Genomic DNA, 57,671 nt, shown 5'->3' with positions numbered 1-57,671 from the left:
CAATTGATAGAGAACAATATGTTAAGAGTAATTTAAATAATGGTTCTAAAGCAGCAAAATCATTAGTACCTACTGAATTTGTAAAAGATACTAAAGGTGAAGATTATACTAAAGGCGTTAAGACTGAAAATAAATTTAACAAAAAAGAAGCTAAGAAACATTTAGAAGCTGCTAAAAAAGATCTTGGCAAAGATGAATTTACTTTTGAACTGTTAACGTACGATCAAGATAATGCTAAAAAAGATGCAGAATATTTCAAAGAACAAATTGAACAAAATCTACCTGGCGTTAAAATTAAAGTTAAACAACAGCCATATAAACAAAAGTTAAAGCTTGAATCAAGTATGGATTATCAAATTGCGTTCGGTAGATGGGGCCCAGATTATCCAGATGCGATGACATTCCTAGAATTATTTACAAGTGATAATGTAATGAATGAAACGGGTTGGAAAAACAAAGAATATGATAATAAAATTGAAGACGCAGGAAATAAATTACTAGATAAAGAACAAAAACGTGTTGAAACAATGCAAGATGCTGAAACATTGCTGTTGGATGAAGCTGCAATTGTTCCAGTCTATCAACAAGGTAATGCGAGGTTAACACAAAGTTATGTAAAAGGTATTGAAAGACATAAGTTTGGTGGAGACACAGATTTAAAACATGCATATATTCAAAAGTAACAGATCGATAGTTTATATAAATAGAAAACTAGGGGGATGAGGTTACATGTCGAAAATGTTCAAATTTTTAGCAATGATGTTAACTGCAGTACTAGTATTAAGTGCTTGTTCATCAGGTGGAGGTAAAAAAGACTCTAAAAGTGATGAAGCATTAGATTTACAAATCAATGGTGACGTTCCAACAATGGATTCAGCAATGGCAACAGATGGTTTATCATTTGATATGTTTTTCCAAACTATGGAAGGACTATATACATTAGATAAAAACGATAAAGCAATACCAGCTGTAGCAAAAGGGGAACCTAAAATCACAAATGATGGTAAGAAATGGACTGTAAAATTAAGAGAAGATGCTAAATGGTCAAACGGAGATCCAGTAACTGCCAATGATTTTGTCTTCGCTTGGAGAAAAGTAGTGGATCCAGACACTGCATCTGAATATGCATATATTTTATATGATATAAAGAATGCTGAAGACATAAATAATGGTGACAAAAAGCCAGAAGAACTTGGCGTGAAAGCTGTAGATGATCATACTTTAGAATTTGAACTTACAAAATCATTACCATATTATAAAGAACTATTGTCATTCGGTACATTTATGCCACAAAATAAAAAGTTTGTTGAAAAACAAGGTGATAAATATGGTACAACTGTAAAATCAACTCTTTATAATGGTCCATTTAAAATGAGTGAATGGAAAACAGACGATAAAGTTACTTTAGAAAAAAATGATAAATATTGGGACAAAGATAAAGTTAAATTAGATAAAGTAAATTATAAAGTAGTTAAAGAAGCATCAACAGCTGTAAATTTATATGAAACTAATAAATTAGATATAGTAGATTTACCAGCTGAACAAGTGAAAAAATACAAAGATGATAAAGCATTTAATACTGAGTTAGATACTGTGACTTATTACTTTAAATTAAATGAAGATACAGTACCTGAATTTAAAAATCAAGACTTTAGATTAGCATTTGCAAAAGCAATTGATAAAGAAGCTTATGTAAAAAATAATTTAAATAACGGTTCAATTCCGAGTGATAATTTTGTGCCAAAAGACTTTGTTAAAGATAGCAAAGGTAAAGAATATCAAGATGGTGTGAAAAATACAAATCAATATAATGTTAAAGAAGCAAAAAAACATTTTGAAAAAGCTAAAAAAGCATTAGGTAAAGATAAATTCACTATAGAATTAATGACTTATGATAAAGATACAGCTAAAAGAGATGCTGAATACTTTAAAGAACAACTTGAGAAAAATTTAGAAGGCGTAACAATAAAAATTAAACAGCAACCATTTAAACAAAAACTTGATGTAGTATCAAAAGGACAATATGAAATGTCATTAGAAAACTGGATTCCAGATTATCCAGACCCAATGACATTCTTAGAGTTATATGTAACGGATGGCTCGCACAATAATACAGGATGGTCTAATAAAGAATACGACAAAATTATTAAAGCAGCTGATTCATCATTAGCAAGCAATCCTGACAAACGACTTTCTGAACTACAAAGAGCAGAAGGTATGTTATTAAATGAAGCGGGTATCGTTCCACTTTATCAAGTAGGCGTAGCTCAACTTCAAAAACCAAATGTTAAAAATGTAGTAAACCACCAATTCGGAGGCGTTTCTACTTTAAAAGAAGCATACATTGAGAAATAAGAAATTAGAGAATCCACAGCGACATTGTTTATGTCACTGTGGATTTTTGTTTATTTATCAAGACATGGTCAACATGATAAATAGAAAGGCTGAATATTGCAAGACAGGGTCGACAAGCTACGTAGAGCGGTTGAATGTTGCAAGACATGGTCAACATTATAAATAGAAAGGCTGAATATTGCTAGTGGAGACCAACATGATAAATAGAGCGTTCGAATGTTGCAAGACAGGCTAAACATGATAAATAGAGCGGTTGAACATTGCAAGACAGGCTAAACATGATAAATAGAGAGGCTGAATGTTGCTAGTGGAGACCAACATGATAAATAGAGCGGCTGAATGTTGCAAGACAGGCCAAACATGATAAATAGAACGGTTGAATGTTGCAAGACAGGCCAAACATGATAAATAGAACGGTTGAATGTTGCAAGACAGGCCAAACATGATAAATAGAGCGTCCGAACATTGCAAGACAGGCCAAACATGATAAATAGAGCACATCCAATTACTACAATTTAATAATCTGATATATTACGACAAAATAAAGAAGATACTGAAACAATTAATTGCCCCAGTATCTTCTTTATTTTAATATTTACTTTCTTTTACGACCTAGACCCATAGCATTTTCCATCTTCTTCAATGTTTTATTAGCTACAAAGCTTGCTTTATCTCTACCTTTATCAAGGATTTCATCTAATACTTCTTTATTTTCATAGAAGTAATTAAATTTCTCTTGGAATTCTAATAGGAATTTTTTAACTTCTTCAGCTAAGTCTCCTTTAAAGTCTCCGTATCCTTTATCTTCATATTGAAGTTCAAGTTCTTCGATTGATTTGCTTGTAATACTTGAGTAGATGACTAATAAATTACTAATACCCGGTTTGTTTTCTTTATCATATTTAACGATGCCATCTGAGTCTGTTACCGCACTTTTAATTTTTTTGGCTGCAACGTTTGGTTCATCTAGTAAAGAAATAAAGTTTTTTTGATTGTCATCACTTTTACTCATTTTTTTAGTAGGGTCTTGTAAACTCATTATTCTAGCGCCAAATTTAGGCATATGAATAGCTGGTTTTGTTAACACGTCATTGTATTTAGAATTAAAACGGTCAACAACATTACGAGTTAGTTCTATATGTTGTTTTTGATCATCTCCAACAGGGACGATGTTTGTGTTATAGAGCACGATATCTGCTGCCATTAATGGTGGATAAGTTAATAAACCAGCAGGGATACCTTGTGTTTGCTTTTGTGCTTTATCTTTATATTGTGTCATTCTTTCTAATTCACCAATTGAAGTAATCGTAGTTAAAATCCAACCTGCTTGAATATGGGCTGGTACTTCTGATTGGATGAATAAAGTTACCTTTTCATGATCTAAACCTGATGCTAAATATATAGCAGCTAATTTCCGCGTATTTTCTCTTAATTTAAGTCTGTCTTGAGGTACTGTTATAGCGTGTTGATCTACAATACAAAAAAAGCAGTCATAATCATGTTGAATCTCATTAAATTGTTTTAAAGCGCCAATATAATTACCTAAAGTTGGAATTCCACTTGGTTGGATGCCTGAAAATAAAGTTTCCATTAAATGTTGCCTCTTTTCTACAAAATTTCTTTATATCATTATAACAGTATTTTATTCATTTGTAAGTTGTGTTATTCTTAGTAGTAGATAAATATATTGTTTAAAGTAAATTCATCTATATTTTATGTGCTTTTTAATGAATTATTAGAAATTTCTCATTTAATTTTAATCTTTGAGTTATATAATATATTTATAGCAATTAGAAAAAGATTAAACCAAGTGAGCAACATATGTTTAACCTAGGGCTATATGGGGTATACATAACTAAGTGCATTTTATCTTATAAGTTCACTGACGTTTAACATAAATAATATTCAATTAGGAGAGTGAGATGTATGGTAACATTATTTACTTCACCAAGTTGCACATCTTGCCGTAAAGCGAAAGCATGGTTACAAGAACATGACATTCCGTATACGGAGCGTAATATTTTTTCAGAACACTTAACATTAGATGAAATTAAATCAATTTTAAAAATGACAGAAGATGGAACAGACGAAATCATTTCTACTCGTTCTAAAACTTATCAAAAATTAAATGTAGATATCGATGCATTACCTCTACAAGAATTATATACAATTATTCAAGATAATCCAGGTTTACTACGTCGTCCAATCATTTTAGATGACAAACGTTTACAAGTTGGATATAACGAAGATGAAATTCGTCGTTTCTTACCTAGAAAAGTACGTACGTTCCAACTATTGGAAGCACAACGTATGGTTGACTAATTTAGTCTAATATTAAATTTGTAGCTCCTGTATACAGGGGCTATTTTTGTATAAAAAATTAAATGCGAATAGTTTAAACAAATTACTGTTAAAATGTATTTGTTTATAATACAATGAATGTACTATTCCTAGAGTAAGGGAGTGTGACATTATGAGAATAGAACGAATTGATGAAACAACTGTAAAATTATTTATAACTTATCAAGATATCGAAGCAAGAGGATTCAAACGAGAAGATTTATGGACAAACCGTAAACGAGGCGAAGAATTTTTCTGGTCTATGATGGATGAAATTAACGATGAAGAAGAATTCGTTGTTGAGGGGCCTTTATGGATTCAAGTGCATGCGTTTGAAAAGGGTGTTGAAGTAACAGTTTCTAAATCTAAAGGTGATGAACTGTTAAATATGACTGACGAGGAATCTAATGAGCAATTAGAATATCAAGTCAATGATTTCTTATCTCAAGCACTCGATTCTGACCAGAATATCGGAGAACTCTTAAATGATGGCAAAGAAGATGAAGAAAAACAATTTATTCCTAAAGACATCGGATTACTTGTTAGGTTTGAAGAGCTAGAAGATATTATCGAATATGCACATTATAATGAACATAAAGATATTGTATTTACAGACTTATTATATATGTTAGATAACAAATATTATTATTATGTACAATTTGATCAAATAGATAGTGAAGAAATTATTAATGATTTCTATGGGCAACTACTTGAATATGCAAATCCAACTCAAGTATCTAAATTATATCTAGATGATTATGCAAAAATTGTCATGAGTTATAATGTTATGGGTCAAGTAACAAGATATTTTGAACCGAAAAATTAAATAAGTAATTTTAGCACCTCTTTACGTTTTATATAGTAAAGAGGTGTTTTTATGTTAATAGGACTAAATCAAAATAGCGAACTCATATATGCGCAACATGCTAAATCACAAGAAATATATAAATGTCCTGAATGTTTATCAGAACTTATTTTGAAAAAGGGCAAACATATGGTAACCCATTTCGCACATAAAGCAAATAGTTATTGTATGAGGAATAGCTATAAGAAAGAGTCTTTAATGCATTTAGCCTCTAAACATCACATTTATTCACACTTGAATAATAAAGTGACAATAGATATGGAATATTATTTACCAGAAATTGATCAAATACCTGATATTATAATTAATAGAAATTTAATAGTTGAATTTCAATATTCTTCAATTAGTCTTGATTTATTGATGGATAGAACAGAAGGATTTAAAGCACTAAATATGAAGGTGATTTGGATAGGGAAAGATATAGATTATCGTAATGGAATAATGCATCTAAGTTATTTTGAAGCTGCATTAATCAATCACTGTGAAAGAACATTGATTACTTATAATCCTAATAATCAAATGTTAATTAGATATGAAAGGATTCAATCGCTTGATAAGCATACATTTATTGGTTTTAAAAAAGAAATTAAATGGGAAGACTTATTGAATAGCTATCATGTACAAGACGTTCCTAATTTATATTTATCAGATAGGGCATATGATAATTATTTATCTAAATGTAGAAAAAGTAGAAATGTGTTAGAACCTACACTTTCACTATTATATAACGCAAGGTTAATACATAAGAAGAGGCTACAAATAATAGGGGTAATTGTACCTGAACAAATATATTTCTTAACACATTGTATAACTTGGCAATCATATTTGTTTTATGAAATGGAGAAAAGAACTTTTACTTTTGAGAAATTCTATAATTTTATTGAATTTAGAACTTTTCATGATTATAGTTTTTCAAAAAAAGAAATACTATTAAAGGCGTTAAATTCATATATATCGATTATTCACCAATAGGCTATATCACGTGCAAATTTGATTATTTAATGAGAAAATTATAAATATGAAATTCAAAGGAGGCTATTAATATGGCTAAGTTAATTACAAGGGAAGAACAGCAAGAACAATATACATGGGACCTTACAACTATTTTTGATTCAGATGAAGCATACGAAGAAGCTTTTAAAGAATTAGAAACATATTTAGGTAAAGAAGAACAATTCAAAGGACATTTGAAAGATAGTTCTGATACACTTTATCAAGCTTTATTATTGGATAGTGAAATAGATGAGAAACTAGGTAAAGTTTACGTGTATGCACATTTAAAGCACGATCAAGATACGGCTAATGATAAATATGCTGGCTACGAAGCAAAAGCAGCTACATTAGCGAACAAGTTTGCTAGCGCATGGAGTTTTATATTACCAGAATTAATGTCTATAGATGAAGCAACATTGAATGAATTTGTCGCTTCTAATGATAATTTAAAGAGATATCAATTTGATATTGAGAAATTAAACAAAAAAAGACCACATATTTTAAGTGATAAAGAAGAAAAAATACTTGCAGAAGCAGGCGAGGCATTACAAACACCAAGTAACGTATTCGGCATGTTTAATAATGCAGATTTAGAATTTAAACCTGCTGTTGATAAAGATGGAAATGAACATGAATTAACACAAGGTACATATACTAAGTTGTTAGAGTCTGAAGACCGCATTTTAAGAAAGTCAGCTTATGATAACGTATATGATGCGTATGGCAGCCATAACAACACTTTAACTGCTACATTAAGTGGTAAAGTTAAGACTGCAATATTCAGTTCTAAAGTACGTCAATATCAATCAGCTAGGGAACAAGCATTATCCAACAACTTTATCCCTGAAGAAGTATATGATAACTTAATTGAAACTGTACATAAGTATTTACCATTGTTACATCGCTACACTGAACTTAGAAAAGAGTTGTTAGGTTTAGATGAAATGCATATGTACGATATGTACACTCCACTAGTTAAGAACTCATCATTTGAAATGCCTTATGAAGAAGCTAAAGACTGGATGGTTAAAGCTTTACAACCGATGGGTAAAGAATATATCGAAGTTGTAGAAGAAGGACTAAATAATAGATGGGTAGATGTGTATGAGAATAAAGGTAAACGTTCAGGAGGTTATTCTTCAGGCGCACATTTAACAAATCCTTTCATATTATTAAACTGGTCAGATTCAATTTCTGATTTATTTACACTTATTCATGAATTTGGACATTCAGCTCACAGTTACTTTAGTAGAAAGCATCAACAATCAAATGAAAGTGATTATTCAATTTTTGTTGCTGAAGTTGCATCTACAACAAATGAAGCACTATTAAGTGAATATATGGATAAGAATTTAGAAGATCCAGAAAAACGTAAATATTTATTGAACCAAGAGTTAGAAAGATTCAGAGCTACATTATTTAGACAAACAATGTTTGCTGAATTTGAATATTTAATACACAAAATTGTAGAAGATGGTGAACCTTTAACGTCTGAACGATTAAATACTGAGTATGCTGAACTAAATAAAAAGTATTTTGGTGATTCAGTTGTAACAGATGATAATATATCTAAAGAATGGTCACGTATACCTCATTTCTATTATAATTTCTATGTTTATCAATATGCGACAGGCTATAGTGCTGCACAAGCATTAAGTAAACAAATATTAGATGAAGGTGAGCCTGCAGTTAAAAGATATATTAATGAATTCTTAAAAGCAGGTAGTTCTGATTATCCTATTGAAGTATTGAAAAAAGCAGGAGTTGATATGACTTCTAAACAGCCTATAGAAGAGGCGATGGAAGTCTTTGAACAAAAATTAAATGCTTTTGAGAAACTCGTAAAAGAGAATTAATTTTATGTACACGTTTCCAATATGACAACTGTGTGACAAATAAAAAAAACCGATGTTTTTTGTTGAATTTAGTGTCCATAGCATGTTATATTTTATACATGAAATTAATCACATAACAAACATACCCCTTTGTTTGAAGTGAAAAATTTCTCCCATCCCCTTTGTTTAAGCACCGTGTAATCAGACACGGTGTTTTTTTATTTATTTGTTCATAGTTAACATCCCAAAAGTTATCTATTAAATGCTAAATAGAAGTCAATTGGACTTTTATTTAGACAAGTAGTGTATGAAAGTTAAATTTATACACATAAAAATCCCAATCCGTTAAATTTTCGGATTGGGATTTTTTTTATTTTATTTAGTCTTCTTGAATTTCCAAAAGTCACCATGTGCAGAATCTTGTTGTTCGATATAATTTTGTAATTGTAGTTTTTTTAATTCTCTTTTAACAATTTTTTCTGGCCATTCATATATTGTCGCTATTTCTTGTTCAGAAATAATGCTTTGCGATTGTATATAATCTATTAGCTTAGGAGGTAGTTGTTTTTCAACTTCGGTTCCAATAAGTTCTTGAATAATATACGTATATATATGATATGGGTAAATACCTTCTACTTTGAGTCCTTCTGAATGCACATCTTCATTAAAGAAAACAAGTGATGGTGTCATATTAATATCCATCTCTCTAGCGATGTGTAAATCAGTTTGTAAACTTTCAGTAAGTGAGTGCTCTTTTAAATCTTTAATAAATACCGGTAAGTCAATTCCTGATTTATATGCACACTTTCTAATTAATTCCGATGTTATGATTTTTTCATGAGGTATGATTTCATTCTGAACTAAATTTAAAAATCTACTCGCTCTATTATGTCCTTGTAATTCTGCTGCTTTAAAAGCTAAAGCTACATTATCAAATTCACATGTACTTTGAGCCTGACATTTAGTTAAAACTTGGAGAGAGGGGTTCAAAATCTGACGAATTTTAACATATTTTTGATATTCAATTTTTAACTTTGCTAATGTAGATGATAGATTAAAACAGTCTTCGCAAAATGGATCGAAAAATGAATAAATTTCGATTTTGCTTACTGGTGATAAATCTATGTTATTTTGTTCATTAGCATGGATTAATCTTAATTCTTCGGCCATATTATCCACCTTCAACTATATTAAGCGTTAACCATGTGATTTGCAGTTAGCTTGAGTCTTTCATATAAATATTCTTGTACATCTTCATTTAACTGAGAGCTGGTAATTGCTTCTCGCATATTTTCTAACCAAGCATCTCTTTCTTTATCCGTAATTCTGAAAGGCAAGTGACGTTGACGTAACATTGGATGACCATGTTCTTCAGTATATAATGAAGGACCACCCAGAAATTGTGTTAAAAATTGCTTCTGTTTACGACTCGTTTCTGCAAAGTCACCAGGGAAAAGATGATTAATCCGATTATCTTTTTCAACTAGATAATAAAAGTGATCAATCATGTCGTACAAATCTTGGGGGTTGATTACTTCATATGGGGTCATAATTTCACCTTTTCTTGCTTATTTCAATATCGATAATATTAATATAACATGTTCATAAATTTTTAAAAGTATTTCGACTTGTAACGAAAATGAATTCATGTTGTTCTGCTTTGCGCATCAAAGAACCGTTTCACTTTATTATCAGGGACTTCTCTGGATATATTCAAGGTTCCTAATATATCGTTGAAAGCGATTTCGCCTTGAGTAAAGTCTGTTACTTCAAATTCAAGTTCATAATCCTCAATTCCTAAATAAATACTATGATCTAAGACTAATAAACCAGATTTCAATTTCTTTTCAAGTCTATAAGTTGTTAAATCACCAAGAAGACGAAGTTCAGATAACGGTATATTATGCTCAGTTAATATTTTAGTAATATTTTCTGGAAGAATTTGTATGTCTATTGGACGGTTTTGTTCGGGTAAGCTATCTATCACTTCATTATATTCTAATAGACCGACTTCTTGCGGAACTTTTAATGTTAATTCATAATCATTGTTTTTTTCACGAATCCTTAAAGCCATTTTATTTGAAATAATTTCATGATTTGGTGTGTCTATATAGTAATTAGTTTGTTTAAAGGGTTCACTTTGTTTAAAATAATATTGTTTGATTAGTTTATATTCATCAATAGTTAGTAAATTTTTGAATTCAATCTCTAATTCTTGTCCCATTTTTAAATGCACTTCCTTTTATACTATTATTATAGAAGATTTACGGATAAACAAGTAATTACATAAAATTAACTTGATGATATGAACGTTTAAATTAAAATGTGTTAAAATAGATTGGAATAAGGAGGAACAGCAATGCGTATTTATGTGAATGAAATTAAGATAAATGATAATCAAATCAAATGTTATACTGATCAATCAACTGAGGGGTTAGAACCAGCAGAACATATGATTGTAGACAGTGATAATCATGCATTTGTATATATGCTAGATAACGGTGAAAATTATAATTACTTATTATTTGTAGAAGAAACATGGTCAATGATATACGAACATTTTGATAAAGAAATTATCGTCAACGACCATTTAGTATTAACTTCATTTAAAGAGGAAATGGAATTTTTATTAGACAATATTGCAGATAATCACAATTATGGAAAAGAGTTTGTGGCTTCTGTAGAGAAAGCATTTGAATTAAACAAAGCGGAGTGATAGCTATGAATCAATGGGAAGAATTTTTGGCTCCATATAAACAAGCAATTGATGAATTAAAGATTAAATTGAAGGGGTTACGTAAACAATATGAATCTTCAGATAGACCTTCGCCAATTGAATTTGTTACTGGTCGAGTTAAGCCGATTTCAAGTATTATTGATAAAGCAAACCAACGTAACATTCCTTTCGATAGATTAAGAGAAGAAATGTATGATATTGCTGGTTTAAGAATGATGTGTCAGTTTGTAGATGATATTGATGTGGTCGTAGAATTATTAAGACAACGACAAGACTTTGAAGTTGTAGAAGAGCGTAATTACGTTGAATATACAAAAGAAAGTGGTTATCGTTCTTACCACGTTATTATCAGTTACCCAATCGAGACATTACATGGTCAAACAAATATTTTAGCAGAAATACAAATTCGTACTTTAGCAATGAATTTTTGGGCAACAATTGAACATACTTTGAGGTATAAGTATGATGGCGATTATCCTCCTGAAATTAGAAATAGACTAGAAAGAGCTGCAGAAGCGGCATTTTTACTGGATGAAGAAATGTCAGAAATACGTGAAGAAATACAAGAAGCTCAAGAGTATTATTCAAGACAAAAAAGTAATAAACATAAACATGATTAAGGGGTGAATGCTTTGAAGTATAATATATTATCTAAAGGAGATTCAAAATCTAATGCTTTAATGTATAAGATGAAAAATCATATGAATGACTTTAATATGATTGAAGATAAAGAATCCCCAGATATCGTAATTTCAGTTGGTGGTGACGGTACTTTATTACAAGCATTCCATCAATATAGTCATATGTTAGGTGATGTAAGTTTTGTAGGTGTACATACTGGACATTTAGGATTTTATGCTGATTGGTTACCTCATGAAGTTGAAAAATTAATAATAGAAATTAATAACTCAACATATCAAGTAATTGAATATCCATTATTAGAAGTAATTATTCGTTATAAAAAAGGTGGATATGAAACAAGATATTTAGCATTGAATGAAGCGACGATAAAAACAGATAATGGTGCTACATTAGTAGTAGACTTAGTATTAAGAGGTGAGCAATTTGAAAGGTTTAGAGGAGATGGGTTATGCGTCTCAACTCCTTCAGGCTCAACAGCTTACAACAAAGCATTGGGTGGAGCATTAATACACCCTTCACTTGAAGCTATGCAAATAGCGGAGATAGCTTCTATAAATAATAGAGTTTTTAGAACTGTAGGGTCCCCATTAGTATTACCTAAACATCATGTGTGTCATATACATCCTGTTAATCATGATACGTTGCAAGTTACAATTGATCATGTAAATGTAAAACATAAAAATATTGAATCTATTCAATATAGAGTTGCTAATGAAAAAGTTAGATTTGCTAGATTCAGACCATTTCCATTTTGGAAAAGGGTACATGATTCATTTATATCAAACGAGGAATAAGAAATGAAAGCAATACAATATAAAGTGACATTGTCTATGACATTAAAAGAATTTTTATATGATAAAGGCATTTCTAGAAAGAGTTTAAGCGCCATTAAGCAGAATGGCGCTTTATTAGTTAATTCAGAAAATATGACCGTAAGAAGTTTAATTCAGGAAGGTGATAAAGTAACAGTTTGTTTGCCGAATGAATTACCTAGTCATAACCTTAAACCTTTTAAAATGGATTTGAAGGTTTTATTTGAAGATGAATGGTTTATAATAGTTTCAAAACCGGCATTGATAAATATTGCTCCTTCAAGAGAACATCCTCATCATAGCTTAGTTGAAGCGGTATTGTATCATATGAATAAAAATGAAGAGCAAACAATTCCGCATATTGTGACACGTTTAGATAGAGGAACAAGTGGTATTGTAATATTTGCTAAGCATCAGTTGTTACATCATATGATTTCAAAGACTACATTAAATAAATATTATTTAGCAATTGTACATGGAATTGTAAAACAAAAATATGGACAAATTGAAGCGCCGATAGGTAGAGCTAAACATTCAATTATTGAACGTGAAGTATCTGAAGAAGGCAAATTTGCGCATACGGAATACGAATATTTAAAAGATGATAAACGAAATAGCCTGCTTAAATTGAAACTGTTAACTGGAAGGACCCATCAAATTAGAGTTCATCTTGCGCATATAGGTCATCCAATAGTTGGAGATAGTTTATATGGATATGAAAATAAAGAAATTTGTCATCAACTATTGCAATGTTACAACGTTGAATTTAAGCACCCAATAACTATGGAAAAAATAAATATAATTGATGAAATACATTATCACTTAGAAGGTATAGGTATGCTATAATAAATTGTATTTTTATGAGGAGGTGGCAAAGTTGGTTAACGAGAATAATGATCAATACATCGAAGACGAAGCGTTTGATAAAGAACAATTAGATACATTATTAGCAAATGGTGAAATTGACCAATTTCGAGAAGTTTTTTTAACAATGCATACATACGATCAAGGTGAATACTTTGAAATATGTGATAATGATATAAAACAAAAAATATATCAATATCTTTCTCCTGAAGAAGTTGCAGACTTTTTCGAAACGACTGAATTAGATGATGAGGAATATGAAGAAATTTTTCAAAATATGAATGCCAACTATGCTAGTCAAATGTTAAGTGAAATGTCTTATGATAATGCGGTAGATATGTTAAGCGTATTATCTAAAAATAAAATAGCCACTTTACTTGCACTCATGAATCGGGAAGATGCTCGAGAAATAAAAGCATTATTACATTATGACGAAGATACTGCCGGTGGTATCATGACCACTGAGTTTATTTCAGTATATTCGACTATGTCTGTCAAAGAAGCGATGTTCTATGTTAAAGAACAAGCTCCACAAGCAGAAACAATATATGTCATTTTTGTAGTGGATGAAAATAAAAAATTAGCTGGCGTTATCTCACTTCGAGATTTAATCGTTGCTGAAAATGATTCATATATAGAAGAAATTATGAGTGAACGTGTCATTAGCTCTAACGTAGCTGATGACCAAGAAGATGTAGCACAAACAATGCGTGACTATGACTTAATTGCTTTGCCTGTTATTGATTATCAAGATCATCTGTTAGGTATTATTACAATCGATGATATTTTAGATGTTATGGATGAAGAAGCAAGTGAAGACTACTCTAAATTAGCCGGTGTTTCTGATATCGATTCTACAAACGATTCAGTCTTCCAAACAGCTATGAAACGTTTACCATGGCTATTAATTCTAACAGTATTAGGTATGATAACAGCTTCAATATTAGGGCAATTTGAAGAAACGTTATCACAAGTGGCGTTACTTGCCGCATTTATACCTATAATAAGTGGTATGAGCGGGAATTCAGGTACACAATCACTTGCTGTATCAGTACGTAATATTTCTACAGGTGAAATTAATGAGCAAAGTAAATTCAAGCTTGCTTTACGTGAATCAGGGTCAGGGTTACTAACTGGTTTCCTTTGTGCAATAAGTTTATTTCTTATAATTGTATTGTTATATCGTGAACCTGTATTAGCATTAATCGTATCTGTCAGTTTAACAATTGCAATGACTGTAGGTACACTAATGGGTGCAATCATCCCAATGTTTATGAATAAAATGAATATCGATCCAGCCGTTGCTAGTGGACCGTTTATTACAACGATAAATGACATAGTAAGTATGTTAATATATTTCGGTTTAGCAACAGCGTTTATGTCTTATCTAATATAAGGAGAATAATATGGAGCATTCTAGTTTTACATCTCTTGTTATCGTTGTTATAGCTGCATTTTTGACACCTATACTTGTTAATAGACTTAAAATTTCTTTCTTACCTGTAGTTGTTGCTGAAATTATAATGGGGATCATTATTGGAGATTCATTATTTGGTTTAGTAAAAGAAGATGCATGGTTATCTATACTGTCAACATTAGGTTTTATATTTTTAATGTTTTTGAGTGGATTAGAAATAGATTTTAATGCTTTTAAAACGAAAAAACACTCTGACGAAGATACGAAAAATATACCGAGTAATATATATTTAACAACAGTTGTCTTCTCAGCAATTATGGTGTTATCTATTTTAGCAGCTTATATATTTAAATGGACTGGTTTAATAGATGATGTATTATTAATGGTCATAATTATTTCGACAATCAGTTTAGGTGTTGTAGTACCAACGTTAAAAGAAATGAATATCATGCATACTAATATTGGACAATTCATCTTATTAGTAGCAGTAGTAGCTGATTTAGCTACTATGTTGTTATTAACTGTTTATGGCACAATTTATGCAAAAGGAGATTCACCATTATGGTTGATAGGAATATTGATAGTATTCAGTATTGTCTTCTATATAATGGGGGGATTATTTAAAAAATCACCTTTTTTAAAAAATTTAACATCAGGAACGACACAAATCGGTATACGTGCAGTATTTGCTTTAATAATTTTACTAGTAGCATTAGCTGAAGGTGTAGGAGCTGAAAACATACTTGGTGCTTTCTTAGCAGGGGTAATCGTTTCATTATTAGGTCCTGACCAAGATATGGTTGAAAAGTTAGATTCCTTTGGATATGGTTTCTTTATACCTATATTCTTTATTATGGTCGGTGTGAATCTCAATATACCTTCACTTGTTAAAGAACCGAGTTTACTAATTATTATACCGTTACTGTTTATTGCATTTTTAATTACTAAGATTATCCCAGTGGCTTTTATTGGTAAATGGTATGATAAAAAAACAACGATTTCATCAGCATTTTTATTAACATCAACATTATCACTAGTTATCGCAGCAGCAAAAATAGCTGAACAACTTGGTACAATTAGTTCTGAAATTTCAGGTATTCTAATTTTAAGTGCAGTTATAACTTGTGTATTTGTTCCAATTGTATTTAAGAAAATGTTCCCAATGCCTGAAGAAACGAAGACGATTGTTAAAGTGAGCTTTATTGGTAAAAACCAACTGTCTATTCCAGTGGCTCAAAGTATACACTCTCATATTTATCAAACAACTATGTTCTTTAGAAAAGATCTTTCTGATAATAGAAAATTAGATCAAAGTATTAAAACATATGAACTTGATGATTATATTGAAGAAGAATTAGTTGAATTAGGTTTATTCGATTCAGATATTATAGTATGTTCAGCAAATGACGATGATATAAATAAAGAAGTTGCTTTAATGGCACATAATCATGGAGTTAAAAGAATCATTTGTAAACAAGAGAATGGTTCTGAAGATGTAGAATTTGATGGTAAGAATATTGAATTCTTTAGTAGTTTCTTAAGTAATAAAATATTGCTTAAAGGTTTAATTGAATCACCAAACATGTTGAACTTATTAAGTAATGTTGAAACATCATTATATGAAATTGAAATGAAAAATCATAGCTATCACAACGTATTGTTAAGATCATTCCCATTCGCAGGAGATGTAATCTTTGTTCGTATTATTAGAGGAAAAGATTCAATCGTGCCTCACGGGGATACGGAGCTACAATATGGTGATAAATTAATTGTAACTGGTTCGAAAGAATACGTTTCACAATTAAAACAAGATATGGAATTTATATAATAATTTAGTAAAAATGAGGAGGTACAAATAATCCTCATTTTTACTTTTTTTAAAATTTAAAATGAAAGTATAATGCTTGTCAGGTGGTCTGACCAGTGGTATCATAACGAGTGAATGTTATGAATAATATACATATTAAAGGAGTATAACTAATGTTTAATTTAGAAGGTAAAACATATGTAATCATGGGTATTGCAAACAAAAGAAGTATTGGCTTTGGTGTAGCTAAAGTGTTAGACGAATTAGGTGCTAACTTAGTATTCACATATAGAAAAGAACGTAGTAAAAATCAATTAGAAAAACTATTTGAAGAATTAAAAAATCAAAAAGAGCAACATATTTATGAATGTGATGTTCAACAAGATGATCACGTTGTAAATGCTTTTGAACAAATTGGTAAAAAATTTGGTCATATCGATGGTGTATATCATTCAATCGCTTTTGCTAACATGGAAGACTTAAGAGGTAGATTTATAGATACATCTCGCGAAGGCTTCTTATTAGCTCAAGATATTAGTTCATTCTCTTTAACAATTGTAGCTAGAGAAGCTAAAAAACTTATGCCTGAAGGTGGAAGTATTGTAGCGACTACTTATTTAGGTGGAGAATTTGCAGTACCTAACTACAATGTAATGGGTGTAGCAAAAGCAAGTTTAGAAGCAAATGTAAAATATTTAGCACGTGATTTAGGTGAAGATAATATTAGAGTTAATGCAATTTCAGCTGGACCAATTCGTACATTAAGTGCAAAAGGAGTAGGCGGATTTAACTCAATACTTAAAGAAATAGAAGAACGCTCACCATTAAAACGAAATGTAGATATAATTGAAGTAGGTAAAACAGCAGCTTATCTATTAAGCGATTATTCAAGCGGCGTAACAGGCGAAAATATCCATGTAGACTCAGGTTATCACATCGTAAGATAATAGATTTGAGCATATAAAGAAATAGTATTAATAAACTCCATTCATAATTAGCTTATATAAACATAAGTTATAGTATGAATGGAGTTTTTGTCTAGGATAATGAGAAAGATTTGGAAATAAATTAGGATTCGTGATCAGTAATAGAGACGTTATGAGTATTTCTTGGAAAAATGAGTGAAGTTGTAGATTAAGTCAGTAGTTAATCTAAGAGATGGTAGAAGTTGTAGATTAATTGAGTAGTTAATCGAAGAGATAGGTAAAGTTGTAGATTAATTAGTGAGTTAATCTAAGAGATGAGTGAAGTTGTAGATTAATTAGTGAGTTAATCGAAGAGATGGTAGAAGTTGTAGATTAATTAGTGAGTTAATCTAAGAGATGGTAGAAGTTGTAGATTAATTGAGTAGTTAATCGAAGAGATAGGTGAAGTTGTAGATTAATTGAGTAGTTAATCTAAGAGATGAGTGAAGTTGTAGATTAATTAGAGAGTTAATCGAAGAGATAGGTGAAGTTGTAGATTAATTGAGTAGTTAATCGAAGAGATAGGTGAAGTTGTAGATTAATTAGAGAGTTAATCTAAGAGATGAGTGAAGTTGTAGATTAAGTCAGAAGTTAATCTAAGAGATTCAAAATTCATATTAAAAAAACTGAAACCAGTATTGGTTTCAGTTTTTTATTTTAAATCATTATCTAGAATTGGATCGTCTTCTACTGTTCTACTTGCGGTTGAACTTATTGATTGTCTATGTGTATATACATTTCTTACAATTGTCTTAAGGACTGCATATGTTGGTACCGCTATTAATATAGCTACGAATCCGCCTAAATTACCAGCTGCTAAAATAACAGTGATGATTGTTAATGGATGTATGTTTAGTGATTTACCCATTATATTAGGTGTAATGACGTTACCTTCTAGTTGTTGACAAATTAACGTTATAATACTAACCCACACAAGCATTACTGGATCTTGTATTAATGCAATTGTTGCTGCTGGTATAAAAGCTAACCATGGTCCTAAGAATGGTATCATGTTTGTTAATAAAGCTAATAGTGCTAATAACAAAGCATAATCTAAATCTACAAATGTATAACCTAAATACAATAACACACCTAGAATAACACTGACTGTAACTTGTCCTTGAATGTATGATTGTAAAGTTTGGTTAATATCTTTACTTAAGTTTACTACGAACCATTTTGTACGTCCTTTAAATGGTTTTGCAATAAATGGAATAAATCTTTCGTGATCTTTTAACATATATATTAAGAAGAATGGCACTAAGATTAATAAGAACATTGTTGATACAAATGAAGAAATATAACTGAATAAGTTAGTAATCATGTCTGTAACTATGCCACTTATACTTTCAATAGAATCATTGATTTTTTGAGATATATTATCTGGTAATCTGTCTCTTTGTTGTAATGCGTAATCGACGACGTTTTGTATTTCTCGTTGTATATAAGGTAGATTTTTAATCAAGTTATTAATTTGATCAGTTAATACTGGCACTATTATTGAAATAAATAATATGACTACAAGCATTAAGGCGATTAATATAATAGAGATGCTACCCCATCTAGGTACTTTTCTTTTTTCTAACATTTTCTGAAAAGGTAAACAAATATAGAACAAGAATCCACCTAATAGTAATGGAAGTAAAATTGATTTTACGACGATAATGACCGGATAAAATATTTCATTTATTTCCATAAATATTTTTATAATTAGAAATGTTAGGAGAATGGCAATTCCTGTACGAAACCAAGCTTTATTTAACAATAGTAGTCCTCCTTATCAAACTTTCTCATACTTTTATATTATAAGGGAAATTACAGATTAAACAATGATAAATCATATTGTTGAAAAATATAGATATATATAATTTTTTTAAGTTGTGCGGATTAGAATAATTATTAAGTAATTATGAATATAATATTAACGTGAGATTTTAACGTATTAATGAAGAAAAGCTTTTTGATAACTAAGTAAGCGCTTACAAAAAATGTGTGATTCACTTTAAAAAATGATTGATTGTGTATTTATACATGGTATAATCATAACAAGGTAATTTCGAAATTTTCTGAACAAGGGGTTATCTTAAGGCTTACAACAAAGGGGAGATTGATTATGGAGTCTATTGTTAGCTTTGCAAATGACATTGTTTGGAGTAAAGCGTTGGTATACGGTTTATTGCTGACTGGTATTTTATTTACATTTATGATGAGGTTCTTCCAAGTTAGACACTTTAAAGAAATGATAAGGTTAATGTTTCAAGGGGAAAAATCACCAACTGGTATATCCTCATTCCAAGCGATAGCAGTATCATTAGCGGGTCGTGTTGGTACAGGTAATATTGTCGGTGTAGCAACAGCGATTTTCATCGGGGGTCCTGGTGCTGTATTCTGGATGTGGGCTACTGCGTTTCTTGGAGCAAGTTCGGCATTTATAGAGTCAACACTTGGTCAAATTTATAAAAAAGAAATTAATGGTCAATATCGTGGTGGACCAGCATACTACATAGAGTCAGGTATTAAAGGTAAGACTGGTAGAATATATGGTATCGTTTTTGCACTTGTTACAATTCTATCAGTGGGCTTATTGTTGCCAGGTGTACAATCAAATGCCATCGCTTCATCTATGAAGAATGCTTTTGGTTTAAATCCGTGGATTATTGCTATCGTATTAGCAGTATTGTTAGCCTTAATTATTTTCGGTGGTATTAAAGCGATTGCGAATGTTGCAACAGCAGTTGTACCGTTTATGGCCATTGTATACATAGGTCTAGCATTTGTAATAATTATTATAAATATTGATGCAGTTCCAGGTTTAATAGCAATGATTTTCAAATCAGCATTTGGTGTTGAAGCTGCCTTTGGTGGTATATTTGGTGCAATGATTGAAATCGGAGTTAAACGTGGATTGTATTCAAATGAAGCAGGTCAAGGTACTGGACCACATGCTGCTGCAGCTGCAGAAGTATCACACCCAGCTAAACAGGGACTTGTACAAGCATTTTCAGTATATATTGATACTTTATTAGTATGTACTGCTACAGCATTAATGATCTTAATGTCTGGTACATTTAATACAACAGATGGTGGGACTAATAAAGATGGTTCGCCTCATTTAATGCATGATAACGGTATATATGTACAAAGTGCCGATGGTAGTAAGGATGTCACAGGTACAGCAATGTACGCTCAAGCTGGTATAGATAAAGCTTTTAAAGGAGATAGTTATACGTTTGATCCAGGATACTCTGGATTCGGTTCGTACTTCATTGCTATTGCATTATTCTTCTTTGCCTTTACAACTATTCTGGCATACTATTATATTGCAGAAACCAATGTGAGTTATATCATTCCTTCCGATAAGCAGAAAATATGGATTATTTTAGTCAGACTTATCTTAATAGCTGCTACGGTTTATGGTTGTGTAAAAACAGCTGATGTTGCCTGGGCAATGGGTGATTTAGGTGTAGGTATGATGGCATGGTTAAACATCGTAGCTATATGGATACTCCATAAACCAGCTTTACGAGCATTACGAGACTTTGAGAACCAGAAAAAACAAAAAGGTACTGGTAAATATGCAATTTATAAACCAGCACCAGACGAAGTGCCTAATGCTAAATTCTGGCATGAAGATTATCCAAAACGTTTAAAAGAATTTGAATTAGAAGATAAGTAATTAAACAATATCAAACGCTTTCAAATATACGCTCTCTACTGTACAATAGTCTTATATGTACAGTTGGGAGCGTTTTATATGGAGAAAAAAATAGGTCTAGTTGACCAAATAAAACTTGAAAGTAAATTTTTAAAAAGGGAAGTGACGATCTCAATTTACTTACCTAAAGACTACACTGATCTATATAAACATCATGTTGTGATTACATTTGATGGCAGAGACTTTTTCCAATTTGGACAAATACATCGAGAATATGAAAAGTTAAGAACTGCAGAAATGGTAGAAAGAGCGATTATCGTTGGTGTTCACTATGAAGATGTAGAACTTAGAAGAAAAGAATTTCATCCTGATGGAGAGCACCGAAAAGAAATGTCACAATTTGTTGTAAAAGAACTATGTCCTTATATTGATAAAACATTCTCAACTTTAAAAGTAGGAAATGCAAGAGTATTATTAGGTGATAGTCTTGCAGCAAGTGTAGCATTGGTTACTGGTTTAGAATATCCACATCATTTTAGTCAACTTGGGCTGTTTAGTCCATTAATAAATGATACGGTAACTGAAAAGTTTCAAAATTGTTTATCTAAAGATCTATTAACAATTAAACATTATATTGGTAAAGAAGAAGATTCATTTAAACTGATTAGTGGAGATCTAGCAGATTTCTTAACGCCTAATAGAGAATTTAGTGAACGTGTTAAACAAGCTAACTTAACATATGAATATGAAGAATTAGATGGTGGACATACTTGGAAAACATGGAAACCTGAATTGGGAAATATATTAAGTTACTTTTTAAGTCATCAAAATCAGAAAAATTTGATATAATAAAAAGGAAGACAAACAAAGGAGGAAGTATCATTATGAAATTAGGCATCGTACTTATTCCATCAAAACCATTCCAAGAAGCAGTGAACGCTTATCGCAAAAGATATGACAAGCACTACGCATTAATCACACCACATATTACAATTAAAGAAAAATTTGAAGTTGATGATAATATGCTTGATGAGGTTAAGTCTAAACTTGAAGAAACAGCTAAAGAATTCGAACCAGTGGAAATTCAAGTTTCAAAAGCATCAAGCTTTGCACCAACTAAAAATGTAATTTATTTTAAAGTTACTAAAACTGATGAATTAGTTTCTTTATACAGTAAATTCAATAACGGTGACTTCTATGGTGAAAGTACTCATCCATTCGTTCCACACTTCACAATTGCACAGGGGTTATCAAGTCAAGAATTTGAAGATATTTATGGACAAGTTAGAATGGCTGGAATCGATCATTCAGAAACAATCGACACAATTAAATTAATGAAACAAAATGAAGACGAAACATGGTCAGAAGCAGCTTCTTATACTTTAGGCTAATTTCATGTTTTCAAAATGCCAACAAAGCTCAAACTTTGTTGGCAATTTTTTATGCATGCTTTCCGCGGGCATATAAGTGTAGTGTTAAAAGCAATACTAGGCAAAACTGCTGATAAGTGTAGTGTTAAAAGTAGTTCTAGGCAAAACTGCTGATAAGAGTAGTGTTAAAAGCAGTACTAGGCAAAACTGCTGATAAGAGTAGTGTTAAAAGCAGTACTAGGCAAAACTGCTGATAAGAGTAGTGTTGAAAGCAGTTCTAGGTAAAATTGTTGATAAGAGTAGTGTTAAAAGCAGTACTAAGTAAAATTGCTGATAAGAGTAGTGTTAAAAGCAGTACTAAGTAAAATTGCTGATAAGAGTAGTGTTAAAAGCAGTACTAAGTAAAATTGCTGATAAGAGTAACCATAAAAGTAGATTTGATTACAAATTAGAGCTTAAGACATAAATATCCTAAAACTTTAAAAAGAGCAGAAATTCATTATTAAAATTGAATTTCTACTCTTATTTTTTTAAAATCATTCACACTACTTCCGACTAGTGTAAATATAGCTACTCATGCTTACACTTCTCTCAACTTGTGTAAATATAGATACCTTTGCTTACACTTCTATAGACTTGTGTAAATATAGCTGTTCTATAACTAAGAGGCTGAGACAATTAATTTGTCTCAGCCTCTTAGCATTGTATTAAAATAGATATTGTTAACGATTTTGTAAGTGCTGACGCCTGAGGGAAAAGTATGTGTGAGAGACTACAGGCTTGAGCCATACCCCTAGGCAAGCATGCACGAACAAAATCGTAAGATTTTATAAAAAAATAGGCTAGCATGCACATACAAAATCGTAAGATTGTTATAAAAATAATTATTAGTAATGATTTAAAAAATAAGCATATCACTGTAAATTTTAAAAATCAGTTAAGTGATATGCTTATTTATTTTGAGTTAGGAAATATGTTCCTGTTATATTGATTTTTTCTTTTTGTAATTCAAAGCAAAGTAAGTCCCATAGAATAATGCTAAGAATAAAAACATTAAACTAGATGCATAAATTGTATAATAGACATCTCTAAATACTTCTGATATTAAGCCACCTATAAGAGGCCCAATCATTGTACCGAAACCTTGAACACTATTGAATACGCCCCATGTTTCTTCTTGAACTTTACTATGAATATGTCCTGCCATAAAAGTGTTCCAAGCTGGTAAGAGTAAGCCGTATATTGTACCTATAAGCAATGCTATTAAAAGTACGATTAATAATTGAGTTAATAGGGTTAATCCAAAAATAAATGAACTATAAGCTAAGAAACCTACGAAAATTATAATATGCGTAAACGTCTTAGAGTGCTTATCCATTAATTTTGAGAAGAACAGCATTGATATCGTACAACCAATTCCACCAACAATGAGTATAATTGTATATTCTAAAGTAGTTACACCCATATGTTTTGTTGCATACGTAGGTAATATTGGTACAAGCATACCTATTGCAGATCCTTGCAAGAATATTCCTGGGAATAGTAGTAAATGACGTCTCGTTACTTGAACAATTTCTTTGAATTGTTTTTTGACTGATTTACTTTCGTAGTTAGTTAATTGAACTTTAACAAAATAGAACAAAATCCAAGCAACTAACACGCAAACAGCCATCATAAATGTGAATCGAGTCGGATGCAATTTGAATAGTAAGTTCATAAAGATCATACCTGAGAGCATACCGACTAACCAACTAAAATAAACATAGCCCATCTGTTTGCCTCGTGATGATTCACTTACACTTGATAACATAATGACCCATATGGGACTTACAGCGATACCAAGTAATATTGCACTTAATATAAATATCACTGGTGTTGGTATAAATATAATTAACGCTAAACTAGAAAAGGCTAGTAAAAATCCACAAGTTAAGATAACTGTTGGACCGAATCTTTTTAGAAGAAAACCAATAACAAAGTTTGTTAATGCGTCACTTATAAAATGTAAAGAGATTGCTAACGAAGTAATACCAACAGTCACTTTAGCAGTGGTTGTTGGTAAAATAGGTAAATAACTTAGAATATACATACCTCTAGCAAATTCCATCATGAATAATATGATAAGCATTAACCAAAAATCTTTTTTATAAAATGATTTATCTGATAAAGTATTTGGCATACATAGGAACCTTTCCATAAACTTCATTATATGAAAGTGAGTCACTTAATAATGATAGTAAATCGTTACAAATAGTTTCTGTTGATTTTTTTATATAATTCTCTTCTAGTAATTTAGTCATCTCTTTCAATTTGTTAGGTTGATTCGTAAGTGAAATAACCATTTTAGTGGCTTCTTCCGGTGTGGTTGCAATTTTTCCATAGCCCTTTTGTTCAAAATAATCAGCATTTTCTAATTCTTGACCTGGTGCTGGATTTAAGAATATGAGTGGTAAATGTCTTGAAAATGCTTCAGAAATCGTGATGCCACCTGGCTTAGTAATCATAAGTTGACTAGTTGCCATCCACTCATTCATATGTTTAGTATAACCAAGTATTAAGACATTCTTATTACCTTTAAAATGCGTGCTCAATTCATTCTTTAAAGATTTACTGTTACCACAAATCATCACAACTTGTGCATCTTTAGCATACATATCAATTTTACTTATCATGGTAGAAAATCCAGTAGATACACCAAATGCACCTGCAGACATTAATATAACCTTCTTGTCAGGATCTAATTTGTGTTTAGTTAACCATCGATATCGATCTATTGGTTCTTCAAATTGTTTCGAAATCGGAATGCCTGTAACTTTAATGTCTTTTTCATCAATACCAATAGAATGAATTTCATTTTTTAAATCTTTAGTAGCTACATAATAACGATTTGAGTGTGGTGTAACCCAGTTCTTGTGTAAACGGTAGTCTGTTATAACTGTTGCAATAGGTATATTTAAATTAAACTGTTCTGTTAAAACTGAAACGACTGGTGTCGGAAAAGTTAACAAAATTAAGTCGGGCTTTTCTTTTATAAGTAAGTTAAGTAATTTATTTAGTCCATAATATTTATAGAAACATTTATCAATTTGTTCTGGTCTACTATAGTAGAAGAATTTATACATGTTTCTAAAATATTTAAAGCTGTTTATATACCATTGTTTAGCGATGGAAGTCATAATAGGGTGTGCTTCTAAAAATAAATCATGTTCTATTACAGTCAAATGATTTAAATTCATTTCACCAAATTGTTTCACAATACTATTCGTAACTTGTAAATGACCGTTACCGAAAGAACCAGTAATAATCAATAATTTTTTGTTTTGAGAAACCATTAGACACACTCCGTATTTGTATTTAAATTCTATGATAGTTTAACGCATTTTTCCTCTTTTGTGAAAAGATATAGCATATTATTACAAAAACGACATAGAATCTTTAAACTAATTCAATGTTTCTTTAGTAATTCTTCATCAATTGGATTTTCATCATAATATCATCTATTTGTATATCGAGTAAATACTCATTTATTTTATAATTCTTTATACATATAGTCAAAGCTATAAAATCATTATCATAAAGTGTATAATAAACCTATTGAAAATAAAGGAGAAATAACGATGAACGTTGAGACGTTATTAAATAAAATTAAAATTAAAAAAATATATGGTAATGAAGACCAAGAAGTAGTAGATATTACTACAGATTCTAGAAATGCATTTGAAGGTACAATCTTTGTTGCTTCACAAGGTTATACAGTTGACAGCCATAAATTCATACCAAACGTTGTTGAACAAGGTTGTACAGTAGTTGTAAGTGAGAATTACATGGAACTACCAGATCATGTATTATTAATCGTTGTCAAAGATACATTAAAAGTAGCGAGTATCTTTAGTCATATCTTATACGACTTTCCAAGTCAAAAATTAACTACAATAGGTGTGACTGGTACAAATGGTAAAACAACAATTGCTACAATGATTCATCATTTAACAAGAGGACTTGGAAAAGGAAGTGCTTATTTAGGTACAAACGGTTTTCAAGTTAATGAAAAAATTACAAAAGGTGTGAATACCACACCAGAAACTGTAACTTTAACAAAACATATAGTAGAAGCAGTAAACGAAGAATGTGAAAGTATGACATTTGAAGTTTCAAGTCATGGTTTAGTTATCGGTAGGTTAAGAGGTTTAGAATTTGATATTGCGATTTTTTCTAATTTAACGCAAGATCATTTAGATTTTCATGGTACTATGGAAGCTTATGGACATGCGAAATCTTTATTATTTAGTCAATTAGGACAAGATTATAGAAAAGATAAATTTGTTATACTCAATGCAGATGATAAATTTACGAAAGAATTAATACCAGTGACACCATTTGAAATCTTTACATATGGTATTGATAATGAAGCTGATTTTATGGCTAAAAATATTAAAGAATCAATTAGTGGAGTAGCGTTTACACTTGTAACGTCTTTTGGTGAATATGAAATCGATTCTCCTTATTTAGGTAAATTTAATGTACTTAACTTATTGGCTAGTATTTTAGGTTTATGGGTGCAAGGTTATGATTTATCAAAAGTTGCTCAGGCTGTGCAAACTATGCCACCTGTTGAAGGTCGTTTAGAAGTGTTAGATAGAAAGCTTCCTATTGATTTGATTATAGATTATGCACATACACCAGATGGTATGGATAAATTAATTGATGCTGTTAAACCATTCGTAAAACAAAAACTTATATTTTTAGTTGGAATGGCTGGAGAAAGAGACTTAACAAAAACACCAGAAATGGGTAAAATAAGTTGTCGAGCAGATTATGTCATATTTACACCAGATAATCCTGCAAATGATGACCCTAAAATGTTAACAGCAGAATTAGCTAAAGGAGCGACACATAATAATTATGTAGAATTTGAAGATAGAGCAGAAGGTATTAGACACGCAATTGAAATATCTGAACCAGGTGATACAGTTGTACTAGCATCGAAAGGTAGAGAACCTTATCAAATTATGCCTGGCCATGTAAAAGTTCCTCATAGAGATGATTTAATAGGTCTAGAGGCTGCTTATGAGAAATATGGAGGAAAGCCAAGTGAAGATTAGAGAAAGTCATTCGCAAAATTTGAATTGTAAAGTTTATATATATGAAAATAAAAAAGAAGAATATTTTGTAATATCTATTCCTGATTTGTTTTGGTCTATAAAAGTAGAATATGATTTATACGGAGAATCATTAATTGAGCATCTGTACTTGCATTTATTTAATGTGCTTGATGAAGATGAAGCGAATGAATTAGCGAATAGAATTAGCCAATGGACATCCGAACTATAAGGAGAAATGAATTGTGACGATAAAACAAGAAGTAGAAAGTAGAAAGACATTTGCGATAATATCCCATCCAGATGCCGGTAAAACAACATTAACTGAGAAGTTATTACTTTTTGGTGGTGCTATTAGACAAGCAGGTACTGTTAAAGGTAAAAAGTCTGGGAAGTTTGCAACAAGTGACTGGATGAAAGTAGAACAAGAACGTGGTATTTCTGTAACAAGTTCAGTTATGCAATTTGATTATGACAACTATAATATTAATATTTTAGATACACCAGGGCATGAAGATTTCTCTGAAGATACTTATAGAACATTAATGGCAGTAGACAGTGCAGTTATGGTAATTGACTGTGCAAAAGGTATTGAGCCACAAACATTAAAGTTATTTAAAGTATGTAAAATGAGAGGTATCCCAATTTTTACTTTTATAAATAAATTAGACCGAATGGGTAAAGAGCCTTTTGAATTATTGGAAGAGATTGAAAAGACATTAGAAATAGAAACTTATCCAATGAACTGGCCTGTTGGTATGGGACAAAACTTTTTCGGCATTATTGACAGAGCTGAAAAGACTATTGAACCATTTAGAGACGAAGAAAATATATTACATTTAAATGATGATTATGAACTAGAAGAAGATCATCCAATTAAAAATGACTCACAGTTTGAACAAGCAATTGATGAATTAATGTTAGTTGATGAAGTAGGAGAGCAATTTGATGAAGAAATGCTATTAGCAGGAGAACTAACTCCAGTATTCTTCGGATCAGCTTTAGCGAACTTCGGTGTTCAAAACTTTTTAAATGCATATGTAGATTATGCTCCAATGCCTAGTGGACGTAAAACTGAAGAAGGAGATGTCGTTGATCCATTTGATCAAGACTTCTCAGGATTCATCTTTAAGATACAAGCAAACATGGATCCGAGACATAGAGACAGAATTGCATTTATGAGAATTGTAAGTGGTGCGTTTGAAAGAGGTATGGATGTAACACTGCAAAGAAATAAGAAAAAGCAAAAGATTACACGTTCAACTTCATTTATGGCTGATGATACTCAAACAGTCAATCATGCAGTAAGTGGTGATATTATCGGTTTATATGATACAGGAAACTATCAAATAGGCGATACACTTGTTGGAGGTAATCAAAAATTTCACTTTGAAACGTTACCACAGTTTACACCTGAAATATTTATGAAAGTTAGTGCCAAAAACGTAATGAAACAAAAGCATTTCCATAAAGGTATTGAGCAATTAGTTCAAGAAGGTGCTATACAACTTTATAAGACGCTTCATACTAATCAAATTCTTCTAGGAGCAGTTGGACAACTTCAATTTGAAGTCTTTGAACATCGTATGAAAAATGAATACAATGTTGATGTCGTAATGGAACAGGTTGGTAAGAAAATTGCGAGATGGATTGAAAATGAAAAAGATATAACAGACAACATGAATTCAAGTAGATCAATTTTAGTGAAAGATCGCTTTGATCAATATGTATTCTTGTTTGAAAATGAATTTGCAACGAGATGGTTTGAAGATAAATTCCCTGAAATCAAATTATTTAGTTTGTTATAATTCATAAAACATTGTATAATAATATAATAAAACTAAATAGACCTACGACTTTGTCGAAGGGGAGTAACTTTAGAACTTAAAAATTCTAGCATATTATCGTCATTACGAAACGGAAGTTTCCGGTAATATGGACATACTATAAATGTTAAGTGAGACCTTTGCCTTTAATTAGGCATGGTCTCTTTTGTTTTTTATTAGAAAAAAATGGAGAGTGAATAAGATGGATCCGAGTTTATTTTTGAGTTACGGTTGGGTATTAATCGTATTAATTTTTCTAGAAGGATTGTTGGCAGCAGATAATGCTGTTGTAATGGCGGTAATGGTTAAACATTTACCAGAAGATTTAAGGAAAAAAGCATTATTCTATGGCTTGTTAGGTGCTTTCGTATTCCGTTTAATATCATTATTCTTAATTAGTTTCTTAGCTAACTTTTGGCCAATACAAGCAGCAGGAGCTATATACTTAATTTACATGTCTATTAAGAACTTGATAGACTTCAAGAAACATAAAGACGAAAAAATTAAGACAGCAGATGATATCGAGGGACAAGAAGATTTTACAGAATCAGAATTTCCTTCAGATGGCAAAGGTCATCATAAGTTGAAAAAGAATTTCTGGATGACAGTATTAAAAGTAGAATTCGCAGATATAGCATTTGCTATTGATTCAATGTTAGCTGCATTTGCAATAGCAGTTACACTACCAGCATTAGGTGTAGACTTTGGAGGCATGGATGCCGGTCAATTCGGTGTTATGTTCGTAGGTGGTATGATTGGTGTAATCATCATGAGATTTGCAGCAACATACTTTGTAGAATTATTAAATAAATATCCGAACCTAGAAGCAGCAGCATTTGCTATCGTAGGTTGGGTAGGTATCAAATTATTAGTAATCGTACTAGCACATGATGAAATTAAAGTATTACCACATGACTTCCCACATGGTGTATTGTGGCAGTCAATATTCTGGACAGTATTATTATTGCTAGTTGTGATCGGCTGGATTACATCAGTCCGTAACAACAAAAAAACAACCGAATAACTAGAATGATTTGAGGCTGAGACAATTAATTTGTCTCAGCCTTTCATCTTTTCGAAAAATGAGGTAATTTCAACCTTAGCTAATTCTCAATTTATGATAGTAATTTCTTTAGTTTTCAAGTTATTTAGCTATTTAGTAAATATATGTAAAAATAGGTGTATAATGTAGAGAAATACAATGGTTTTGTGTTAATAATTTTAATATTATATGGCATAATAGATACATTAAGTGTTTAGATTGAGGAGGGCAATAAATGTCACGAAAAAAACATGTCATTCCTAGAAATGAATATAAGAGACAACGACGTGAATTTTTTCATAATGAAGAACGTGAGAAAAGAATTGAACAAGAGAGAAAAGAGAATGAGATAAAAAGAGCAAACGAGTTAGAGTTACAGAAGAAAAATGAATTGCGTGTTAAAGAAAATATGCAAAAAGCTCGTATTGAAAAATTAACTAAAGAAGAAATTAAAAAGCAAAAAGAAGAATCTAAATCACACCCAACGATTGATTTAGATGATGATAGATTAGCTGCTACACAACAAGATCATACGGAAGAAGATATAAAAGCTGATAATAAAAGTGAATTAGATAATGACAAAGTTGATGTAGATAATGAAGAAGATATTCAAGAAATAAATTATAAAAAAGTGAGAAATGAAAGTCATAATAAAGATAAAAAACATGTTGCTAAAGACAATGATTTTGAAACTAATAAGCAACTTGGTGCAATACATGATGAAAAGGTTGAAGAAAAATCTCAAAATAAAAATAATATTTTGAATACTATTTTATCTAAAATTGAAAAACATTGGCCAATAATTGCGATTATTTTAGCCATTATACTAATCTTTATTTTAGTTTGGAGTATCTTCCAAAATGTGAACCCTCCAAATGAAAGTAGAAAGACTATTGAAGAACAACAATCTCAAAAAGGATTCCAAAAACCTATTACAAATGTAATGGAAGCAGTAGAAAAATCTAAGCATTCAGTAGTTGGTGTTTCTCATGAAGATTCTGATATATCTAGCAAGACTGAATCTTCACAAAAAGAAAAAGAAGAAAATAGCGGCGTCGGTTCTGGCGTCGTTTATAAAGTTGATGATAATAAAGCATACATAGTAACAAACGCACATGTTGTTTCAAGCGATAAAAAACCGATTATCACAACTGCAAACGGTAAGAAATATGATGGTAAAGTTTTAGGTACTGATCAATGGTCAGATATAGCAGTGTTAAGTGTGCCTATTGAAAAAGATGATAAATTCAAATCTATTAAATTTGAAGACTCGGATAATTTAATATTAGGTGAAACAGCAATCGTGATTGGTAGTCCTCTAGGTGCAGAATTCCAAAATAGTATTTCTACTGGCGTAGTTTCTGGCTTAAATAGAAAAGTTCCTGTTGATTTTAATGGGGATGACGAGTATGATTGGGAAATTAAAGCAATTCAAACAGATGCTGCAGTCAATCCAGGTAATTCTGGTGGACCAATATTAGATTCACAAGGTAATCTTATTGGTATAGTATCATTGAAGATTGATATGCCAAATGTAGAAGGTATGGCATTTGCTATTCCATCAAACGAAGCAACTGATTACATTAATACTTTAGAAAAAGACGGTGAAATTAAACGTCCTGAACTAGGTATAATGGCTCAAAATTATACTAAATTAAGCTCTAACGAAAAATCTCAAATAACTTTACCTGATAAATATAAATCAGGTATGGCAATAACGGGTGTTACTAAAGATGGTAATGCTGATAAAGCTGGGATTAAGTTTAATGATGTAATTGTAGGCATTGATGATACAAAAATTGAAAATAATCTTGAATTTAGGAAAGAATTATATAATAATCATAAAATAGGTGAAAAAGTTGATTTGAAACTTATTAGAGATGGTAAAGAAACTACTAAAACATTAACATTGAAATAAATAGAGGTGACAATTTGTGTCCATTATAAAATACTTTTTTCAAAAAATGACTCCACAACAAGGTATTGTATTATATTATTTGGGCGCAATCATTGTCGCCTTTTTATTATTGAATTTACCTTATGTTGTTAAACCTGATGTGAAAATTGCACCTGTCGATACGCTATTTGTAGCGGTATCTGGCGTAAGTGTGACTGGACTTACACCCGTTATAATTGAAGATACATTTACAATGTTTGGACAGGCAATAATATTAATTATACTTAATATTGGCGGTATAGGTGTCATGGCGATTGGTACTTTACTTTGGGTAATACTAGGAAAGCATATTGGTTTAAGAGAGCGACAACTCATTATGCTAGATAGTAATTCAAATGCTATGAATGGCGTAGTTAAATTAATATTAGATATTGTTAGAACTATATTAATGATAGAAGTAATTGGAGCGATATTATTATCTTTTTATTTTTATAAAGATATCGGCTCTGTTAAAGATGCGATACATCATGGCATTTTTGCATCTGTATCTGCTACAACGAATGGTGGTTTAGATATCACCGGGGAATCGCTAGCACCATATGCAAATGATTATTTCGTCCAAACGATTATAATGTTACTTATCATGTTAGGTGCAATAGGATTTCCAGTATTGATTGAAGTAAAAACTTATATGCGAAATACGCATCCGAACTTTAGATTTTCATTATTTACTAAAATTGCAAGTGCGACTTATTTGTTCTTGTTCTTATTAGGAACAGTTGTAATATATTTATTTGAGTTTTCAAACTCATTTAAAGACATTTCGTGGCATAAAGGTATCTTTTATGCTATGTTCCAGTCTTCATCAACACGAAGCGCAGGATTATCTACAATAGATCTTGGACAGTTTACTGAAGCAACAAATTTCTTTCTAGGTGGATTGATGTTCATTGGTTCATCACCAAGCTCAGTAGGTGGAGGTATAAGAACAACAACATTTGCAATACTTGTTCTTTATTTAGTCAATTTTAGTAATGGTCGTACGACGATAAAAGCATTTAATAGAGAGATACATCCTTTAGATATACAAAGGTCGTTTGCCGTTATATCATTGGCTTTAGCTATCACATTTGTTGGTGTGTTATCTGTAGTACGATTTGAAGACGGTAAACATGATTTACTATCAATATTTTTTGAAACAATGTCAGCATTTGGTACATGTGGGTTATCAATGGGGATAACCGATAATTTACAATTAGGTTCGAAAATAGTGATTATGATACTTATGTTCATTGGACGTGTTGGGCTACTATGTTTCGTAGTTATGTTAGGTGGTAAATCAACGCCTGATAAATTCCACTATCCAAAAGAACGAATTCAAATAGGTTAAAAAAACTGGGACAATTAACTTGTCCCAGTTTTTTATTTATATATTAAATATGCTTAACTACAGGTATCATAATAATAAAAGTTGTGCCTTCAGTATTGTTAGCCACGCTTATTGTGCCATCCCAATCTTCAATTAATTTTTTGCTTAAATAAAGTCCTAGTCCACTGCCTGAATCTTTTGTAGTAAAGAAGGGGTCAAATACTTTTTGTTGAACTTCTTTTGACATACCTTTTCCATTATCTTTAAATACTAATTTTATTTGTTTTGTATTTGTCTTTAATAGTTGAATTTCTATTGAAGCATTATGTACGTCAGTTAATGCGTCTTTAGAATTTTGAATTAAATTGATCAGTATTTGTTTTAATTGGTCTTCAGATAAAAAGGCATAAATGGGTTCTTCTGGTAATGATAAAGAAATATTTATGTTGTTTTGTTCTAATTCATACTTTGAAAATTGCTCTATATCTTTGATTGTCTGGCTAATATTAACATTTGTGTAAGCTAAGTTTGTTGGTTTACCTAAATATAAGAATTGTGTAACGATGTTATTAATTCTATCTAATTCTTCTGTAATAATATTAAAATGGTTATCTTGCTGGTTTTGATCATATTTCATTCTAGTGAGTTCTATAAATCCATTAATACTCGTTAAAGGATTTTTTATTTCATGCGCGGTATTTGCAGCCAATGTTCCTATTAGTCGCAATTTTTCATTATTTGCTTGTTCGATTAATTTTTCATGTTCTAATCTATCGGAACGACTTTTAAATATTAAAGTTAAAATCGTTAATATTAAGAAAATAACTAAGAAAATAAATATACTTGGTAAAATTACGCGCGTTATAACACTATATTGTCCAGTAATGCTAATTGTGACAGGTAAGTTATTGTAAAAATAAGTGATTGTTTTTGTATGTTTATGTGATTTGCCGACTTGATAAATTTGAGTACCATCTATACCTTGTACTTGTATTTGGAATCTCTTAGCAATTAACTTTATTTCATTTTTAAATGAATTCATATTTATTTCTGCAGCAACAGTATAGTCTTGATTTTTAATCTTTAATCGATTTGTAAGTAATAATGTTTTAGGTCTATCTAGTGATCTCTTTTTGCTACTTAATGTGGATTTTTGAGTAAATGGGAAGTGATACTTATATTGATTAAAGTCTTCTATTGAAGTATAGTTTGGTCCTTTAGAGTCATAGACGATTTGATTTTTATTATTCAAAATATAAATATGATCTATCCAAGTATATCTAGTATGATTATCTTTTAAAAATTGATTAATAAATTTTTCATCGTTACTATTAGATAATATCGTCGTTAAAGATTCAGAAATACTGTTTGATTCGCTTATGAATGTATCGATTTTTAAGTTAATAATTTCTTTAGTAGTATCAAATCTTTGATTAATTCTATTATTATAGTTTTTACTAATGAGTGCACCAATTAATATAGAAACGATAAGTGCAAAAACAATATTTAGTATGATAATTTTATTAAAAGGTTTCATAATATTCTCCTATGTATATATACTCTTAATTGAGTATATTATGATTAACTAATATTGCCAACATAAAATAAAATTACATTATCATTATTCAAATTAGTTTAAAAAGACATATCATTTTTTAAAAATGGTAAAATATAAAAGAAAGAGGGGGAATAGCATTGAATACGAATGAAATCATTACGATTGATTTATTAGCTACTTCTGACTTACATGGTCGAATAAGTAGAAGTGGTATAAGTGGAAATATATTAAAGATGGCTACTTACGTAAAACATAAACGTAAAGCAAACCATCGTGTATTATTATTGGATAATGGTGGAATGTTGTCGGGTTCAATGTTTGCTTTTTATTATGCACAAATTGCACCATACAAAAGAAACCCAATGATTAAAATTATGAATGAAATGCAATTTGATGCAAGTGGTGTTAGCCCTGATGAATTTAATTTCGGCTTAGACTTCTTAAATAAGTCTATTGCCCTAAGTAGATTTCCATGGCTTGCAGCTAATATAGAACATAATAAAACAAAAGAACCTTATTTTACGACACCTTACACAATCAAATACGTTGATGGTATTAAAATTGGTATAATTGGGTTTACTTCAAGTGGCTTAATGGAAAATAAAAATATAGAATTCGAAGATGAAGTTATTGTTGGAGAATCAATGGCATCAGCAAAACGTTGGGTAAGATATTTGCACGAAAAAGAAAGTCCTGACTTTTTAATTATGTTATATCATGGTGGGCTAAACACTTACACAGATAAAAATAATTATAGATCATATTATAGTAATAACGCTGAAAACATGATTAAAAGTACAGAAGGCGTTAACGTCATTATTACAGGTCACCAAGAACATGTCGTAGATTTAAAAGTTGCAGAAACCCAATTTATACAACCAGGTAAAGATGCGACTAATATTGTAGATATGTCGATTCAATTTAGAAAAAGAACTAATTCAGTTGAAATTATTGATACATCAATTAAACATGTTGAACTTTCTAGTTATCCAGAAGATAGGGATTTACTAGAGTTAACTTATTTCGACCAAAAAGCAGTACAACATTGGTCGGAACAAGATGTAACGGATATGCCTGTAGTACTAGATTATAAGCAATTAACTGACCTATATATTAAACCACATAAATTTATTGAGTTAATTCAAAATAGTATGAGTAAAGCATTTACAGAAATAGACTTTATTTGTGCACATATTGGAAACCCATTAGGTAATGGTTTAAGAGGAGAACTCAAAGTAAAAGATATATATAAATCTTATGTTCATACAGATAAACCAGTCAAAATAAAACTAACTGGCATTGAAATTAAACGTATATTAGAAAGAACAGCAACAGCAATGTACAAAGAAGAAGGAACAATAAAGTATAACGAAGAAATTTTAGAGCCAACATTAATGACAGTTTGGAAAGGTTTCAAGTATAAAATTGACTTAAACAAACCTGTAGGAAATAGAGTTGAACTTTATAATATAAATCTAGAAGACAGTTTTAATGTAATCATGACAGATTACTTATTCAGACATGTTAATAAGATTATTTCAGAATCAACATATGAAAGATCTAAAAAAACTGTGATTGAATATATGGTAGAAGAAATAGGGGAAACTAAAGGTAAATTCGAGCTAGAACATGATTTTGAAATTGAATAATAAAACATGTCGAGTTCGAAAGAGCTAGTTGAATATTTCTTAATCGTTAACCGACAAAAAAATAAACAAAGTAAGTAAATAAATATAAAAATTGTTAATATTTGGTATTTTTTTGCGCTGACTCCTTCGGGAAAAGCATGATTCGAAGACTACAGGCTGAGAACATGCCCGCGGAAAGCATGCGCATAAAAAAATGCCGGCAAAGTCTAAGACTTTGTCGACACTCTGAATCCAAACACGGCTGTGTTTGGATTTTTTAACTAAATATTATTACAAGTATAATTATTGCTGCTACTTGAGCGATATATGAAGTTACGATTCTTTTAGTGTAGAAATATAAAGTAGATAATATTAATTGAGCTAAAAATATAAAAATGAATATAGCGAAATTACCTAAATATAAAAATAGTGAACTAGAAGCAAAAGCACTTACAACGATTGCAACAATAGGTCGTGACAATTTAAGTTGTAGTTGATTTTGTAATATCGTTCTAATATAAAGCTCGTGACAAGGTATCGCAATAACAATTGTTACTAACATTTGCCATTTATAAAAAACGCCTGCGTGCATTAATTCTTTTAATAATGATGCATACGATAAACCATTATAAATTTGGGATAATAAAAGTTGAAGTATAACTAATAATACTGCACCAATTAAACCATATCCTATTGATTGTAATAATCGTTTAGACTTAATCTCGCGCTGATAAAAGACATAGCTAATGCCTGCAATCATCATAATGCCAGTATATAAGTACCAGAATACTTCTTTTTCACCTTGCATTAAAAATAAAATAAAGTGAAAAATAATAAAACTCGATATGAACCATATTAATTGAGGATTAATTTGTTTTTTCACTATTATCCCTCTTCAGAAATTATAGTATAACGCTTGTGATTTACTACAGTTTTTTCAGGTAGTTCTAAACTTTCAAAGTTATCCATGATTGTTATGTCTACTATAACTGAGTTTTCATTAATCTTTTCAACTCTACCTCTTAAGCCATCTTGAAATTCTATGATATTTCCAACTTCTGCGATTGTCATGATATTCCTCCTAAATAATACTATGGAATATTATACTAAATAACGGTTCAATTATAAAGTAATAATAAGATATACATCTATTTTATCACAAACATATCATTCATATTATTATTTAAACATATGGTAATATTAAAGTAAGGCAACAAGGGGAAAAATAAGGAGGAAATATAAATGAAATTTGTAAGTAATAATGGAATAAACGATCCAATGATCAATTTAGCAATGGAAGAATATGTACTTACTTCTCTTCCTAAAGATGATAGTTATTTTTTATTCTATATTAATCAACCATCTATTATTGTTGGTAAAAATCAAAATACTATTGAAGAGGTAAATCAAGAGTATGTTGAAGCTAATAATATTAAAGTTGTACGAAGAATTTCTGGTGGTGGGGCAGTTTACCACGATTTAGGGAATTTGAATTTTAGTTTCGTTACGAAAGATGATGAAGATAGTTTCCATAACTTCGCAAAATTTACACAACCTATTGTAGATGCTTTAAATGAAATGGGTGTTAATGCTGAATTATCAGGTAGAAATGATATTCAAGTCGGAGAAAAGAAAATTTCTGGTAATGCAATGGTAAAACAAAAAGATAGAATGTTCTCACATGGTACTTTGATGTTAAATAGTGAAATTGAAGAAGTTGTAAATGCTTTAAGAGTTAATGAAGCAAAAATTAAATCTAAAGGTATTAAATCTATTAGATCAAGAGTTGCTAATATACAAGAATTTTTAGAAGAACCAATGGATATTGAAACATTTAAACAACGCATACTAACTTCAATTTTCAAACAACAAGGTAGTGAAGAAGTAGAGGAGTACCATCTTACTGATGAAGACTGGGATAATATTAATGAATTGAGCAAAAATAAATATCAAAAATGGGAATGGAATTATGGGAAAAACCCTAAATACAACTTTGAAAGAAGCCATAAATTTGATAGAGGTTTAGTTCAAATAAAATTAGATGTCAAAAAAGGTATAATAGAACATGCAGCAATCTTTGGGGACTTCTTTGGAGTGGGAAATGTAAATGATATTGAAGAAGCTTTAATAGGCGTACAACATCAAAAGTCTTCTATAAAAGAAGCATTAAAAGATATTGATGCATATCATTACTTTGGAGATATAGATAAAGAAGAAATTATTAACTTAATGTTATAAAAAATAAAAGAGACGATTTTTGAATGTTTTCAAAAGTCGTCTCTTTTATGTGTTAATTTTTAAATGATAACTCACGATTGTAAATCCTCCAACTGTATTAATTCTGCACTATATTGTTCAAATAAAGTATTGTTACGATTCAAAAGTGCTTCATCGATTAAAGCCATCAATTCTCGTTTGCGATTTTCACGTAAAGCAGAATCTATAACTAGTTCTACAGATAAATCATTTAAGTTATTAACGAAAGTTTCTAAACTCTGATGCTTAACTTGAGAATATTGTTTCATTTTAAACAACCCCTTGACTTTATTTGTTAAAATTATAGCGTATTTATTTTCTAAATGCAATGAATATTCAGAAATTTTAAAAAAGTAATTCTTTTTAACGAATTTATTGATAAACTAACTTTATAATTACATTATAATTTAGTATTTATAATTTTCAAATTATTATGCTCATAGCCACATTAGTGGGGTGTGATTTATTGTGAAAATAATACTTTGAAAGTTAAACATGAGAATAAAAAGGAGATATTAATATGTATAAGCTAAAAATGTGGGACCATGTTCAGTTGTCAGCTCCAAAAGGATCAGAGGGGAAGGCGAGAACGTTTTATGTAGATCAATTAGGATTTAATGAAGTTGAAAAACCGGAATCTTTAAAAGGTAATGGTGGAGTTTGGTTTAATATTAACAATATTGATTTGCATATCGGTATCGAAGAAGATTTTATACCTCTTAAAAAGGCACACCCTGCAATTAATGTTGAAAATCTCGAAGATTTAATTGAACACTTAACAGAAGAAAAAATAGATTTTAAGACAGATAATCGATTTCCTGGTGCTAAAAGACTACATTTATATGATCCTTTTAGTAACAGGTTAGAATTTATAGAAAAACAATAGAATTTCATAAGAAAAATATTGACTAAGAATTAAATATATATTATATTTAATTCAGATAGATATAAAAGTAAAAAATTATCACTGAGAGGAGTTTGCGATGAAAAAGTATGTAATAAAACAGAATACAATGTATATAAGGGGTATTAAAGTAAATGAACACACTGTTCATACAGAGGTTTCTGAAGCAGGTAAATCACCCTTTATTATCGAACAGAGACCTCAAGAAATTATGAATCATTCCTGTCGCTTTTATGGATAACATTTTCAAGAAAGGAAATTATTCACTAAGCGACTAACTAGTATTACTAGTAAACCTCCAATTTTAGTTTCTCCTGTAACATCCACTTATTTTTTCTGTACTCATTCCGAAAGATCTGCTGACAACACATGGATTAATTTACTCTATGTTAAACATTTCACGAAATTCAAAGGTAATAAAACTAAAATATTTCTAGAGCAAGATCAGTCACTTGTATTCCCAATTTCTTTTCATGTAATTAATCATCAATATTTGAACTGTACATGTTTATATTATAAGAATCATAGAAATAATATTTTTATAAAACAGTTAAATACACCCAATATTGATTTGACGCAAGATGGTTATAGTGTGTTGGATGTTATAAAGATGTATCTTAAAAATCATCATTAGAGAGTCAAAGTGAACATTAACGGAACAAGTGCCACTAAAGTGTAAATGTTCCGTTAATTTTTTTAAGTTTTCACTTGAAAATATTGTGATGGTTGATATAATAGTACTTGTGCTTGATTAAATCATATTAATCCACAGTAGCTCAGTGGTAGAGCTATCGGCTGTTAACCGATCGGTCGTAGGTTCGAGTCCTACCTGTGGAGCCATGGAGATGTACTCAAGTTGGCTGAAGAGGCGCCCCTGCTAAGGGTGTAGGTCGTTCTGCGGCGCGAGGGTTCGAATCCCTCCATCTCCGTCATATAGTCTGTAACCGTTATGGTTGCAGGCTTTTTTTGTATGTGTAATGAGTTTATAAGTGTATAATGAAGCTAAATATAAACTGAAAAGGGGATTTTTATGAGTGTTAATTTAAAGTTAATGCAAGAGCATGAATTTAAAAATTTTTACGAAATTTCTCTTAAAGAGTATGCGGATGAACAGGTGAAGAATGGCACATGGGATAAAGATGAAGCTGACAGTAAAGGTAGAGCGTATTTTGAAAAATTATTACCAAAGGGTTTGAATACGGAAGGTCATAAAATTTTCAATGTACATTCAGATAATGAAAAAGTTGGTATTTTATGGTTACATATTTTTGAAAAAGATAATACATTGAAAAGTTTTATTTATGATATAAAAATAGAAGAAATACATAGAGGAAAAGGGTTAGGGAAAGAAACGATGCAAGCTTTAGATAAATATTGCAAAAGTCATAAAATTGAAAGCATAAAGTTACATGTGTTTGGCCACAATAAAATTGCTTATTCATTATATGAAAAAATGGGATTTGAAACAACGAACTATTATATGGAGAAAAAATTATAGAAAACAAGTAGCGGAGTGATTGTGTTGTTGAAGTTAAAAGAAGCGCGTAATGTGTATTTAAAAGGTGGAAGTGAAGCTGTATTGTTATTACATTCTTTTACTGGAACAGTACGAGATGTAAAAGAATTGGCGACCTCATTAAATGAAGTTGGATACACTTGCTATATACCAGCGTATAAAGGACATTGCTTAAGTGTCGAGTCATTAATGAAATATAATACAGATGATTGGTGGCAACAAGCTCAGGTTAGTTATCAATTTTTAGTAGATGAGGGCTATAAAGATATAAATGTTCTCGGTGTGTCTTTAGGAGGATTAATGTCTCTTAGACTAGCTGAAACGTGTGATATTAAAAAATGTCTAGTTATGTCAGTACCTAATAATCGTACAAGTGCCGATATAAAACGAAGACTATACAGTTATGGGAAAAGAATTAATCAAATTCAAAATTTAGAAACTGAAGAAAGTGAAAGACAACTTGCTTTAATTGATGGTTATAATGAAGGTGCACATGTTTTTACGGAATTTATTGAGAATACAATGAAAAATTTGAAATCTATTCAAATACCAATTTCTATAATGTATGGTGAACGAGATCAAATAACTTATCAAAAGAGTGCAGAACATATTTATCGAGAAGTAGGAACGCATAATAAATTGCTTACTTCTTATGAAAAAGCCACGCATCTTATGACACGTAGTGCTGATAAGGACAAAGTAGAAAAAGATATTATCCGATTTTTAAATAATTAATTAAATTATACGAAAATGCTTTATTTTTGATAAAAAAAGATTAGTAACGATTTTGTAAAGTGCTGACGCCTGAGGGAATAGTATGCGTGAGAGACTACAGGCTCGAACCATACCCTCTGGCAAATGCACGAACAAAATTGTAAGATAAAAAAATAAGCATATCACTGTAAACTTTAAAAAATCAGTTTAGTGATATGCTTATTTATTTTGAGTTAGTATTTTTGTCCGAGATCGTTTTTTAAATAATTATAAGCCGCCTAATATGCCACTAATATAAACACCAAGTGCTAATAATAAACCAAATATTGTATTTGTTTTACCTGTTGCTGCCATCGCAGGCATCATTGTTTGCGGTGTATCGTTCTTATTAAAGCGACGTACTGCTTTAATTGGGAATGGTGCTGAAATAAGCACTAATAACCATAATATTGATCCATAAGGCTTGAATAATGCTAAGTAAATGACAAACACATATGAGAAAATGTATAAAATAGCCATAGTCATAATTGAAATTCTTTTTCCGACTAAGATAGCATACGTTTTTCTACCACTTTGTTTATCTTTTTCTCGGTCTCTAATGTTGTTAGCTAAGTTGATTAATCCGATTGTGATAGATACAGGTATACTTAATAATGCTGGATAAAAACTTAATGTACCAGTTTGTATGTAGAATGAGATCATTACAATTACGAATCCCATAAAGAAACCGGCGAATATTTCTCCAAATGGTGTCCATGATATAGGATAAGGTCCACCAGTATAGAAATAACCAATAGCCATACAAACGAGTCCGATTGGTATTAATAACCATGTACTTTGCATGCAAATATATATACCTAAAATTACTGCGATTATATAAAATGCTATGGCTAAGTTATATACGGATTTTGGTGACATACCGTTTCGTACAATAGCACCACCAATACCAACAGATGTATGATCATCTAAGCCACGTTTATAGTCGAAATACTCATTAAACATGTTTGTTGCAGCTTGTATTAATATGCTTGCTAATAACATAGCTAATACTACTGAAATTTTAATGGATGCTTCAGCACCTGTTAAAAATATCTTTGATGCCGCTGTTCCTAGCAATACTGGTACAAATGAAGCAGTAAGCGTATGTGGCCTCATTAAATGATAATATTTTTTTATGCCTGAATGCTGTGATAAATTTTGTGACATTTATTTACCTCTTATTTATTAATATTTTTGACAGTATTAGTATATGCTTTCGACATCAATTGGTCAATCACTGTATTTGTGTAATATTTTAATATATATTCTATTTATAAAGTACAATATTAACGCATGTTATGTTAAAAAATGATAAAATAAGAAGATAGATATTTTTCGGAAAGAAGTGGAAATGAAATGGCCTTGAGGACCGATTTGAAGCAAAAAATGATTTCTGAAATCGATGGAAATAAAAATTATATTTCAGTTGAAATTGAGCTTCAATATCAACCAGATTTAATCCATTTATTAAGGGAAGAAATCAATTATATTGGACAACGTTTTTATTACAAGTCAAAAGATTTCAAATTAGAAATGTGTGGTATCGGCTATTTATTAGAAGCTAGATACTCACATTTAGAGCACGATGAAATTTATGAGTATTGGCAAAATATTAAAGAACAGTTAAATACGGTAATTATGCATGATGATAAACATCATTTGAAATTCTTTGGAGGATTTCAATTTTCAGAGCATTCTTTAACTAATGAGTGGAAAGATTATGGAATGAGTCATTTTGTTTTACCAAAATTTTTGATTACAAAAGAAAATGGTCGTTGTTACTTAACATATACTGACGATAACAATAAATTTGATATAGAAAATATTGAACGCATATTAAATGCTATCGATTCAAAAGCTCAAACGGGAGTATTATCAGAACCTTCAGTTGTAGAAAATAAAGACATTCAAAGTGAAGAATGGAAAGATTTAGTAACAAAAGTTGTATCATTGATGAATGAGTCAGTTGCATTGCAAAAAGTTGTATTATCTCGAAGAAGAAAAATTGAATTTCAAGATGATGTTAATGTTGAAGATGCTTTGCAAAGATCTCTTGATAGCAATGAATCTAGCTATTTATTATTATTTGAATCTGGTAAATCACAATTCATATCACAAACACCTGAACAACTTTGTCAAATAGATAATGGCAAATTATATACCAATGCAATAGCTGGAACAATTATTAGAACTGAAGATGAAAGTGAAAACAACAAATTAAAAGCTGAACTTTTAAATGATTCTAAAAATCAATTCGAACATCGTTATGTTGTGGATAGTATTATTCATGATATTCAATCGTTTACTAAACAATTGGAATACGATAAAAAGCCAACGATTTTAACAAATAAACATTTATATCATTTATATACAAAGATACAGGCAGATTTATTATCCGAAAATGTTTTAGAAATCGTAAATCAATTACATCCTACACCTGCTCTTGGAGGATTTCCAAAGGTAGAAGCTATTAAATTTATTGAGCATGAAGAATTTGGCACTAGAGGTTTCTACGGTGCACCTTTAGGTTATATTGATTTAGATAATAATGGGGAATTTGTTGTTTCAATTCGCTCAATGCTTGTAAGAGGAAATGCAGCAACATTATATTCTGGTTGCGGCATCGTTAAAGATTCGAATGCAATTTCAGAATTTGAAGAAACAGATTTAAAATTCAAACCAATGTTAAAAGCGCTAGGAGTGATGTAGATTTGAGTACACATACTGAAAGTTTAACAAAACAAGTGTTTACATTTGTTTCTAAATTATACGAATATGGTGTTGATGATGTCGTAATTAGTCCAGGGTCAAGATCTACGCCACTTGCGATTGCTTGTGAGAGACACCCTCATATTAAAACGTGGATACATCCCGATGAAAGAAGTGCTGCTTTCTTCGCATTAGGTATAATCAAAGCAAGTCAGAAACCAGTTGCGATCATTTGTACTTCAGGTACAGCAGCTTCAAATTATACACCTGCAGTTTCAGAAGCATTTATAAGTAGGTTACCACTTGTCGTTGTGACGAGTGATAGACCACATGAACTTAGAAATGTTGGTGCACCACAAGCAATTAATCAAATTAATATGTTCCAAAATTTCACTAAGTTTCAATTTGATATGCCTATTGCAGATGAAACTGAAGGTACAATCAATGCAATAAACATGAATATGATAAAAGCTGAAAAACATTTCGTAGGACCACAAAGAGGTCCTGTACATTTTAATTTTCCATTTAGAGAACCGCTTATTCCTAATGTGAAACTTAGAAGATATTTATCTTCTAAGAGAAAAATAGCAACGAAATACCAAAAATCAATTGATTTTTCAAATATACAAACATATATTGAGAAACCACGTGGAATCGTCGTAGTAGGAGATACACAAGGGCAAGATTTATCACAAATTTTAACTTATTCAGCCATTCATAATATACCTATTTTGGCAGATCCATTGAGTAATTTAAGAAAGTTAAATCATCCAAATGTTATTGCTACTTATGATGCACTTTTTAAAGGTGGTTTAAGTATAGAGCCACAATTTATTATAAGAGTTGGACAACCAGTTGTTTCTAAACATTTAAATAATTGGTTAAAAGATGTTAAATGTCCACAAATACTCGTACAAAATAATGCTACACCAGATGCTTATCCAAAAGTACCAACACTTTCTGTAGAGTTAAGTCCAAATGACTTCTTTAGACAGGCACAAGATGTGACGCCAACTCAAAATAAAAATTGGTTAGAAAAATGGATCACTATGGATAAAGAAGCTAGAGCATTAATAGAAAAGTATATTCAAGAAGAAACTGACGAAGGTGCTGTTGTAGGCAGTTTATTGAAAAAAATGTCTTCAAAAGATACTGTTTTTGTTGGTAATAGTATGCCAGTTAGAGATGTAGACACATTCAATTTAGATTCTAAAGCTGAAATTGCAGCTAATAGGGGGGCTAATGGCATTGACGGTGTTGTATCAACTGCTTTAGGGATGTCTGTTTATAAAAAAGTAACATTAGTTATTGGAGACATTTCGTTCTTCCATGATATGAACGGATTAATAATGAGTAAGTTGCATGATTTAGATATTACCATCGTATGTTTGAATAATAATGGTGGGGGCATCTTTAATTATTTAGCACCGAAAGATGAAGCGCCAGAGCATTTTGAAAAATTATTTGGAACGCCTTTGGATTTAGATTTTCAACATGTTGCTCATTTATATGAATTAGGATATGAAAAATTTGAAGATGTGGCTGAGTATAAAAGACAAACTTTACCTCAATTTGGTTCATATTTATATGAAATTTTAACGAATAGAGAAGAAAATACAGAAACACATAGAGAACTATTTGAAAAGATGAAAGGTATACAATATGTTAACTCACCACGTTAAGCAGTTAGATATTGATAAACCTACAATTTTATTGTTACATGGATTTATTAGTGACCATACAACTTTTCATTTAGTTGAAGATGCAATTATCAAACAAGGTATTAATGTGATATCTATAGATTTACCAGGTCATGGTGATGATAAATCAAGTTATGATAAACAATGGTCTATGGAATTTATTGCAGATAAGATTAAAGAATTGATTGCACATCTAGAATTAAAGACGGTCTATTTACATGGATATTCAATGGGTGGACGTGTTGCATTAAGCTTTGCAATTCAATATCCTGAATGGTTAAATGGTCTTATTCTAGAAAGTGCAAGCCCTGGTATAGAAAATAATAAAGATAAGCTTAATCGAATAGAAGTAGATAAAACTAGAGCTGAATATATACAAAATATCGGGATGACAAAGTTTGTAGAAGAGTGGTCACAATTATCCTTATTTGAAAGTCAGTCCATTCTTTCCCATAAAGAAAGAAATCGGATAAAGAAAATGAGACTCTCTCAATCTCCCGGTGGATTGAGTAAAGCTTTAATTGATTATGGAACAGGTGCTCAACGATCTTATTGGGATAAATTAAATGATCTTGATTTACCTACATGTATTATAGTAGGTGAGAAAGATAAAAAGTTTATAGAAATAGGTAAACGAATGCACGAATGTATTAAAAATAGTAAATTTCAAATTGTTAATGATGCTGGGCACACAATTCATGTGGAACAACCAGAAAAGTTTGATACAATAATAATAGAATTTATTTTAGGAGGCAAATTATGTCAAGACAATGGGAAACTTTAAAAGAATATAAAGAAATTAAATATGAATTTTTCGAAGGTATCGCAAAAATCACAATAAATCGTCCAGAAGTACGTAATGCATTTACGCCATTAACAGTACAAGAAATGATTGATGCATTTTCTAGAGCAAGAGATGACCAAAGAGTTGGATCTATTATCTTAACAGGTGAAGGCGACTTAGCATTTTGTTCAGGTGGAGACCAATCAGTACGTGGACACGGTGGTTATGTGGGTGAAGATCAAATCCCTAGATTAAACGTATTAGACTTACAACGCTTGATTCGTGTTATTCCTAAACCAGTAGTAGCAATGGTTAGAGGATATGCAATCGGTGGTGGTCACGTATTGCATATCGTATGTGACTTAACAATCGCAGCTGAAAATGCAAGATTTGGACAAACTGGTCCTAAAGTAGGTTCATTTGATGCTGGATATGGTTCAGGTTATTTAGCAAGAATCGTTGGACATAAAAAAGCTCGTGAAATTTGGTTCTTATGTCGTCAATATGATGCAAAAGAAGCAATTGATATGGGACTTGTTAATACAGTAGTGCCATTAGACAAAATAGAAGACGAGACAGTGCAATGGTGTAAAGAAATGATGCAACACTCACCAACAGCATTACGCTTCTTAAAAGCGGCAATGAATGCAGATACAGATGGATTAGCAGGATTACAACAATTCGCTGGCGATGCAACATTGTTATATTATACTTCAGACGAAGCAAAAGAAGGTCGTGATGCATTTAAAGAAAAACGTCAACCAGACTTCGATCAATTTCCTAAGTTTCCTTAATATAGATAGGGAGTGGGACAGAAATCTAATTTTATAAAAAAGATTTCGTAGTCCCACCCCGGCAAGGATGACTAGGATTGAAAAAGCTTGATATAAGCGCATGTTCAATCCAGTCATCTACTGCCAATACAATGATAAGAGGCAGGGACAATTAATTTGTCCCTGCCTCTATTTTGTTATTATTGATCTTTATAATAAATGCTTCTTAATAACTTGTTCGATTATGGTTGGTATTTCTTCAAAGGCACTTTTCATATTGATTCTTTCAGTAACTTGATGTGCATCTTTTCCAATTGGACCGATATTAATAACAGGCGCACTTATCTCTTTAATATCGTTAAATGGAATAAAGTAAGATTCGTTAAATACGGGTGTTTGGTTAATATAACTTTCAAAGCCTAAATCATCTAGTCGATATTTTGCATAGCTTAAATCACTAATACCATTAAAGAAATATTGTCTTTTAGAAACTCTATTAAATTTAGATAATGAAAGATCACTAACAGTTTCTACTATTTCATCTATGAATGGATCTTCTGATGAGTGTGCAGCTGGATAATAAGGTGGTGCAAAGAATGTAATAACACTAGGGCCGAGTCCTTTTAACATATGCATGAAGCGGTCAGTAATTTCTATTGATTGCGCTCTTTCATCATGAATTTGCTCAATGACTTCTTTTATTACATATTTAATATGTGCTTCACCAAATTCTTTAATTGCTAAATCTTTTAATTCTTTATAGCTTAAAACATTTATAGATATATTTTTATTGAAACCTTCAGATTTTAATTTATCTTGAAAGGTTTTTTCGCAAATTGATACAGCATCTTTTACTACATCATTAAATATTGTGAAGACATCTTCTGCATTTCTATTAAATAAAAATACATTATATAAAGCAACTGTTCGAAATGGTGTTTGTACATCATAATGGTCTTTAATATCTCGACTCATTAGTGATACTGGAAGTGGTGTCACTTCGTTTTTATAATGTTCTTTAAAAAGATTGCTATATTCCATCTTACTATTGATAAAGCTTTGTATATAATTTGAACTGATGCCATTTAAAGGCTGTCCTACATGTGTTTCTTTACCATAACAAAGTGCAGATGGCATAATTTTACCTATTGTGCCTGAATAAACATAATGGTTATCATCATGTTCTGCTTGTGAAAATGTAGGCTCACTGTTTAAATGTAAAGCTATTTCTAAATTATCTTCTTTTCTAATTTGATTGATTCTTTCAACAGCTTTATGCATGCCTAAAGATTCAACTTCTTCATCTGGAACTGAAACAACGATAATATTGATGTCCCATGACTCTTGTATTGCTTTTTCAATTAAAGACATATGTATCATTAGACCAGGTTTCATATCCATAGAGCCACGGCCAAACAAATAATTATCCGAACTGAGATCTTCTTTAGCATTTGAAGATAAATATTTATCATCTTCACGAAAAATATCTGTTATATTATCCATATCAAATGCTTCACTTTTATATTCACTATAATCGTCTATGCCAACAGTATCAAAATGACTAATACATATGAGCGCTTTTTTAGTTTTTGGTGCTTTATAATATGCAAGTACTGCATGTCGACCATCCCCAGTCGGTTGCAAAATCACTTGTTCATTATTATTTTTGAAATAATCGAGTTTTAAATATTGTTCTTTTAAAAAGTATGGAAATGTTCTTTCGCCTTCTGAATGTGTAATGGAATCATGTTTAACCAAGCTTTTTAATAAATTTCTTCGAGTTTCAAATGTTTGCCATAAAAAGTTCATTGAAATTCATCCCCTTTAAAATAGTTCTTGAATCATTCTTTCCAATCTATTTAAGCCTTCTTCAAGCGCTTTAATGTTGTATGCATAAGAAATTCTTATATATCCTTCACCAATATGAGTGAAAGCTGAACCAGGCACAATTGCAACGTGATAATCTTCAAGTGCTTTCATACAAAATTCATAATCACTTATACCAAATTGAGAAATTTTAGGAAAAATATAAAAAGCTCCTTGAGGCTTTTCGTTCAGAATAAATCCCATATCAATTAAACGTTTATATATGTAATCGCGACGTTCAATATATGCTGAGTTCATTTCTTTAGGTGAGTCAACAGCATTAGTAAGTGCTTCTATTGCAGCGTATTGACTCGGTACATTTGCACAAATACAGTTATATGCATGCACAAATGTCAGTTGTTTCATCACATACTCAGGTCCTAGTAGAAATCCGATTCGTAAACCAGTCATAGAGTGAGATTTGCTTAATCCGCCTAACAATATACACTGGTCTTTAATAGCATCATATGAAGCAAATGAGGTATGTTGTTGACCAAACGTATTTTCAGCATAAATTTCATCACTTACTACATAGATTGGATAATCTTTGAACACATTAACCAGTGATTCAACTTCATATTGATTTAACGTAATACCAGTAGGATTGTTTGGATAATTCAATAAAATGGCTTTAGTTTTATCTGTAATATGAGATTTTACTAATTCAGGTGTTATTTTTAAACCGCTTTGGGTAGTATCTATGTATATAGGTTTAGCTCCTAATAATTCAATTAATGGAACATAGCCAGCGTATACAGGTGAGGGAATTAACACTTCATCTCCTTGTTCAAGTATACCTCTCAACGTAGTATCAAGCGCTTCACTAGCACCATTAGTAATTAATATTTCATTCGTATTAAAATTTGAACTGAATCGGTTTTTATAATAAGATTGGACGACTTTCCTTAGTTCTAACAATCCGGCATTATGAGAATAAGTCGTAAAGTTACGATCAATAGCTTGTTTCATTGCATCTTTAACACTTGTTGGCACTTTGAAATCAGGCTGACCAACTGTTAAGTTAATGACATCATCAATTTCAGGTATACGGTTGGAGATAGCTCTTATTCCAGATACTTGAAGTTGAGATGCAAATTTATTTAATGGTAATTGCATTTTTTTCACCTCTTCAAAACGATAATTTTATTATAACGATAAAAAGAGAACAAATAAATGAATATAGCAAAAATTTTGAAAACGTATTACAATAAGAGAAACATTACAATAATAGGGGATGTTTATATGGTGAACTTAACAAATATGAATCAACGATTAAAGTTATTACTTTCATTAAATATTTTTGAATGGTTACCACATCCAACTTTTGTACTTATACAAAATAATGATGAACAATGGATGATATCGTTTGAAGAAGATTCAATACATATATGTAGAGCAGAAGCTCAGTTACCACATTTTCATCGATATTACTTTGGACAAGATAATCGCCTTATTAAAAATGCACAATTTCATATTAAATTTAAATCAAAAGAAGAGCTCTCACTTGATGAAAGAAAATTTGTTTCAGATTTTATGCAACCAACAGCTAAAAAAGAAAATCCTATATTGTTTATACAATCAGACACACCTTATACTCAAGAGTGGATTGATTATTTAACTTATTTATTAAGTGCGAGTTATGAAGTGTTAGAAAACTTATATAATAATAATCACGAACTAGCACCCGTAACGCATAAACATGTTCAAATACCAGCATATCTATTAAATCAAGAAGATAAATATATCGGAACTATTTCATATGAATCATTACTTAGGTAAAAATTGAATATAGTTTTAACTATAAAAGAGGGTAGGACAAATTAATTTGTCCTATCCTCTTAGTCATTAGGAGCCCCATATTCACACAAGTCAGTAGAAGTGTGAGCAAGGACGTTTATATTCACACAAGTTGAGAGAAGTGTAAGTGATTTTTATAAGAAAAAAGAGCAGAAATTCATTTTTAAACATGAATTTCTGCTCTTTTACTTATTTATTTTTTTTAGGTGGTTTTTTTAAATTAACAACTGGATTAGCATAATGTCTAACTATATCACTACTGAAGAAGTACACAATTGTTATTGTAATAAGCACAATTGCTACCCATACATACGGTTGATCTAATAACATTCTATCCCAATCTTTAGAACGGAATAATCCAACGAATAGTCCATGAAGTAAGTAAATAAACATTGTTCTTGAACCAATATAAGTTAATGGTAATTTTCGTTCTGGTATTAAATTCATAAAACTTAAAGTTGAAACAAAGATAACAACGTAAATAAATAATCTCTTCAATGCACTGTAAACATCAACATCGCCTTCGAGTGCTGAATATGGTTTACTTCCGAATAACCATTCAAAGTTATAGTCAGTTAATAAATAAGCAATAAAAATAACTAATAAACTTAATGTAGAAAGCCATAAGTATTTTTTATTTCTTAAAATAAATGACTGTTCTTTATTGATATAATAACCTAATAAGAAAATAGGGAAGAATACAAATGTTCTTGATAGACTAAGTTTTGCATTAATAAAATCAAAGTAGCCAACTATCAAACCTACTAATATAGCAACTGCAAATGTTATATATGGATTGAAGTTTCGTACAAAATGTAAAATAACATGCCATGAAAATAAGCTGACTAGGAACCACATAGCCCATTGTGGGTCAAACGGACTAATGTTTAAAGTATCATCTCTATCTATATAGTAATAATATAACCCATAAAACAATTGGAATATCAGATAAGGTAACAATAGCTTAATGGTAACTTTTTTTATGTAACCAGGTTTACCAACACTTTTTGCGAAAAATCCTGATATTAGAACAAAAGCGGGCATATGGAAACTATAAATAAACATATATAATGCTTTAAATAAATGACTGTCATTAACATATGATCTTGTTAAGTGGCCAAATACAACTAGTACTATTAAGAAAAACCTAGCGTTGTCAAAATAATGATCTCTTTCTTTACCGTTTGCCATGAAAAGTACTCCTCTAAATCGATTGTCTACAGTTTTCTTGAAACGTAGATTATAAATTAAAACTTCTGAAAGTACAAATAAAATTATTTAGAAATAATAAAAAAATCAAACCAATGCCTTAAAAGACATTGGTTTATTCAGTATTCATTTAAGAATTATGATTTATATTGATCAACATCATAGAATTGACCATCAGTTTGAATTTGTTGATAGAAGTCACTAATACGTTTTGCGTTAGATTTTGAAAAATCTACGCCAGTTGCATATTGGTGTACGCCTGGTTTTTGTGGATTAAATCTCATTTTATAAAGTGTATTTTGTCCTGCTTTAATATAATTGTTTGCTATAAATTGAGCGCCACCGAATATAGCTTTTTCTGGTGTGTTCCATCCAGCTTGTTGTGCATATTTGATACCACCGTATAATGCATTCTTATCGATCGCACCTACACCAAACATATTATAGTATTTAGTTTTTGAGTTTAAATCAACTTTTCCATTTTTATCAATATTTCCACCATTTGCTAATTGACTTGTTCCATTACCAGTCTCTAATAGTGCATGTGAGATTAAATAGATTTCATTAATACCAACAGCTTTTGATGCTTGACTAAATGCATTACCTTGGTTTTCTAAAATGCCTTTACCTCGAAGTAATTCATTTAATTTAGATGGAGAAATATTTTGTGATTTATTTAAATCTAAGAATTGATACTTTTGAACTGGATCATTCACATACTTGCTTGTATCCATTGCATCTTTAACTTCTGCTCTAGTAGCATTTCTAATACCACTTGGTAATACTTTTTTAGGCTCAGATCCATTTCTTAACGCCATTTGAATATCAACAGCTTGATCAAGAGTATATGGACTAGTAGAAATATTTGTAGCCTCTGTTGCTAGTTGTAAATATTTAGAATTAATCCATACTGTTTTACCATTAAGTAAACCTTTATACCAAAGTTCATTTCCAACTTTTTGTGAAGAAATAACTTTAAAGTACGCATATTGATAATTTTGTAGTGACCCTAATAAAGTAGATTTAGACACATTCGGTTGACTATAGAAATAACCAGTATTATCAAAGATTAAATAATTAGTATAATTTTCTTTTAAATTCATTGGTTGATTGTTTACAACATTGGATTTAATAGCATTAGTCTTTTTAGGTTGAGCAGGCGTAACTTGTTTTACTGGATTAGGTTGAACTCTGTTAGTTTGTAATTGTACATCGTTAGCTTTAACCCATCCTAAAGGAATTGCATTGTTATCTTGTAATAAATAATATGTTTGATTATTGTATGTTGATTGTTTACCAATCTTAAATGTTCTACCAGCTTTATTCATAGCAGGTACTGTTTTTTGATCATAAACAGAAGTATAAACACCAGAAATATTGTTATTAACCTTACCAACATAATTAACTCTAACCGTTTTCGCAACAGGTTTCGTTGTAGGCTTCGCAACAGGTTTCGTTGTAGGCTTCGCAACAGGTCTAGTTGCAGGTTTCGCAACAGGCTTAGTTGCAGGTTTCGCAACAGGTTTAGTTGCAGGTTTTGCAACAGGCTTAGTTGCAGGTTTTGCAACAGGCTTAGTTGCAGGTTTCACAACAGGCTTAGTTGTATTCTGTAATTGAATATCACTAGATTTAACCCAACCTAATGGAGTACCTTTAGTATCTTGTAATAAGTAGAACACTTGGTTATTATATGTTGATTGTTTACCGATATTAAATGTTTTACCAGCTTTATTCACAGCAGGTTTAGTTGTTTTGTCATAAACAGAACTGTAAACGCCAGACGCATTTGTATTAACTTTACCTTTATAGCTAACAGCAACAGTTTTAGCTGTGCTTGCAACAGGTTTAGTTGCAGGTTTTGCAACAGGCTTAGTTGCAGGTTTCGCAACAGGTTTAGTTGTTGGTTTCGCAACAGGTTTAGTTGTTGGTTTCGCAACAGGTTTAGTTGCAGGCTTCGCAACAGGTTTAGTTGCAGGCTTCGCAACAGGTTTAGTTGTTGGTTTCACAACAGGTTTAGGCGTTGGTTTAGTTACAGTCTGTAATTGAATGTCGCTAGATTTAACCCAACCTAATGGTGTACCGTTATTGTCTTGTAATAAGTAAAACACTTGGTTATTGAATGTTGATTGTTTACCAATATTGAATGTTTTACCAGCTTTGTTCGTCGCTGGTTTTGTTGTTGTGTCATATACAGAACTATATACACCAGATGCATTAATGTTCACTTTACCTTTATAGTTAACAGCAACAGTTTTAGCTGTGCCTACAACAGGCTTAGTTGGTTTAGGTTTAGTGACTACTGGTTTAGTAGGTTTAGGCGTTGGTTTCACAACAGGCTTAGTTGGCTTTGGTTTAGTTACTATTGGTTTACTTGGTGCAGTTAGAGTACCTGTTTTGTACTGATACTTCTCATGCACTAAATCTACAAGTTCATTAAATGTATAGTTGTTTTCAGCAAACCAGCCGTATGGATCACTATGATTTGTACCACCTAAATATTTTGATACAGCATCATGTGACCATAAAGTACCATTACCATCGTATTCAGCACTATCAAATGGTAATCCATAATAAGCTAAATTAGTGGCAATATAATCAGCATAATTATTGATAGAACGTGCGAAGCGATCACCGCCATAAACACGAACAAGTTCAACATGTATGAAACGTTGGTTAGCAACACCACCAGCACCCCAAGCAAGATAGTCTGTTGGAGCAACTTCAATAATGTTATTGTCATCAACGAAAGCATGTACAAATGCATTTTCATAATTATTTTTCATGTATGCAATTTCACCATGAATAGTTGAATTAGGATTTGCCGTTTCATGAGCAATAACACCTTCAGGTTTGCCAACACCATTACGATAAGGAATTTTAGGAATATGGCTAGAAAAGTCTTCAACATAATTAGGTACAGCATAATTATTACTTCTAATTTGATTATTAATCGTTGAGCTAACAGCGGCGTTGTAAGTACTTCTATATGTTGAAGTAGGAATACTGCGTGCTGATCTAGCTGCAAAAGTTCTAACTTGTGGCTTAACATTAGCACTTTCAAGTTGAACATTTTGATTATTATCAATACTATTTGATTCTATATCGTTAGAAGTGTCATCTTGGTCATCAAAATCAAAATTATATTCATCGTCAGAAGTGTTCTCTTCTGTATCTTGAGCAACTTCAGAGCTATCTTGATCATCAACATCTTGAGAAGAAGTTTCGTCAGAATCTACAACATCTGTAGTATCTTCAGAAGTATTGTCTTCTGTATCTTGAGCAACTTCAGAACCATCTTGATCTTCAACACCTTGAGAAGCAGATTCATCAGAGTCAACAACGTCAGAAGTATCTTCAGAAGTACTATCTTCTGTATCTTGAACAGCTTCAGTACTATCTTGATCATCAACATCTTGAGAAGTAGTTTCACCAGAGTCTACAACGTCAGAAGTATCTTCAGAAGTGTTATCTTCTGTATCTTGAGCAACTTCAGAGCTATCTTGTTCTTCAACATCTTGAGAAGCAGATTCATCAGAGTCAACAACGTCAGAAGTATCTTCAGAAGTACTATCTTCTGTATCTTGAGCAACTTCAGAGCTATCTTGTTCTTCAACATCTTGAGAAGTAGATTCATCAGAATCTACAACGTCAGAAGTATCTTCAGAAGTGTTCTCTACTGTATCTTGAACAGCTTCAGTACTATCTTGATTTGTAACATCTTGAGAAGCAGTGTTATCAGAGTTCACATCATCTGTAGTATCTTCAGAAGTACTATCTTCTGTATCTTGAGCAACTTCAGAGCTATCTTGATCTTCAAAATCTTGAGAAGCAGTATTATCAGAATCTACAACGTCAGAAGCATCTTCAGCAGTGTTATCTTCAGTATCTTGAGCAACTTCAGAGCTATCTTGATCTTCAACATCTTGAGAAGCAGAGTTATCAGAGTTCACAACGTCTGTAGTATCTTTAGAAGTGTTATCCACTGTATCTTGCACAGCTTCAGTACTATCTTGATTTGTAACATCTTGAGAAGCAGTATTATCAGAATCTACAACATCTGTAGTATCTTCAGAAGTGTTATCTTCAGTATCTTGCACAGCTTCAGTACTATCTTGATTTGTAACATCTTGAGAAGCAGTGTTATCAGAATTCACAACGTCAGAAGTATCTTCAGAAGTATTATCTTCTGTATCTTGCACAGCTTCAGTACTATCTTGATTTGTAACATCTTGAGAAGCAGTGTTATCTGTGTTCACAACATCAGAAGTATCTTTAGAAGTATCTTCAGTTACTTTCGGCTCATCTATTATAGATGGATCCTTATATGT

48 protein-coding genes, 2 tRNA genes and 1 pseudogene (2 of these 51 cut by a window edge) are annotated in these 57,671 nt (G+C 30.9%); 35 read left to right on the top strand and 16 right to left on the bottom strand.

The window, feature by feature from the left end:
- Together LQ609_RS02420 and LQ609_RS02415 are read left to right on the top strand one after the other, a co-directional pair.
- On the top strand, nucleotides 1-683 hold the 3' portion of the coding sequence (locus tag LQ609_RS02420) for a peptide ABC transporter substrate-binding protein (protein ID WP_239734271.1). Its footprint begins 958 nt before the window's first position; only the last 683 of its 1,641 coding nucleotides appear in the window; its start codon lies off the left edge, out of view; it ends in the stop codon at nucleotides 681-683.
- Nucleotides 684-729: 46 nt separating this feature from the next.
- On the top strand, nucleotides 730-2,355 hold the full coding sequence (locus LQ609_RS02415; RefSeq protein WP_078356687.1) for a peptide ABC transporter substrate-binding protein: 1,626 nt from the start codon (nucleotides 730-732) through the stop codon (nucleotides 2,353-2,355).
- A 595-nt stretch (nucleotides 2,356-2,950) separates the two neighbouring features.
- Here the strand turns inward: LQ609_RS02415 and trpS are convergent.
- On the bottom strand, nucleotides 2,951-3,946 hold the full coding sequence (gene trpS, locus LQ609_RS02410) for a tryptophan--tRNA ligase (RefSeq protein ID WP_115337652.1): 996 nt from the start codon (nucleotides 3,944-3,946) through the stop codon (nucleotides 2,951-2,953).
- A 335-nt stretch (nucleotides 3,947-4,281) separates the two neighbouring features.
- On the opposite strand from trpS, the gene spxA reads away from it, so the two are divergent.
- From spxA to pepF, 4 genes are all read left to right on the top strand, one after another.
- Nucleotides 4,282-4,677 carry a transcriptional regulator SpxA gene (gene spxA, locus LQ609_RS02405; protein ID WP_016999380.1) on the top strand — a complete coding sequence of 132 codons (396 nt, stop codon included), beginning with the start codon at nucleotides 4,282-4,284 and terminating at the stop codon, nucleotides 4,675-4,677.
- A 151-nt stretch (nucleotides 4,678-4,828) separates the two neighbouring features.
- A complete protein-coding gene (gene mecA, locus LQ609_RS02400) occupies nucleotides 4,829-5,521 on the top strand; it encodes an adaptor protein MecA (RefSeq protein ID WP_078356689.1) in 693 nt (230 codons plus the stop codon).
- A 51-nt stretch (nucleotides 5,522-5,572) separates the two neighbouring features.
- Nucleotides 5,573-6,532 (top strand): competence protein CoiA, encoded by a 960-nt coding sequence (locus tag LQ609_RS02395; protein WP_239701515.1) that lies wholly within the window; start codon nucleotides 5,573-5,575, stop codon nucleotides 6,530-6,532.
- Between the two features lie 71 nt (nucleotides 6,533-6,603).
- Nucleotides 6,604-8,409, top strand: a complete 1,806-nt coding sequence (gene pepF / locus LQ609_RS02390; protein ID WP_078356691.1) for an oligoendopeptidase F — start codon at nucleotides 6,604-6,606, stop codon at nucleotides 8,407-8,409.
- 354 nt (nucleotides 8,410-8,763) lie between these two features.
- Here the strand turns inward: pepF and LQ609_RS02385 are convergent, their stop codons facing one another.
- The 3 genes from LQ609_RS02385 to LQ609_RS02375 form a co-directional block, all read right to left on the bottom strand.
- The gene (locus tag LQ609_RS02385; protein ID WP_078356692.1) at nucleotides 8,764-9,558 is read right to left on the bottom strand and encodes a DsbA family protein; all 795 of its coding nucleotides are present in this window, start codon (nucleotides 9,556-9,558) and stop codon (nucleotides 8,764-8,766) included.
- A 20-nt stretch (nucleotides 9,559-9,578) separates the two neighbouring features.
- Nucleotides 9,579-9,938 carry a truncated hemoglobin YjbI gene (locus tag LQ609_RS02380; RefSeq protein WP_078356693.1) on the bottom strand — a complete coding sequence of 120 codons (360 nt, stop codon included), beginning with the start codon at nucleotides 9,936-9,938 and terminating at the stop codon, nucleotides 9,579-9,581.
- A 95-nt stretch (nucleotides 9,939-10,033) separates the two neighbouring features.
- Nucleotides 10,034-10,612 carry a CYTH domain-containing protein gene (locus tag LQ609_RS02375; protein ID WP_078356694.1) on the bottom strand — a complete coding sequence of 193 codons (579 nt, stop codon included), beginning with the start codon at nucleotides 10,610-10,612 and terminating at the stop codon, nucleotides 10,034-10,036.
- A 135-nt stretch (nucleotides 10,613-10,747) separates the two neighbouring features.
- Between LQ609_RS02375 and LQ609_RS02370 the strand changes: the two genes are divergently transcribed.
- The 7 genes from LQ609_RS02370 to fabI all read left to right on the top strand — a co-directional run bounded on the left by LQ609_RS02370 (nucleotide 10,748) and on the right by fabI (nucleotide 17,614).
- Nucleotides 10,748-11,104: a UPF0738 family protein gene (locus LQ609_RS02370; RefSeq protein ID WP_115337648.1), complete on the top strand. Its 357-nt coding sequence runs from the start codon at nucleotides 10,748-10,750 to the stop codon at nucleotides 11,102-11,104.
- 5 nt (nucleotides 11,105-11,109) lie between these two features.
- Nucleotides 11,110-11,745: a GTP diphosphokinase gene (gene yjbM, locus LQ609_RS02365; RefSeq protein WP_078356696.1), complete on the top strand. Its 636-nt coding sequence runs from the start codon at nucleotides 11,110-11,112 to the stop codon at nucleotides 11,743-11,745.
- 12 nt (nucleotides 11,746-11,757) lie between these two features.
- Nucleotides 11,758-12,561, top strand: a complete 804-nt coding sequence (locus LQ609_RS02360; RefSeq protein WP_078356697.1) for an NAD kinase — start codon at nucleotides 11,758-11,760, stop codon at nucleotides 12,559-12,561.
- A 3-nt stretch (nucleotides 12,562-12,564) separates the two neighbouring features.
- Nucleotides 12,565-13,425 (top strand): RluA family pseudouridine synthase, encoded by an 861-nt coding sequence (locus LQ609_RS02355; protein WP_239734270.1) that lies wholly within the window; start codon nucleotides 12,565-12,567, stop codon nucleotides 13,423-13,425.
- A gap of 31 nt (nucleotides 13,426-13,456) precedes the next feature.
- Entirely contained in the window at nucleotides 13,457-14,839 is a 1,383-nt protein-coding gene (mgtE, locus tag LQ609_RS02350) for a magnesium transporter (RefSeq protein WP_078356699.1), read from the top strand.
- A 10-nt stretch (nucleotides 14,840-14,849) separates the two neighbouring features.
- Entirely contained in the window at nucleotides 14,850-16,688 is a 1,839-nt protein-coding gene (locus LQ609_RS02345; protein WP_078356700.1) for a cation:proton antiporter family protein, read from the top strand.
- Between the two features lie 152 nt (nucleotides 16,689-16,840).
- Nucleotides 16,841-17,614 carry an enoyl-ACP reductase FabI gene (gene fabI / locus LQ609_RS02340; protein ID WP_078356701.1) on the top strand — a complete coding sequence of 258 codons (774 nt, stop codon included), beginning with the start codon at nucleotides 16,841-16,843 and terminating at the stop codon, nucleotides 17,612-17,614.
- A gap of 670 nt (nucleotides 17,615-18,284) precedes the next feature.
- Here the strand turns inward: fabI and LQ609_RS02335 are convergent.
- Nucleotides 18,285-19,397: an AI-2E family transporter gene (locus LQ609_RS02335; RefSeq protein WP_078356702.1), complete on the bottom strand. Its 1,113-nt coding sequence runs from the start codon at nucleotides 19,395-19,397 to the stop codon at nucleotides 18,285-18,287.
- 345 nt (nucleotides 19,398-19,742) lie between these two features.
- Here LQ609_RS02335 and LQ609_RS02330 point away from each other — a divergent pair, with 345 nt between their 5' ends.
- The 3 genes from LQ609_RS02330 to LQ609_RS02320 all read left to right on the top strand — a co-directional run bounded on the left by LQ609_RS02330 (nucleotide 19,743) and on the right by LQ609_RS02320 (nucleotide 22,678).
- A complete protein-coding gene (locus tag LQ609_RS02330; RefSeq protein ID WP_078356885.1) occupies nucleotides 19,743-21,308 on the top strand; it encodes an alanine/glycine:cation symporter family protein in 1,566 nt (521 codons plus the stop codon).
- Between the two features lie 78 nt (nucleotides 21,309-21,386).
- Nucleotides 21,387-22,136 (top strand): alpha/beta hydrolase-fold protein, encoded by a 750-nt coding sequence (locus tag LQ609_RS02325; RefSeq protein WP_078356703.1) that lies wholly within the window; start codon nucleotides 21,387-21,389, stop codon nucleotides 22,134-22,136.
- 35 nt (nucleotides 22,137-22,171) lie between these two features.
- Nucleotides 22,172-22,678, top strand: coding sequence for a YjcG family protein (locus LQ609_RS02320; RefSeq protein WP_078356704.1), 507 nt, complete (start codon nucleotides 22,172-22,174; stop codon nucleotides 22,676-22,678).
- A 961-nt stretch (nucleotides 22,679-23,639) separates the two neighbouring features.
- On the opposite strand, the gene ltaA is transcribed toward LQ609_RS02320, so the two are convergent.
- Together ltaA and LQ609_RS02310 are read right to left on the bottom strand one after the other, a co-directional pair.
- Nucleotides 23,640-24,836 (bottom strand): lipoteichoic acid biosynthesis MFS flippase LtaA, encoded by a 1,197-nt coding sequence (gene ltaA / locus LQ609_RS02315; RefSeq protein ID WP_078356705.1) that lies wholly within the window; start codon nucleotides 24,834-24,836, stop codon nucleotides 23,640-23,642.
- On the bottom strand, nucleotides 24,814-25,989 hold the full coding sequence (locus LQ609_RS02310; RefSeq protein ID WP_078356706.1) for a diglucosyl diacylglycerol synthase: 1,176 nt from the start codon (nucleotides 25,987-25,989) through the stop codon (nucleotides 24,814-24,816). The genes ltaA and LQ609_RS02310 overlap by 23 nt, the downstream gene beginning before the upstream one ends.
- 285 nt (nucleotides 25,990-26,274) lie before the next feature.
- Between LQ609_RS02310 and LQ609_RS02305 the strand changes: the two genes are divergently transcribed.
- From LQ609_RS02305 to LQ609_RS02280, 6 genes are all read left to right on the top strand, one after another.
- Nucleotides 26,275-27,759: a UDP-N-acetylmuramoyl-L-alanyl-D-glutamate--L-lysine ligase gene (locus LQ609_RS02305; protein WP_078356707.1), complete on the top strand. Its 1,485-nt coding sequence runs from the start codon at nucleotides 26,275-26,277 to the stop codon at nucleotides 27,757-27,759.
- The gene (locus tag LQ609_RS02300; RefSeq protein WP_239734269.1) at nucleotides 27,749-27,988 is read left to right on the top strand and encodes a YueH family protein; all 240 of its coding nucleotides are present in this window, start codon (nucleotides 27,749-27,751) and stop codon (nucleotides 27,986-27,988) included. The genes LQ609_RS02305 and LQ609_RS02300 overlap by 11 nt, the downstream gene beginning before the upstream one ends.
- Nucleotides 27,989-28,001: 13 nt before the next feature.
- A complete protein-coding gene (locus LQ609_RS02295) occupies nucleotides 28,002-29,564 on the top strand; it encodes a peptide chain release factor 3 (protein ID WP_078356709.1) in 1,563 nt (520 codons plus the stop codon).
- A 220-nt stretch (nucleotides 29,565-29,784) separates the two neighbouring features.
- Nucleotides 29,785-30,606: a TerC family protein gene (locus LQ609_RS02290; RefSeq protein ID WP_078356710.1), complete on the top strand. Its 822-nt coding sequence runs from the start codon at nucleotides 29,785-29,787 to the stop codon at nucleotides 30,604-30,606.
- 253 nt (nucleotides 30,607-30,859) lie between these two features.
- Nucleotides 30,860-32,542 (top strand): S1C family serine protease, encoded by a 1,683-nt coding sequence (locus LQ609_RS02285; RefSeq protein WP_078356711.1) that lies wholly within the window; start codon nucleotides 30,860-30,862, stop codon nucleotides 32,540-32,542.
- Nucleotides 32,543-32,558: 16 nt separating this feature from the next.
- Nucleotides 32,559-33,911, top strand: coding sequence for a TrkH family potassium uptake protein (locus LQ609_RS02280; protein WP_107509698.1), 1,353 nt, complete (start codon nucleotides 32,559-32,561; stop codon nucleotides 33,909-33,911).
- 43 nt (nucleotides 33,912-33,954) lie between these two features.
- Here the strand turns inward: LQ609_RS02280 and LQ609_RS02275 are convergent, their stop codons facing one another.
- On the bottom strand, nucleotides 33,955-35,427 hold the full coding sequence (locus tag LQ609_RS02275) for an ATP-binding protein (protein WP_078356713.1): 1,473 nt from the start codon (nucleotides 35,425-35,427) through the stop codon (nucleotides 33,955-33,957).
- A gap of 158 nt (nucleotides 35,428-35,585) precedes the next feature.
- Between LQ609_RS02275 and LQ609_RS02270 the strand changes: the two genes are divergently transcribed.
- The gene (locus LQ609_RS02270; RefSeq protein WP_078356714.1) at nucleotides 35,586-37,097 is read left to right on the top strand and encodes a bifunctional metallophosphatase/5'-nucleotidase; all 1,512 of its coding nucleotides are present in this window, start codon (nucleotides 35,586-35,588) and stop codon (nucleotides 37,095-37,097) included.
- Between the two features lie 256 nt (nucleotides 37,098-37,353).
- Here the strand turns inward: LQ609_RS02270 and LQ609_RS02265 are convergent, their stop codons facing one another.
- Together LQ609_RS02265 and LQ609_RS02260 are read right to left on the bottom strand one after the other, a co-directional pair.
- On the bottom strand, nucleotides 37,354-37,959 hold the full coding sequence (locus LQ609_RS02265) for a CPBP family glutamic-type intramembrane protease (protein WP_078356715.1): 606 nt from the start codon (nucleotides 37,957-37,959) through the stop codon (nucleotides 37,354-37,356).
- Between the two features lie 2 nt (nucleotides 37,960-37,961).
- Nucleotides 37,962-38,147 carry a YkvS family protein gene (locus LQ609_RS02260; RefSeq protein WP_025905642.1) on the bottom strand — a complete coding sequence of 62 codons (186 nt, stop codon included), beginning with the start codon at nucleotides 38,145-38,147 and terminating at the stop codon, nucleotides 37,962-37,964.
- Between the two features lie 171 nt (nucleotides 38,148-38,318).
- On the opposite strand from LQ609_RS02260, the gene lplA reads away from it, so the two are divergent.
- Nucleotides 38,319-39,314, top strand: coding sequence for a lipoate--protein ligase (gene lplA / locus LQ609_RS02255; protein ID WP_078356716.1), 996 nt, complete (start codon nucleotides 38,319-38,321; stop codon nucleotides 39,312-39,314).
- Between the two features lie 71 nt (nucleotides 39,315-39,385).
- Here the strand turns inward: lplA and LQ609_RS02250 are convergent, their stop codons facing one another.
- Nucleotides 39,386-39,601 carry an IDEAL domain-containing protein gene (locus tag LQ609_RS02250; protein ID WP_078356717.1) on the bottom strand — a complete coding sequence of 72 codons (216 nt, stop codon included), beginning with the start codon at nucleotides 39,599-39,601 and terminating at the stop codon, nucleotides 39,386-39,388.
- Nucleotides 39,602-39,852: 251 nt separating this feature from the next.
- Between LQ609_RS02250 and LQ609_RS02245 the strand changes: the two genes are divergently transcribed.
- The 6 genes and pseudogenes from LQ609_RS02245 (at nucleotide 39,853) to LQ609_RS02220 (ending at nucleotide 42,487) form a co-directional block, all read left to right on the top strand.
- A complete protein-coding gene (locus LQ609_RS02245; protein WP_239734268.1) occupies nucleotides 39,853-40,218 on the top strand; it encodes a VOC family protein in 366 nt (121 codons plus the stop codon).
- A gap of 97 nt (nucleotides 40,219-40,315) precedes the next feature.
- A pseudogene (locus LQ609_RS02240) lies at nucleotides 40,316-40,870 on the top strand (competence protein ComK).
- Nucleotides 40,871-41,001: 131 nt separating this feature from the next.
- Nucleotides 41,002-41,076: transfer RNA gene (locus LQ609_RS02235), tRNA-Asn, on the top strand.
- Nucleotide 41,077: 1 nt separating this feature from the next.
- Nucleotides 41,078-41,165 (top strand) — tRNA-Ser (locus LQ609_RS02230).
- 101 nt (nucleotides 41,166-41,266) lie between these two features.
- The gene (locus tag LQ609_RS02225) at nucleotides 41,267-41,734 is read left to right on the top strand and encodes a GNAT family N-acetyltransferase (protein ID WP_107509598.1); all 468 of its coding nucleotides are present in this window, start codon (nucleotides 41,267-41,269) and stop codon (nucleotides 41,732-41,734) included.
- A 24-nt stretch (nucleotides 41,735-41,758) separates the two neighbouring features.
- On the top strand, nucleotides 41,759-42,487 hold the full coding sequence (locus LQ609_RS02220) for an alpha/beta hydrolase (RefSeq protein ID WP_078356721.1): 729 nt from the start codon (nucleotides 41,759-41,761) through the stop codon (nucleotides 42,485-42,487).
- 246 nt (nucleotides 42,488-42,733) lie between these two features.
- On the opposite strand, the gene LQ609_RS02215 is transcribed toward LQ609_RS02220, so the two are convergent.
- The gene (locus LQ609_RS02215) at nucleotides 42,734-43,672 is read right to left on the bottom strand and encodes a 1,4-dihydroxy-2-naphthoate polyprenyltransferase (RefSeq protein ID WP_107509600.1); all 939 of its coding nucleotides are present in this window, start codon (nucleotides 43,670-43,672) and stop codon (nucleotides 42,734-42,736) included.
- A gap of 189 nt (nucleotides 43,673-43,861) precedes the next feature.
- Between LQ609_RS02215 and LQ609_RS02210 the strand changes: the two genes are divergently transcribed.
- The 4 genes from LQ609_RS02210 to menB are packed head-to-tail and all read left to right on the top strand — an operon-like array spanning nucleotide 43,862 to nucleotide 48,492.
- Entirely contained in the window at nucleotides 43,862-45,214 is a 1,353-nt protein-coding gene (locus LQ609_RS02210) for an isochorismate synthase (protein ID WP_078356723.1), read from the top strand.
- A 2-nt stretch (nucleotides 45,215-45,216) separates the two neighbouring features.
- On the top strand, nucleotides 45,217-46,896 hold the full coding sequence (menD, locus tag LQ609_RS02205) for a 2-succinyl-5-enolpyruvyl-6-hydroxy-3-cyclohexene-1-carboxylic-acid synthase (protein WP_078356724.1): 1,680 nt from the start codon (nucleotides 45,217-45,219) through the stop codon (nucleotides 46,894-46,896).
- Nucleotides 46,877-47,698 (top strand): 2-succinyl-6-hydroxy-2,4-cyclohexadiene-1-carboxylate synthase, encoded by an 822-nt coding sequence (gene menH, locus LQ609_RS02200; protein ID WP_107509601.1) that lies wholly within the window; start codon nucleotides 46,877-46,879, stop codon nucleotides 47,696-47,698. Before menD ends, menH begins: the two co-directional genes overlap by 20 nt.
- Nucleotides 47,671-48,492, top strand: a complete 822-nt coding sequence (gene menB, locus LQ609_RS02195; RefSeq protein ID WP_174221881.1) for a 1,4-dihydroxy-2-naphthoyl-CoA synthase — start codon at nucleotides 47,671-47,673, stop codon at nucleotides 48,490-48,492. The genes menH and menB overlap by 28 nt, the downstream gene beginning before the upstream one ends.
- 189 nt (nucleotides 48,493-48,681) lie before the next feature.
- On the opposite strand, the gene LQ609_RS02190 is transcribed toward menB, so the two are convergent.
- Nucleotides 48,682-50,280, bottom strand: a complete 1,599-nt coding sequence (locus tag LQ609_RS02190) for a M20/M25/M40 family metallo-hydrolase (protein WP_078356727.1) — start codon at nucleotides 50,278-50,280, stop codon at nucleotides 48,682-48,684.
- A gap of 15 nt (nucleotides 50,281-50,295) precedes the next feature.
- On the bottom strand, nucleotides 50,296-51,453 hold the full coding sequence (locus LQ609_RS02185) for an aminotransferase class I/II-fold pyridoxal phosphate-dependent enzyme (RefSeq protein WP_078356728.1): 1,158 nt from the start codon (nucleotides 51,451-51,453) through the stop codon (nucleotides 50,296-50,298).
- 126 nt (nucleotides 51,454-51,579) lie between these two features.
- Here LQ609_RS02185 and LQ609_RS02180 point away from each other — a divergent pair, with 126 nt between their 5' ends.
- A complete protein-coding gene (locus tag LQ609_RS02180) occupies nucleotides 51,580-52,116 on the top strand; it encodes a hypothetical protein (RefSeq protein WP_078356729.1) in 537 nt (178 codons plus the stop codon).
- A 207-nt stretch (nucleotides 52,117-52,323) separates the two neighbouring features.
- On the opposite strand, the gene LQ609_RS02175 is transcribed toward LQ609_RS02180, so the two are convergent.
- Together LQ609_RS02175 and LQ609_RS12680 are read right to left on the bottom strand one after the other, a co-directional pair.
- Nucleotides 52,324-53,325 carry an acyltransferase family protein gene (locus LQ609_RS02175; RefSeq protein WP_078356730.1) on the bottom strand — a complete coding sequence of 334 codons (1,002 nt, stop codon included), beginning with the start codon at nucleotides 53,323-53,325 and terminating at the stop codon, nucleotides 52,324-52,326.
- A gap of 155 nt (nucleotides 53,326-53,480) precedes the next feature.
- Nucleotides 53,481-57,671 carry the 3' portion of a GW dipeptide domain-containing protein gene (locus LQ609_RS12680; protein ID WP_275584132.1) on the bottom strand. 204 nt of this gene lie beyond the right edge of the window, so only the last 4,191 of its 4,395 coding nucleotides appear in the window; the start codon falls outside the window, past its right edge — the gene reads right to left on this strand; its stop codon occupies nucleotides 53,481-53,483.

This window comes from Mammaliicoccus sp. G-M28 (assembly GCF_022386595.1).
GTDB classification, from domain to species: Bacteria; Bacillota; Bacilli; order Staphylococcales; family Staphylococcaceae; genus Mammaliicoccus; species Mammaliicoccus fleurettii.
This window is presented reverse-complemented; position numbering and strand designations above follow the sequence as displayed.

What these genes read in the sequence shown, in the direction of transcription:
- LQ609_RS02250 (WP_078356717.1), bottom strand. Translation starts at nt 39,601, where the DNA reads ATGAAACAATATTCTCAAGTTAAGCATCAGAGTTTAGAAACTTTCGTT.
- pepF (WP_078356691.1), top strand. Translation starts at nt 6,604, where the DNA reads ATGGCTAAGTTAATTACAAGGGAAGAACAGCAAGAACAATATACATGG.
- LQ609_RS02285 (WP_078356711.1), top strand. Translation starts at nt 30,860, where the DNA reads ATGTCACGAAAAAAACATGTCATTCCTAGAAATGAATATAAGAGACAA.
- menH (WP_107509601.1), top strand. Translation starts at nt 46,877, where the DNA reads ATGTTAACTCACCACGTTAAGCAGTTAGATATTGATAAACCTACAATT.
- LQ609_RS02385 (WP_078356692.1), bottom strand. Translation starts at nt 9,558, where the DNA reads ATGGCCGAAGAATTAAGATTAATCCATGCTAATGAACAAAATAACATA.
- LQ609_RS02310 (WP_078356706.1), bottom strand. Translation starts at nt 25,989, where the DNA reads ATGGTTTCTCAAAACAAAAAATTATTGATTATTACTGGTTCTTTCGGT.
- LQ609_RS02345 (WP_078356700.1), top strand. Translation starts at nt 14,850, where the DNA reads ATGGAGCATTCTAGTTTTACATCTCTTGTTATCGTTGTTATAGCTGCA.
- LQ609_RS02215 (WP_107509600.1), bottom strand. Translation starts at nt 43,672, where the DNA reads ATGTCACAAAATTTATCACAGCATTCAGGCATAAAAAAATATTATCAT.
- LQ609_RS02395 (WP_239701515.1), top strand. Translation starts at nt 5,573, where the DNA reads ATGTTAATAGGACTAAATCAAAATAGCGAACTCATATATGCGCAACAT.
- ltaA (WP_078356705.1), bottom strand. Translation starts at nt 24,836, where the DNA reads ATGCCAAATACTTTATCAGATAAATCATTTTATAAAAAAGATTTTTGG.
- fabI (WP_078356701.1), top strand. Translation starts at nt 16,841, where the DNA reads ATGTTTAATTTAGAAGGTAAAACATATGTAATCATGGGTATTGCAAAC.
- LQ609_RS02380 (WP_078356693.1), bottom strand. Translation starts at nt 9,938, where the DNA reads ATGACCCCATATGAAGTAATCAACCCCCAAGATTTGTACGACATGATT.
- LQ609_RS02260 (WP_025905642.1), bottom strand. Translation starts at nt 38,147, where the DNA reads ATGACAATCGCAGAAGTTGGAAATATCATAGAATTTCAAGATGGCTTA.
- LQ609_RS02210 (WP_078356723.1), top strand. Translation starts at nt 43,862, where the DNA reads ATGGCCTTGAGGACCGATTTGAAGCAAAAAATGATTTCTGAAATCGAT.
- trpS (WP_115337652.1), bottom strand. Translation starts at nt 3,946, where the DNA reads ATGGAAACTTTATTTTCAGGCATCCAACCAAGTGGAATTCCAACTTTA.
- LQ609_RS02245 (WP_239734268.1), top strand. Translation starts at nt 39,853, where the DNA reads ATGTATAAGCTAAAAATGTGGGACCATGTTCAGTTGTCAGCTCCAAAA.
- LQ609_RS02415 (WP_078356687.1), top strand. Translation starts at nt 730, where the DNA reads ATGTCGAAAATGTTCAAATTTTTAGCAATGATGTTAACTGCAGTACTA.
- LQ609_RS02290 (WP_078356710.1), top strand. Translation starts at nt 29,785, where the DNA reads ATGGATCCGAGTTTATTTTTGAGTTACGGTTGGGTATTAATCGTATTA.
- LQ609_RS02185 (WP_078356728.1), bottom strand. Translation starts at nt 51,453, where the DNA reads ATGCAATTACCATTAAATAAATTTGCATCTCAACTTCAAGTATCTGGA.
- LQ609_RS02375 (WP_078356694.1), bottom strand. Translation starts at nt 10,612, where the DNA reads ATGGGACAAGAATTAGAGATTGAATTCAAAAATTTACTAACTATTGAT.
- mecA (WP_078356689.1), top strand. Translation starts at nt 4,829, where the DNA reads ATGAGAATAGAACGAATTGATGAAACAACTGTAAAATTATTTATAACT.
- LQ609_RS02175 (WP_078356730.1), bottom strand. Translation starts at nt 53,325, where the DNA reads ATGGCAAACGGTAAAGAAAGAGATCATTATTTTGACAACGCTAGGTTT.
- LQ609_RS02320 (WP_078356704.1), top strand. Translation starts at nt 22,172, where the DNA reads ATGAAATTAGGCATCGTACTTATTCCATCAAAACCATTCCAAGAAGCA.
- spxA (WP_016999380.1), top strand. Translation starts at nt 4,282, where the DNA reads ATGGTAACATTATTTACTTCACCAAGTTGCACATCTTGCCGTAAAGCG.
- LQ609_RS02180 (WP_078356729.1), top strand. Translation starts at nt 51,580, where the DNA reads ATGGTGAACTTAACAAATATGAATCAACGATTAAAGTTATTACTTTCA.
- LQ609_RS02190 (WP_078356727.1), bottom strand. Translation starts at nt 50,280, where the DNA reads ATGAACTTTTTATGGCAAACATTTGAAACTCGAAGAAATTTATTAAAA.
- LQ609_RS02370 (WP_115337648.1), top strand. Translation starts at nt 10,748, where the DNA reads ATGCGTATTTATGTGAATGAAATTAAGATAAATGATAATCAAATCAAA.
- yjbM (WP_078356696.1), top strand. Translation starts at nt 11,110, where the DNA reads ATGAATCAATGGGAAGAATTTTTGGCTCCATATAAACAAGCAATTGAT.
- lplA (WP_078356716.1), top strand. Translation starts at nt 38,319, where the DNA reads ATGAAATTTGTAAGTAATAATGGAATAAACGATCCAATGATCAATTTA.
- LQ609_RS02325 (WP_078356703.1), top strand. Translation starts at nt 21,387, where the DNA reads ATGGAGAAAAAAATAGGTCTAGTTGACCAAATAAAACTTGAAAGTAAA.
- LQ609_RS02355 (WP_239734270.1), top strand. Translation starts at nt 12,565, where the DNA reads ATGAAAGCAATACAATATAAAGTGACATTGTCTATGACATTAAAAGAA.
- LQ609_RS02275 (WP_078356713.1), bottom strand. Translation starts at nt 35,427, where the DNA reads ATGAAACCTTTTAATAAAATTATCATACTAAATATTGTTTTTGCACTT.
- LQ609_RS02305 (WP_078356707.1), top strand. Translation starts at nt 26,275, where the DNA reads ATGAACGTTGAGACGTTATTAAATAAAATTAAAATTAAAAAAATATAT.
- LQ609_RS02225 (WP_107509598.1), top strand. Translation starts at nt 41,267, where the DNA reads ATGAGTGTTAATTTAAAGTTAATGCAAGAGCATGAATTTAAAAATTTT.